At 72.0% G+C, this 57,125-nt stretch carries 51 protein-coding genes and 1 riboswitch (2 of these 52 running past the window's edge); of the genes, 29 read left to right on the top strand and 22 right to left on the bottom strand.

The features are described 5' to 3' along the window. From aceE to ACSP97_RS10845, 6 genes are all read right to left on the bottom strand, one after another. Window positions 1-1,872 carry the 5' portion of a pyruvate dehydrogenase (acetyl-transferring), homodimeric type gene (gene aceE, locus ACSP97_RS10870; RefSeq protein ID WP_355143997.1) on the bottom strand. 831 nt of this gene lie to the left of the window's left edge, so only the first 1,872 of its 2,703 coding nucleotides appear in the window; its start codon is at window positions 1,870-1,872; its stop codon lies beyond the left edge, outside the window. A 303-nt stretch (window positions 1,873-2,175) separates the two neighbouring features. Then, a complete protein-coding gene (locus ACSP97_RS10865; protein ID WP_440557278.1) occupies window positions 2,176-2,799 on the bottom strand; it encodes a GntR family transcriptional regulator in 624 nt (207 codons plus the stop codon). 209 nt (window positions 2,800-3,008) lie between these two features. Then, complete coding sequence (gene sucB, locus ACSP97_RS10860; protein WP_440557276.1) at window positions 3,009-4,844, bottom strand: 2-oxoglutarate dehydrogenase, E2 component, dihydrolipoamide succinyltransferase; 1,836 nt, start codon at window positions 4,842-4,844, stop codon at window positions 3,009-3,011. Window positions 4,845-4,904: 60 nt separating this feature from the next. Then, window positions 4,905-6,293, bottom strand: a complete 1,389-nt coding sequence (gene lpdA, locus ACSP97_RS10855; RefSeq protein WP_440557274.1) for a dihydrolipoyl dehydrogenase — start codon at window positions 6,291-6,293, stop codon at window positions 4,905-4,907. 313 nt (window positions 6,294-6,606) lie between these two features. Continuing rightward, window positions 6,607-8,148 (bottom strand): leucyl aminopeptidase, encoded by a 1,542-nt coding sequence (locus tag ACSP97_RS10850; protein ID WP_391869944.1) that lies wholly within the window; start codon window positions 8,146-8,148, stop codon window positions 6,607-6,609. A gap of 215 nt (window positions 8,149-8,363) precedes the next feature. After that, a complete protein-coding gene (locus ACSP97_RS10845; RefSeq protein WP_440557272.1) occupies window positions 8,364-9,149 on the bottom strand; it encodes an adenosylcobinamide-GDP ribazoletransferase in 786 nt (261 codons plus the stop codon). Between the two features lie 64 nt (window positions 9,150-9,213). On the opposite strand from ACSP97_RS10845, the gene ACSP97_RS10840 reads away from it, so the two are divergent. Beyond that, window positions 9,214-9,981, top strand: a complete 768-nt coding sequence (locus ACSP97_RS10840; protein WP_382013083.1) for a hypothetical protein — start codon at window positions 9,214-9,216, stop codon at window positions 9,979-9,981. Between the two features lie 43 nt (window positions 9,982-10,024). Here ACSP97_RS10840 and ACSP97_RS10835 read toward each other — a convergent pair whose 3' ends face one another. The 3 genes from ACSP97_RS10835 to cobT all read right to left on the bottom strand — a co-directional run bounded on the left by ACSP97_RS10835 (window position 10,025) and on the right by cobT (window position 13,820). Further along, window positions 10,025-10,747, bottom strand: coding sequence for a hypothetical protein (locus ACSP97_RS10835; protein WP_355143983.1), 723 nt, complete (start codon window positions 10,745-10,747; stop codon window positions 10,025-10,027). 24 nt (window positions 10,748-10,771) lie between these two features. Then, the gene (locus ACSP97_RS10830; protein WP_364728340.1) at window positions 10,772-12,568 is read right to left on the bottom strand and encodes a phosphatidylglycerol lysyltransferase domain-containing protein; all 1,797 of its coding nucleotides are present in this window, start codon (window positions 12,566-12,568) and stop codon (window positions 10,772-10,774) included. 91 nt (window positions 12,569-12,659) lie between these two features. Further along, the gene (cobT, locus tag ACSP97_RS10825; RefSeq protein ID WP_440557269.1) at window positions 12,660-13,820 is read right to left on the bottom strand and encodes a nicotinate-nucleotide--dimethylbenzimidazole phosphoribosyltransferase; all 1,161 of its coding nucleotides are present in this window, start codon (window positions 13,818-13,820) and stop codon (window positions 12,660-12,662) included. A 125-nt stretch (window positions 13,821-13,945) separates the two neighbouring features. On the opposite strand from cobT, the gene ACSP97_RS10820 reads away from it, so the two are divergent. Then, window positions 13,946-14,530 carry a class I SAM-dependent methyltransferase gene (locus tag ACSP97_RS10820; protein ID WP_355143977.1) on the top strand — a complete coding sequence of 195 codons (585 nt, stop codon included), beginning with the start codon at window positions 13,946-13,948 and terminating at the stop codon, window positions 14,528-14,530. Here ACSP97_RS10820 and ACSP97_RS10815 read toward each other — a convergent pair. Continuing rightward, window positions 14,431-15,633, bottom strand: a complete 1,203-nt coding sequence (locus ACSP97_RS10815) for a bifunctional adenosylcobinamide kinase/adenosylcobinamide-phosphate guanylyltransferase (protein WP_440557267.1) — start codon at window positions 15,631-15,633, stop codon at window positions 14,431-14,433. The two genes, ACSP97_RS10820 and ACSP97_RS10815, sit on opposite strands and share 100 nt — an antisense overlap. An 80-nt stretch (window positions 15,634-15,713) precedes the next feature. Between ACSP97_RS10815 and ACSP97_RS10810 the strand changes: the two genes are divergently transcribed. Beyond that, the gene (locus ACSP97_RS10810) at window positions 15,714-15,926 is read left to right on the top strand and encodes a hypothetical protein (protein ID WP_355143973.1); all 213 of its coding nucleotides are present in this window, start codon (window positions 15,714-15,716) and stop codon (window positions 15,924-15,926) included. A 55-nt stretch (window positions 15,927-15,981) separates the two neighbouring features. Here the strand turns inward: ACSP97_RS10810 and ACSP97_RS10805 are convergent, their stop codons facing one another. From ACSP97_RS10805 to ACSP97_RS10795, 3 genes are all read right to left on the bottom strand, one after another. Then, complete coding sequence (locus ACSP97_RS10805) at window positions 15,982-17,055, bottom strand: S1C family serine protease (RefSeq protein WP_355143971.1); 1,074 nt, start codon at window positions 17,053-17,055, stop codon at window positions 15,982-15,984. A 56-nt stretch (window positions 17,056-17,111) separates the two neighbouring features. Next, window positions 17,112-17,813, bottom strand: a complete 702-nt coding sequence (locus ACSP97_RS10800; protein ID WP_355145062.1) for a class I SAM-dependent methyltransferase — start codon at window positions 17,811-17,813, stop codon at window positions 17,112-17,114. An 83-nt stretch (window positions 17,814-17,896) separates the two neighbouring features. Then, on the bottom strand, window positions 17,897-18,520 hold the full coding sequence (locus ACSP97_RS10795; RefSeq protein WP_107409111.1) for a DUF3043 domain-containing protein: 624 nt from the start codon (window positions 18,518-18,520) through the stop codon (window positions 17,897-17,899). A gap of 278 nt (window positions 18,521-18,798) precedes the next feature. Between ACSP97_RS10795 and ACSP97_RS10790 the strand changes: the two genes are divergently transcribed. The 5 genes from ACSP97_RS10790 (at window position 18,799) to ACSP97_RS10770 (ending at window position 25,263) form a co-directional block, all read left to right on the top strand. Next, complete coding sequence (locus ACSP97_RS10790; RefSeq protein WP_355143968.1) at window positions 18,799-19,596, top strand: PspA/IM30 family protein; 798 nt, start codon at window positions 18,799-18,801, stop codon at window positions 19,594-19,596. A 50-nt stretch (window positions 19,597-19,646) separates the two neighbouring features. After that, window positions 19,647-19,925 (top strand): PspA-associated protein PspAA, encoded by a 279-nt coding sequence (pspAA, locus tag ACSP97_RS10785; protein ID WP_440557265.1) that lies wholly within the window; start codon window positions 19,647-19,649, stop codon window positions 19,923-19,925. A gap of 118 nt (window positions 19,926-20,043) precedes the next feature. Continuing rightward, window positions 20,044-21,297, top strand: coding sequence for a sensor histidine kinase (locus tag ACSP97_RS10780; RefSeq protein ID WP_440557263.1), 1,254 nt, complete (start codon window positions 20,044-20,046; stop codon window positions 21,295-21,297). Next, window positions 21,294-21,974, top strand: coding sequence for a response regulator transcription factor (locus ACSP97_RS10775; protein WP_355143962.1), 681 nt, complete (start codon window positions 21,294-21,296; stop codon window positions 21,972-21,974). Before ACSP97_RS10780 ends, ACSP97_RS10775 begins: the two co-directional genes overlap by 4 nt. Window positions 21,975-22,161: 187 nt before the next feature. Next, a complete protein-coding gene (locus tag ACSP97_RS10770; RefSeq protein ID WP_440557261.1) occupies window positions 22,162-25,263 on the top strand; it encodes an efflux RND transporter permease subunit in 3,102 nt (1,033 codons plus the stop codon). Between the two features lie 91 nt (window positions 25,264-25,354). Here the strand turns inward: ACSP97_RS10770 and nadA are convergent, their stop codons facing one another. After that, complete coding sequence (gene nadA / locus ACSP97_RS10765; protein WP_355143958.1) at window positions 25,355-26,539, bottom strand: quinolinate synthase NadA; 1,185 nt, start codon at window positions 26,537-26,539, stop codon at window positions 25,355-25,357. Window positions 26,540-26,826: 287 nt separating this feature from the next. Between nadA and ACSP97_RS10760 the strand changes: the two genes are divergently transcribed. Next, window positions 26,827-27,183 carry an iron-sulfur cluster assembly accessory protein gene (locus tag ACSP97_RS10760; protein ID WP_046421274.1) on the top strand — a complete coding sequence of 119 codons (357 nt, stop codon included), beginning with the start codon at window positions 26,827-26,829 and terminating at the stop codon, window positions 27,181-27,183. A gap of 67 nt (window positions 27,184-27,250) precedes the next feature. On the opposite strand, the gene ACSP97_RS10755 is transcribed toward ACSP97_RS10760, so the two are convergent. Both ACSP97_RS10755 and ACSP97_RS10750 read right to left on the bottom strand, forming a co-directional pair. Then, window positions 27,251-28,672: a hypothetical protein gene (locus tag ACSP97_RS10755; protein WP_440557260.1), complete on the bottom strand. Its 1,422-nt coding sequence runs from the start codon at window positions 28,670-28,672 to the stop codon at window positions 27,251-27,253. A gap of 114 nt (window positions 28,673-28,786) precedes the next feature. Then, window positions 28,787-29,008, bottom strand: coding sequence for a hypothetical protein (locus ACSP97_RS10750; protein WP_440557258.1), 222 nt, complete (start codon window positions 29,006-29,008; stop codon window positions 28,787-28,789). A gap of 140 nt (window positions 29,009-29,148) precedes the next feature. Here ACSP97_RS10750 and ACSP97_RS10745 point away from each other — a divergent pair, with 140 nt between their 5' ends. Continuing rightward, entirely contained in the window at window positions 29,149-30,123 is a 975-nt protein-coding gene (locus ACSP97_RS10745; RefSeq protein ID WP_355143952.1) for a carbohydrate kinase family protein, read from the top strand. 54 nt (window positions 30,124-30,177) lie between these two features. On the opposite strand, the gene ACSP97_RS10740 is transcribed toward ACSP97_RS10745, so the two are convergent. Beyond that, on the bottom strand, window positions 30,178-31,554 hold the full coding sequence (locus tag ACSP97_RS10740; protein ID WP_355531653.1) for a cysteine desulfurase/sulfurtransferase TusA family protein: 1,377 nt from the start codon (window positions 31,552-31,554) through the stop codon (window positions 30,178-30,180). A 321-nt stretch (window positions 31,555-31,875) separates the two neighbouring features. Here ACSP97_RS10740 and ctaC point away from each other — a divergent pair, with 321 nt between their 5' ends. The 4 genes from ctaC to ACSP97_RS10720 all read left to right on the top strand — a co-directional run bounded on the left by ctaC (window position 31,876) and on the right by ACSP97_RS10720 (window position 36,412). Continuing rightward, window positions 31,876-32,835, top strand: a complete 960-nt coding sequence (gene ctaC, locus ACSP97_RS10735) for an aa3-type cytochrome oxidase subunit II (RefSeq protein ID WP_070028645.1) — start codon at window positions 31,876-31,878, stop codon at window positions 32,833-32,835. Next, window positions 32,832-34,568, top strand: a complete 1,737-nt coding sequence (gene ctaD, locus ACSP97_RS10730; RefSeq protein WP_355143948.1) for an aa3-type cytochrome oxidase subunit I — start codon at window positions 32,832-32,834, stop codon at window positions 34,566-34,568. Before ctaC ends, ctaD begins: the two co-directional genes overlap by 4 nt. Then, window positions 34,565-34,963, top strand: coding sequence for a cytochrome c oxidase subunit 4 (locus ACSP97_RS10725; RefSeq protein WP_046421283.1), 399 nt, complete (start codon window positions 34,565-34,567; stop codon window positions 34,961-34,963). Before ctaD ends, ACSP97_RS10725 begins: the two co-directional genes overlap by 4 nt. A 189-nt stretch (window positions 34,964-35,152) precedes the next feature. After that, window positions 35,153-36,412, top strand: coding sequence for a L,D-transpeptidase (locus ACSP97_RS10720; RefSeq protein ID WP_355531651.1), 1,260 nt, complete (start codon window positions 35,153-35,155; stop codon window positions 36,410-36,412). 80 nt (window positions 36,413-36,492) lie between these two features. Here ACSP97_RS10720 and ACSP97_RS10715 read toward each other — a convergent pair whose 3' ends face one another. Beyond that, complete coding sequence (locus ACSP97_RS10715) at window positions 36,493-36,894, bottom strand: hypothetical protein (RefSeq protein WP_355143943.1); 402 nt, start codon at window positions 36,892-36,894, stop codon at window positions 36,493-36,495. A 163-nt stretch (window positions 36,895-37,057) separates the two neighbouring features. On the opposite strand from ACSP97_RS10715, the gene ctaE reads away from it, so the two are divergent. From ctaE to ACSP97_RS10685, 6 genes are all read left to right on the top strand, one after another. Then, window positions 37,058-37,678 carry an aa3-type cytochrome oxidase subunit III gene (gene ctaE, locus ACSP97_RS10710; RefSeq protein WP_070028641.1) on the top strand — a complete coding sequence of 207 codons (621 nt, stop codon included), beginning with the start codon at window positions 37,058-37,060 and terminating at the stop codon, window positions 37,676-37,678. A 63-nt stretch (window positions 37,679-37,741) separates the two neighbouring features. Next, window positions 37,742-38,554, top strand: a complete 813-nt coding sequence (gene qcrC / locus ACSP97_RS10705; RefSeq protein ID WP_070028640.1) for a cytochrome bc1 complex diheme cytochrome c subunit — start codon at window positions 37,742-37,744, stop codon at window positions 38,552-38,554. Continuing rightward, window positions 38,551-39,609, top strand: coding sequence for a cytochrome bc1 complex Rieske iron-sulfur subunit (gene qcrA / locus ACSP97_RS10700; protein WP_355143941.1), 1,059 nt, complete (start codon window positions 38,551-38,553; stop codon window positions 39,607-39,609). Before qcrC ends, qcrA begins: the two co-directional genes overlap by 4 nt. Continuing rightward, entirely contained in the window at window positions 39,606-41,243 is a 1,638-nt protein-coding gene (gene qcrB / locus ACSP97_RS10695; RefSeq protein WP_355143939.1) for a cytochrome bc1 complex cytochrome b subunit, read from the top strand. Before qcrA ends, qcrB begins: the two co-directional genes overlap by 4 nt. 117 nt (window positions 41,244-41,360) lie before the next feature. Next, entirely contained in the window at window positions 41,361-42,425 is a 1,065-nt protein-coding gene (gene trpD / locus ACSP97_RS10690) for an anthranilate phosphoribosyltransferase (protein WP_440558397.1), read from the top strand. 72 nt (window positions 42,426-42,497) lie between these two features. Next, window positions 42,498-42,614, top strand: a riboswitch (SAM riboswitch). A gap of 144 nt (window positions 42,615-42,758) precedes the next feature. Then, window positions 42,759-44,120: an aminotransferase class V-fold PLP-dependent enzyme gene (locus ACSP97_RS10685; protein ID WP_440557257.1), complete on the top strand. Its 1,362-nt coding sequence runs from the start codon at window positions 42,759-42,761 to the stop codon at window positions 44,118-44,120. A gap of 38 nt (window positions 44,121-44,158) precedes the next feature. Here ACSP97_RS10685 and ACSP97_RS10680 read toward each other — a convergent pair whose 3' ends face one another. Further along, window positions 44,159-44,440 (bottom strand): Lrp/AsnC family transcriptional regulator, encoded by a 282-nt coding sequence (locus ACSP97_RS10680; protein ID WP_070028636.1) that lies wholly within the window; start codon window positions 44,438-44,440, stop codon window positions 44,159-44,161. Further along, on the bottom strand, window positions 44,437-45,222 hold the full coding sequence (locus ACSP97_RS10675; protein ID WP_358304523.1) for a rhomboid family intramembrane serine protease: 786 nt from the start codon (window positions 45,220-45,222) through the stop codon (window positions 44,437-44,439). The genes ACSP97_RS10680 and ACSP97_RS10675 overlap by 4 nt, the downstream gene beginning before the upstream one ends. A 153-nt stretch (window positions 45,223-45,375) precedes the next feature. On the opposite strand from ACSP97_RS10675, the gene ACSP97_RS10670 reads away from it, so the two are divergent. The 5 genes from ACSP97_RS10670 (at window position 45,376) to ACSP97_RS10650 (ending at window position 50,786) form a co-directional block, all read left to right on the top strand. Then, on the top strand, window positions 45,376-45,615 hold the full coding sequence (locus ACSP97_RS10670) for a hypothetical protein (RefSeq protein WP_070028634.1): 240 nt from the start codon (window positions 45,376-45,378) through the stop codon (window positions 45,613-45,615). Window positions 45,616-45,665: 50 nt separating this feature from the next. Then, the gene (locus ACSP97_RS10665; protein WP_440557256.1) at window positions 45,666-47,009 is read left to right on the top strand and encodes an NYN domain-containing protein; all 1,344 of its coding nucleotides are present in this window, start codon (window positions 45,666-45,668) and stop codon (window positions 47,007-47,009) included. Window positions 47,010-47,222: 213 nt separating this feature from the next. After that, window positions 47,223-48,257 carry a C40 family peptidase gene (locus ACSP97_RS10660; protein ID WP_180331437.1) on the top strand — a complete coding sequence of 345 codons (1,035 nt, stop codon included), beginning with the start codon at window positions 47,223-47,225 and terminating at the stop codon, window positions 48,255-48,257. Window positions 48,258-48,497: 240 nt separating this feature from the next. Continuing rightward, the gene (locus ACSP97_RS10655; protein WP_355323493.1) at window positions 48,498-49,559 is read left to right on the top strand and encodes a C40 family peptidase; all 1,062 of its coding nucleotides are present in this window, start codon (window positions 48,498-48,500) and stop codon (window positions 49,557-49,559) included. A gap of 30 nt (window positions 49,560-49,589) precedes the next feature. Continuing rightward, a complete protein-coding gene (locus ACSP97_RS10650) occupies window positions 49,590-50,786 on the top strand; it encodes a hypothetical protein (RefSeq protein ID WP_440557255.1) in 1,197 nt (398 codons plus the stop codon). Window positions 50,787-50,904: 118 nt separating this feature from the next. Here ACSP97_RS10650 and ACSP97_RS10645 read toward each other — a convergent pair whose 3' ends face one another. After that, complete coding sequence (locus ACSP97_RS10645; RefSeq protein WP_435643778.1) at window positions 50,905-52,131, bottom strand: glycosyltransferase 87 family protein; 1,227 nt, start codon at window positions 52,129-52,131, stop codon at window positions 50,905-50,907. Between the two features lie 131 nt (window positions 52,132-52,262). Here ACSP97_RS10645 and ACSP97_RS10640 point away from each other — a divergent pair, with 131 nt between their 5' ends. Continuing rightward, entirely contained in the window at window positions 52,263-53,405 is a 1,143-nt protein-coding gene (locus ACSP97_RS10640; RefSeq protein ID WP_440557254.1) for a glycosyltransferase family 4 protein, read from the top strand. 49 nt (window positions 53,406-53,454) lie between these two features. Here the strand turns inward: ACSP97_RS10640 and ACSP97_RS10635 are convergent, their stop codons facing one another. Next, window positions 53,455-55,251: an AMP-dependent synthetase/ligase gene (locus ACSP97_RS10635; RefSeq protein ID WP_355143923.1), complete on the bottom strand. Its 1,797-nt coding sequence runs from the start codon at window positions 55,249-55,251 to the stop codon at window positions 53,455-53,457. Window positions 55,252-55,549: 298 nt separating this feature from the next. On the opposite strand from ACSP97_RS10635, the gene ACSP97_RS10630 reads away from it, so the two are divergent. From ACSP97_RS10630 to ACSP97_RS10620, 3 genes are all read left to right on the top strand, one after another. Beyond that, a complete protein-coding gene (locus tag ACSP97_RS10630) occupies window positions 55,550-56,347 on the top strand; it encodes a metallophosphoesterase family protein (protein ID WP_440557253.1) in 798 nt (265 codons plus the stop codon). Window positions 56,348-56,472: 125 nt separating this feature from the next. Beyond that, window positions 56,473-56,910 (top strand): SRPBCC family protein, encoded by a 438-nt coding sequence (locus ACSP97_RS10625; RefSeq protein ID WP_070028626.1) that lies wholly within the window; start codon window positions 56,473-56,475, stop codon window positions 56,908-56,910. Window positions 56,911-57,028: 118 nt separating this feature from the next. Then, window positions 57,029-57,125: the start of an ArsA family ATPase gene (locus tag ACSP97_RS10620; RefSeq protein WP_355531639.1), read on the top strand. It continues 1,076 nt past the right edge of the window; the window shows 97 of its 1,173 coding nt (coding positions 1-97); it begins with the start codon at window positions 57,029-57,031; the stop codon falls past the right edge of the window.

Here is a 57,125-nt window from a genome sequence, read left to right as displayed (position 1 = left end):
CATCTGGTCGGCGGTGCGCTGCCAGCCGAACATCGAGTAGAAGATGTAGAACGGGATCATCGCCTCGCCGTGCGTCGCGTACGCGGTGGACGCGGCGATGAAGTCGGCCATCGACCCGGCCTCGGTGATCCCCTCGTTGAGGATCTGGCCGTTCTTGGCCTCCTTGTAGAACATCAGCTGGTCGCGGTCGACCGGCTCGTACGTCTGGCCCTTGGGGGAGTAGATCCCGAGCGACGGGAAGAGCGACTCCATACCGAAGGTGCGTGCCTCGTCGGGGACGATCGGCACCCAGCGCTTGCCCGTCTCCTTGTCGCGCACCAGGTCCTTGACCAGGCGGACGAAGGCCATGGTGGTGGCCACGTTCTGCGAGCCGGAGCCCTTGTCGAAGGACGCGAACGCCTTCTCGGCGGGGGCCGGCAGCGGGGCCAGCGGGTGCGTGCGACGGGCCGGGGCGGGACCGCCCAGGGCCGCGCGGCGCTCCTGGAGGTAGCGCACCTCGGGGGAGTCGGCGCCCGGGTGACCGTAGGGCACCACGCCGTCGACGAAGTCGCTGTCCTTGATCGGCAGTTCGAGCAGGTCGCGCATCGCCTTGAACTCGTCCACCGACAGCTTCTTCATCTGGTGGTTGGCGTTCTTCGACGCGAAGCCCTCGCCCAGGGTGTGGCCCTTGACCGTCTGGGCGAGGATCACGGTCGGCGCGCCCTTGTGCTCGACGGCCGCCTTGTACGCCGCGTAGACCTTGCGGGCCTCGTGACCGCCGCGCGAGAGGTGGAAGCACTCCAGGATCTTGTCGTCCGAGAGCAGCTTCGCCATCTCGACCAGCGCCGGGTCGGCGCCGAAGAAGTCCTGGCGGATGTAGGCGGCGTCGCGGGTCTGGTACGTCTGCACCTGGGCGTCCGGCACCTGGCGCAGCCGGCGGACCAGCGCGCCCGTGGTGTCCAGGGCGAACAGCTCGTCCCAGGCGGTGCCCCACAGCGTCTTGACGACGTTCCAGCCGGCGCCGCGGAACTGGGCCTCCAGCTCCTGCACGATCTTGAAGTTGGCGCGGACCGGGCCGTCCAGGCGCTGCAGGTTGCAGTTGATGACGAAGGTGAGGTTGTCCAGCTCCTCACGGGCGGCGAGCGCGAGGGCCGCCGTCGACTCCGGCTCGTCCATCTCGCCGTCGCCGAGGAACGCCCATACGTGCGAGGACGAGACGTCCTTGATGCCGCGGTTGGTGAGGTAGCGGTTGAAGCGCGCCTGGTAGATCGCGGACAGCGGGCCGAGACCCATGGAGACCGTGGGGAACTCCCACAGCCAGGGCAGCCGGCGCGGGTGCGGGTAGGACGGCAGGCCGTTGCCGCCGGCCTCCTGGCGGAAGTTGTCCAGCTGCGCCTCGGACAGGCGGCCGTCCAGGAAGGCGCGGGCGTAGATGCCGGGGGAGGCGTGGCCCTGGATGTACAGCTGGTCGCCGGAGCCGTCGCCCTCCTTGCCCTTGAAGAAGTGGTTGAAGCCGGTCTCGTAGAGCCAGGCGGCGGAGGCGAAGGTGGCGATGTGGCCGCCGACGCCGTGCTTGCTGCCCCGGGTCACCATGGCGGCCGCGTTCCAGCGGTTCCAGGCGGTGATGCGGGCCTCCAGCTCCGGGTCACCGGGCACGGCCGGCTCGGCGGAGGTGGGGATGGTGTTGACGTAGTCCGTCTCCAGCAGCTTCGGCAGCGCGATGCCGCCCGCCTCGGCGCGCTCCAGCGTGCGGCGCATCAGGTACGCGGCGCGATGCGGGCCCGCCTCCCTGGCCACGGCGTCCAGGGAGGCCTGCCACTCGGCGGTCTCCTCGGGGTCGCGGTCCGGGAGCTGGTCCAGCTCGCTCGGCTGGATGGCGTTGGGGTCGGTCATGTCGCCGCCTTCCTCAGTCGAAGGGGGTTCCCTCACAGGCAAGGGTTCGGGGGTGCCCTAGGTCTTTGGCAGGACAGGGCAGAGGACTTCGGGTGGAAGTCCGTCCGTGACTGTAACTCCCTGATCGATGATCGATCAAAGGGTGGAGAGGGAAAATCTCTCGATTTCAAGAAAGTCGGCACCCGGTGCCTTGGAAGGGGGCACCCGGTGCCGGGTTTGATCAGGGAATTCGCAGGTGAGCGGGGACGTGCCCAGGTACGCCGGAGTAGCCGTCCCGGCTGCCTCCGGGTGCGCCGGGGAGCCTCAGGCGCGCGGGGCGCAGCCCAGGACGTGCGCCTTCACCAGCTCCGCGATCCGCGCATCCCGGCGCTTGAAGGCCTGCACCAGTTCGTCGTGCTCCTCGGCGTACGACTGCTGCACCGTGCCCAGCCAGCGGATCGACAGCGCCGTGAAGACCTCGATGCCGAGCCCCTCCCAGGTGTGCAGCAGCACCGAGTTGTCGGCGGCGCGGACCAGTTCGCGGTGGAAGGCCACGGTGTGCCGGACCTGGGCGGTGCCGTCGGCCGCGCTGTCGGCCTCGTACAGGGCCAGCACATGGGGCTCCAGGGCCGAGCAGTCCTGGGCGAGACGGTCCGCCGCCAGCTCCGCCGCGATCGCCTCCAGACCGGCCCTGACCGGGTAACTCTCCTCCAGGTCGGCCGCGGTCAGATTGCGCACCCGCACACCCTTGTTGGGCGCGGACTCGATCAGCCGCAGCGACTCCAGCTCGCGCAGCGCCTCCCGCACCGGGGTCTGGCTGACCTCCAGCTCGGTGGCGATGCGCCGTTCCACGATCCGCTCGCCCGGCTGCCAGCGCCCGCTGACGATTCCCTCCACGATGTGCTCGCGGATCTGTTCGCGCAGCGAGTGGACTACGGGCGCGGTCATGAGGGCTCCTCCCGGGGACAGACATTTAGACAATACGGCGGCTTCGCTCCGCGGGTAGGGCGCGTGGGGATGCTTTTGCGCAGGTGAGACAAGGCTTACACGGGGTGCGGGGGCGCAAACGGCGCATACGCTCCCAGCCGTGGAAAACGCCGGTGCCCCCGTCCGGAAGTTCCGGACGGGGGCACCGGCGTGTGCGGGGTGACCGGGGATTACAGGCCGAGCTCGACCTCGAACTCGCCGGCCTCCAGGATCGACTTGACGGCCGTCAGGTAACGGGCCGCGTCGGCGCCGTCGACCAGGCGGTGGTCGTAGGAGAGGGTCAGGTACGTCATGTCGCGGACGCCGATGACCGTGCCCTCCTCGGTCTCGATGACCGCCGGACGCTTGACCGTGGCACCGATGCCGAGGATCGCGACCTGGTTCGGGGGCACGATGATCGTGTCGAACAGCGCGCCGCGCGAACCGGTGTTGGAGATGGTGAAGGTCGCGCCGGACAGCTCGTCCGGGGTGATCTTGTTGGCGCGGACCTTGCCCGCCAGCTCCGCCGTGGCCTTGGCGATGCCCGCGATGTTGAGGTCGCCGGCGTGCTTGATGACCGGGGTCATCAGGCCCTTCTCGGAGTCCACCGCGATACCGACGTTCTCGGTGTCGAAGTAGGTGATCGTGCCCTCGGCCTCGTTGATCCGGGCGTTGATGACCGGGTGGGCCTTCAGCGCCTGGGCGGCGGCCTTCACGAAGAACGGCATCGGGGAGAGCTTGACGCCCTCGCGGGCCGCGAACGAGTCCTTCGCCTGGGCGCGCAGCTTCATCAGACGGGTGACGTCGACCTCGACGACCGACGACAGCTGGGCCTGCTCGTGCAGCGCCTTGACCATGTTGTCGCCGATGACCTTGCGGATGCGGGTCATCTTGACGGTCTGGCCACGCAGCGGGGAGACCTCCAGCGCCGGGGCCTTCTTGGCGGCCGGGGCGGCCGCGGCGGCCGGAGCCGGAGCGGCGGCGGGGGCCTTCGCGGCCTCGGCGGCGGCGATGACGTCCTGCTTGCGGATGCGGCCGCCGACGCCGGTGCCCTTGACGGTGGCCAGGTCGACGCCGTTCTCGGCGGCGAGCTTGCGCACCAGCGGGGTCACGTACGCGCCCTCGTCCGTCGCCTGGGTGGCGGTCGGGGAGGTCGGCGCGGTCGCCGGGGTGACCGGGGCCGGGGCGGGAGCCGGGGCCTGGGCCGGAGCGGCGGGCTGCGCCGGGGCGGCGGGGGCCGGGGCCGGAGCCGCGGGGGCGGCCGGAGCCGGGGCGGGAGCGGCCGGGGCGGGAGCGGCCGGGGCCGCCGGGGCGGCGGGAGCCGGAGCCGGGGCCGGAGCCTCGGCGGCCGGGGCCGGGGCCGGGGCGGCCGGAGCCGGAGCGGCGGCCGGGGCGGCACCCGGGGCGCCGATGACGGCGAGCTTGGCGCCGACCTCGGCGGTCTCGTCCTCGCCGACCACGATCTCCAGCAGCACGCCGGAGGTGGGCGCCGGGATCTCGGTGTCGACCTTGTCCGTGGAGACCTCGAGCAGCGGCTCGTCGGCCTCGACGGAGTCGCCCACCGACTTCAGCCAGCGGGTGACGGTGCCCTCGGTGACGGACTCGCCGAGCGCGGGCAGGACCACGTCCGTGCCCTCGGCGCCACCGGCCGGAGCGGCGGGGGCGGCCGGGGCCTCGGGGGCCGGGGCGGGGGCCGGGGCCTCGGCCACCGGAGCGGCGGCCGGGGCCGGAGCCTCGGCGGCCGGGGCCTCGGCGGCGGCCGGGGCCGGGGCGGCGGCGGGGGCACCGGTGCCGTCGTCGATCACGGCCAGCTCGGCGCCGACCTCGACCGTCTCGTCCTCGGCGACCTTGATGGAGGCCAGCACGCCGGAGGCAGGGGAGGGGATCTCGGTGTCGACCTTGTCGGTCGAGACCTCGAGCAGCGGCTCGTCGGCCTCGACGCGCTCGCCCTCGGCCTTCAGCCAGCGGGTGACAGTGCCCTCGGTGACGCTCTCACCGAGCGCCGGAAGGGTTACGGAAACCGCCATGGTTTCGGTTGCTCCTTACGAATTGCGGAAGTCTGTGTCGTCGCGCCCGTTGACCAAAGGTCAGTCGTGGGAGTGCAGCGGCTTTCCGGCCAGGGCCAGGTGGGCCTCGCCGAGCGCCTCGTTCTGCGTCGGGTGGGCGTGGATGAGCTGGGCGACCTCGGCCGGCAGCGCTTCCCAGTTGTAGATCAGCTGGGCCTCGCCGACCTGCTCGCCCATGCGGTCGCCGACCATGTGGACGCCGACCACGGCACCGTCCTTCACCTGGACGAGCTTGATCTCGCCCGAGGTGTTGAGGATCTTGCTCTTGCCGTTGCCCGCCAGGTTGTACTTCAGAGCGACGACCTTGTCCGCGCCGTAGATCTCCTTGGCCTTGGCCTCGGTGATGCCGACGGAGGCGACCTCCGGGTGGCAGTACGTCACCCGCGGGACACCGTCGTAGTCGATCGGAACGACCTTCAGACCGGCCAGGCGCTCCGCCACCAGGATGCCCTCGGCGAAGCCGACGTGCGCGAGCTGGAGGGTCGGGACGAGGTCACCGACGGCGGAGATGGTCGGGACGTTGGTCCGCATGTACTCGTCGACCAGGACGTAGCCCCGGTCCATGGCGACACCCTGCTCCTCGTAGCCGAGGCCCTGGGAGACCGGGCCGCGGCCGACGGCGACGAGGAGGACCTCGGCCTCGAACTCCTTGCCGTCGGCCAGCGTGACCTTGACGCCGTCCTGCGTGTACTCGGCCTTCTGGAAGAAGGTGCCGAGGTTGAACTTGATGCCGCGCTTGCGGAACGCGCGCTCAAGAAGCTTCGAGCTGTTCTCGTCCTCGACCGGGACGAGGTGCTTCAGGCCCTCGATGACGGTGACGTCGGCACCGAAGGACTTCCACACGGAGGCGAACTCGACGCCGATGACACCGCCGCCCAGGATGATCGCGGACTTCGGCACGCGGTCCAGGACGAGGGCGTGGTCGGAGGAGATGATCCGGTCGCCGTCGATCTCCAGGCCCGGCAGCGACTTCGGCACGGAGCCGGTCGCCAGCAGGACGTGGCGGCCCTGGATGCGCTGGCCGTTCACATCGACGGAGGTCGGGGAGGACAGCCGGCCCTCGCCCTCGACGTACGTCACCTTGCGGGACGCGATCAGACCCTGCAGACCCTTGTAGAGGCCGGCGACCACGCCGTCCTTGTACTTGTGGACGGCCGGGACGTCGATGCCCTCGAGGGTGGCCTTGACGCCGAACTGCTCGCTCTCGCGGGCCTGGTCGGCGATCTCGCCCGCGTGCAGCAGGGCCTTGGTGGGGATGCAACCCCGGTGCAGGCAGGTACCGCCGACCTTGTCCTTCTCGATCAGGGCGACGTCCAGGCCCAGCTGCGCCCCGCGCAGGGCCGCGGCGTAACCACCGCTACCACCGCCGAGGATCACTAGGTCGAAAACGGTGCTGGCGTCGTTCGCCACGTCACGTCCTCCATGCATGTGCGCCTTGCGCCGATCTCCGATGACCGGCGGGCGGCTGGTGTCCGGCCGCTTGATGCTTCGGCCCTTCGGTGGGGGCCCTGTCCTGCCGGGCTCCATCTTTGCACTTGTTGGAGGTGTACGAGTCGCCGGGCCGGTGTGTGAGACGTCCCACGTTCCCGGGAAACGGACGGGAACGCGCGGACGGTACGCGCGCGGGAAGCGGACGGAAAAGGGGCGCGGGCGACCGCGCGAGCGGTCTCCCGCGCCCCCTCGCCGGGGCCGCGCACCGTGCGACCGAGCCGGTGGGCGGGCGTCAGCCCAGGTCACCCTCGGCCGTCAGCTCCGCGAGGCGGACCAGCGTGCGCACCGCCGTGCCCGTGCCGCCCTTCGGCGTGTACCCGAAGGGGCCGCCCTCGTTGAACGCCGGGCCGGCGATGTCGAGATGCGCCCAGGCGATGTCCTCGCCCACGAACTCGCGCAGGAAGAGACCGGCGAGCAGACCGCCGCCCCACCGCTCGCCGACGTTGGTCATGTCGGCGACCTGGGACTCCAGGCCCTTGGCCAGGTGCTCCGGCATCGGCATCGGCCAGGCCGGCTCGCCGACCTCCTCGGCGGCCTCGTACACCGTGGTGCGGAACGCGTCGTCGTTGGCCATGACGCCCAGCGTCCGGGTGCCCAGCGCCACCATCATCGCGCCGGTCAGCGTGGCGACGTCCACGATCGCGTCCGGCTCCTCCAGGGAGGCCGCCCACAGCGCGTCCGCGAGCACCAGCCGGCCCTCGGCGTCGGTGTTGAGCACCTCCACCGTCTTGCCGCTGTACATGCGCAGCACGTCACCGGGGCGCACCGCCGAGCCGGACGGCATGTTCTCGGCCAGCGCCAGCCAGCCGGTGACGTTGGTCTCCAGGCCGAGCCGGGCCGCGGCGACGACGGCGGCGAACACGGCGGCGGCGCCGGCCATGTCGCACTTCATCGTCTCGTTGTGACCGGCCGGCTTCAGGGAGATGCCGCCCGAGTCGTAGGTGATGCCCTTGCCGACGAAGGCGAGGTGCCGCTCCGCGTTCGGATGCGTGTACGCCACCTTGACCAGGCGCGGAGCCGACGCGGAGCCGCCGCCGACGCCGAGGATGCCGCCGTAGCCGCCCTTGGTCAGCGCCTTCTCGTCGAGCACCTGCACCTTCAGGCCGTGCTCCTTGGCCGCGGCCTGCACGATCTGGGCGAAGGCCTGCGGGTTGAGGTCGTTCGGCGGGGTGTTGACCAGGTCGCGGGCGCGGTTCAGCTCCTCGGAGACCGCGACGGCGCGGGCGACGGCACCCTTGTGGGCGGCGTCGCGCGGCTTGCCGCCGAGCAGCGTGGCCTCGGCCAGCGGGGCCTTGCCGTTCCTGGCGCGGGCACTCCTGGCCGCGCCGTTCTCCTTGTACGCGTCGAAGGAGTACGCGCCGAGGAGCACGCCCTCGCCGATCGCCTCGATGGCGCCGGGGCCGTCGACGGGCAGCGCGAACGCGGCCTTCTTGCGGCCGGCGAGCGCGCGGGCGGCCGTACCGGCGGCCTTGCGCAGGGTCTCCGCGGCGAAGCCGGGCTCGTCGTCCTCGGCGTCCGGCTCCGCGCCCAGGCCCACCGCCACCAGGAGCGGGGCCTTGAAGCCCGCGGGGGCGGGCAGCTTCGTCAGCTCGCCCTCGGCACCCGAGGCGCCCAGGGTCTCCAGGACGCCGGCCAGCTTGCCGTCGTAGGCCTGGTCCACGGCTTCGGCGCCCGGCGCGACGACGGGTCCCTTGGCGCCCTTGGCGACACCGATCACGATCGCGTCGGCCCGCAGGCCGGGCGCCGCGGCGGTGCTGAGAGTCAGAGCAGTCACGGTGGTGAGTTCTCGCTTCCGATGTGAAGTTGCTGTGGCCGAAATGGTGTGGGTCGACCGGGCCCGAGAGCCGACCCTAGGTCCAGGCCTGGGGACACATGGCATCCGGGGTCTTCACCCTGTCGGCGAACACCCGGCACGAGGTTACGCGTGTGCGCCCGATTGCTCACGCCTGAGGGTGTTTCGGATGTCCCGCCGATGGCGTCGCCGAGCGGTCAGGGCGCGAGGGCCAGCACCACCAGCGCCGTCGTCGCGGCCGTCTCCGCGAGGGCGCCGAACACGTCGCCGGTGAGCCCGCCGAAGCGGCGGACGCAGCGGCGCAGCAGCAGTTCGGCGGCGGCGAGGGCGAGCAGCACGGCGGCTGCGGCGCGCCATCCGCCGTGCGGGCCGAGGGCGGCGCCCCAGCCGGACGCGGCGGCCGTGCACAGCGCCGTGAGCGCCAGCGCGCCCGGCACCGGCACCACCCCGGCGACCGCCGCGCCGAGTCCCTCCGGCCGGGCGGCCGGCACCCCGGTGCGGGCGGCCAGGGTGAGCGCGAGCCGGGCGGCCACCGCGGAGGTCACCGCGGCCGCCGCGCCCCGCGCCCACGAGTAGCCGAACAGCTGCGCGAGCACGGCGACTTGGGCGAGCAGCACCAGGACCAGGGTGAGCACCCCGAACGGGCCGATGTCCGACTGCTTCATGATGCGCAGCGCGTCCGCGGCGGGCTTGCCGCTGCCCAGCCCGTCGGCGGTGTCGGCGAGCCCGTCCAGGTGCAGTCCCCGGGTCAGCGCGGCGGGGACGGCGACCGAGCCGACGGCGGCGAGCAGCGGGCCCGCGCCGAGGAACAGCAGGACCAGTCCGAGGGCCGCCGCGAGGGCGCCGACGACCAGTCCGACGGCGGCGGCGGCGAGCATGCCCCCGCGGGCCGCCCCGCGGTCCCAGCGGTGCACCCGCACGGGGAGCACGGTGAGGGTGCCGAAGGCGAAACGGAGACCGTCGAACGCGGAGGACGTGCGCATCGGCGCAGGTTACCCGGCCGCCGTGGGCCGCCCGGGGCGAGGGCACCGGGGATAAAGTGCGCACATGGGGCACTGGTGGGTGCGGAACATCATCGAACCGGGCAAGCTTCCGCTGCTGCTCGCCCTCGCCGCCTTCGTCCTGACCTTCGCCGTCACCCGGGTGATCACCCGCCTGATCCGGGCGGGCAGGGGCCCGTTCCGCAACGTCAGCGCGGGCGGCCTGCACATCCACCACGCCGTCCCCGGGGTCGTGCTCGTCATCATCGGCGGCTTCGGCGCGTTCGCCGGCGACCGGCACGGCGTGGGCGAGGCGCTCGCCGCCGTGGTGTTCGGAGTCGGCGCGGGGCTGGTCCTGGACGAGTTCGCGCTGATCCTGCACCTGGACGACGTGTACTGGACCGAGGAGGGCCGCAAGAGCGTGGAGGCGGTGGTGCTCACCGCGGCCCTCGTGGCCCTGCTGCTGGCCGGGTTCGCGCCGTTCGGCGTCAACGACCTCACCGCGCAGGAAGTCGCCGACCGGGGCACCGTCATCGCCAACATCTGCGCCAACTTCGTGCTCGCGCTGGTCGCCCTGAGCAAGGGCAAGGCCCGGCTCGCGGTGTTCGGCGCGATCGTCCCGCTGGTCGCGCTGTTCGGCGCGGTCCGCCTGGCCCGCCCGGGCTCCCCGTGGGCCCGCCGGTTCTACGGCCACCGGCCCCGCGCGCGTGCCCGCGCCATCCTGCGCGCCTACCGCCACGACCGCCGGTGGTCCCGTCCCGGCCGCGCCCTGGAGGACTGGATCGGCGGCCGCCCCGACCCGAAGCCGCCCCGGCTGCCCGAGGGGCGCCGCTGAGGGGCGGTGTCCCTTGGCGGCCCGCCGTCGTGCCCCGCCCCCTTCAGGACCCGACCGGTGGCGGGCCGGCGTGGGCGCGGGGCCGGCCGGGCGGGCGCCGCCGCCGGAGGAGGCCGGGGCGGGCGCGGCGGGCCGCCACCGCCAGGCACAGCGAGCCCACGGCCATCAGGGCGGCCAGGTGCTCCTTGCCGGCCAGGTTCTCCTTCAGCAGCACCTCGGCGACCATCGCCACGGTCACCGCGCCCGCCGTGTGATAGGCGCCGTGCCGCCAGGCCACGAACACCGCGAGGCCCACCACGGCGGCCGACGGGCCGGTGTCCACCACCTGCGCGTCCGTCCACGGCAGCCCGAACGGGGCGTGCGCGCCCAGCGCGATGCCGATGCGCGCGTACAGGGTCCCGGCGAGCGTGGCGAGGTAGGCGATGACCAGCGTCCGCCACCAGCCCAGGCACAGCTCGGCGATCCCGAACACCAGCAGGATCTGCGCCAGCGCGCCCCACACCGGCAGGTCGAGGGCGGGCACGAACAGCGACAGCGGGGTGCGCAGCAGCCCCAGCCACAGCGGGTCCTCGGCCCGCACCGCGCCGAGGTCCTGCACCAGCCGGAACCCCCACGGCCGGTTCTGCACGAACTGCAGCAGCGCCGTCAGCGACACCGCCGCGGCGGTCACCGGCATCGCCCGCGGGCGCGGCCCCGGCAGGGGCCCGCGTACGGTGCCGTACAGCGGTCCCCACTCGGCGCGGGCCCAGCGGGCGAACGATCCCATGCGCTCTTCCCTACCCCGGTACGGTCATCGACGGCCGCCCAGCTGCCTGCGGTGCAGCCACTTGGGCAGCCCCGGCGCCTCCAGGAAACCCTCCGCGCGGGCCGAGGCGAGGCCGATGCGCGGCAGGTCCGCGCTCTTCTCGAAGAGCAGGAACCGCGGCTCCCAGATGGGCCGGTACTTGGCGTTGGCGCGGTACAGCGACTCGATCTGCCACCAGCGGGAGAAGAAGCTGAGCAGCGACCGCCACAGCCTGAGCACCGGTCCGGCGCCCAGCCGTGCCCCCCGTTCGAAGACCGAGCGGAACATCGCGAAGTTCAGCGAGACCTGTGTGACCCCGATCTCCGCGGAGCGCCGCAGCAGTTCGATGACCATGAACTCCACCAGCCCGTTCTCGGCGTCCCGGTCGCGGCGCATCAGGTCCAGCGACAGCCCGCTCGGCCCCCAGGGCACGAACGACAGCAGCGCCCGCGGCCGGCCCCGCGCGTCCGTGCACTCCAGCATCACGCAGCGCCCGTCCTCGGGGTCCCCGAGCCGGCCGAGAGCCATGCTGAACCCGCGCTCGGTCGCGCCGTCCCGCCAGTCGTCCGCGCGCTCGACGAGCAGCGCCATCTCGTGCGCCGGGATGTCCTCGTGGCGCCGGACGCGCACCTCGTACCCCGCGCGCTTCACCCGGTTGTAGGCCTGCCGCACGGTGCGCATCGCCCGCCCCTCCAGGGTGAAGTCGGCGACCTCCACGATCGCCTCGTCCCCGAGCTCCAGCGCGTCCAGGCCGTGCCGGGCGTACACGGTGCCCGCCTCCTCGCTCGCCCCCATCACCGCCGGGATCCAGCCGTGTGCCCGCGCCTTCGCGAGCCACGGCACGATCGCCCCGGGCCAGGCCTCCGGATCGCCCAGCGGGTCCCCGGAGGCGAGGCTCACCCCGCCGACGACCCGGTAGGCGACGGCCGCCTTGCCGGTCGGCGACCACACCACGCTCTTCTCCCGGCGCAGCGCGAAGTAGCCCAGCGAGTCCCGCTCGCCGTGCCGCTCCAGCAGCGCCCGCAGCCGTTTCTCGTCGTCCGCGGTGAGCGGGTCCACGGCCCGCCGGGAGCGGAAGGCGGCGTAGAAGACGGCGAGCACCAGGGCCGTACTGAGCACGTTGATCGCGACATTGGCCCAGTTGGGCGGGGCGATGCCGGGGAAGTGGTGCTCGTCGGCGGAGACCGAGACCAGCCGCAGGGCGCCGAAGTGCCAGCGTTCCGGGAAGGTCGAACGGGCCGCGTCGGGCGCCTCGTTGGTGACCGTCACCAGCAGCCCGGCCAACAGGGAGGCGAGTGCCCCGCCGCAGACGGCGACCGTGGCCGCGAGCCGGGGGTTGGCGCGGTCGCCCTTGGCGTAGAACTCCCGCCGACCCACGAGCAGCGCCCCGACGAACGCGGCCGTCAGCACCAGCGAGACCCAGTTCTGCGCGTACCGGTGGATCTCCGGGAACGCCATGGCGAACGCGAACAGCGCGAGGAAGGCACCGCTGAGCACCAGGTTGAGGATCCACGCGGCGCGCTTGCGGCGCCGCATCGTGATCGCCAGGAACGTGGTGAACACCCCGGAGGCGAAGCCGGCGGTCAGCAGGTACGGCGTGAAGAAGTCGTCCTGGTTGTGCCGGCGCACGTCCTGGTAGAGCGAGACCCACACCGCGGTGAGGAAGTTGACGAAGGCGACGGTGCGCAGGTACCAGACGGCGAAGGCGGCGGCCCGCCGGGACGCCCCGCCGCCCCGCCGCTCCTCCTCGACCGAACCCCCCGCCTCCACACGCTGCGACACGGCAATCCGGGCATCTCCCATGGCAAAGGATCTTATGGGGGCTGCCCCGGCGAACCGGACTTATCCGGTGAACCGCTTGTCAAACCGGCCAGTTGGACGGGGGTGGCGCGCCCTACTCCGCGGACCCCTCCGGCCGCTCGCCGGCGTCCGGCTCCTCCTGGCCGTCGGCGTCCTTCCGGCCGCCGGCTTCCTTCTCGCCGTCGGCCGCCTGCTCGTCCTCCGGCTTCTCCGGCTTCTCCGGCAGCTCCGCGGCCAGCGCCGCCGCGGCCTGGACCAGCGGCAGGGCCAGCAGCGCGCCCAGGCCCTCGCCGGTCTTCACGCCCTGCGTCAGCAGCGGCTCCAGCGCCATCCGGTCCAGGGCCTTGGCCTGGCCCGGCTCCCCGCTGTCGTGCGCGGCCAGCCACCAGTCCGGCGCCCGGAAGGCGACCCGCTGCGCGACCAGCGCACACGCGGTGGTCACCACCCCGTCCAGGATCACCGGCAGCTTCCGCACCGCGCACTGGAGCAGGAACCCCGTCATCGCCGCGAGGTCCGCCCCGCCCACGGTCGCCAGCAGCTGCAACTGGTCCCCGAGCACCGGCCGCGCCCGGCGCAGCGCGTCCCGGATCGCCGCGCACTTGCGCATCCACGTCAGGTCGTCGATCGGCTGCCCGCCCCGCCCGGTCACCACGGACGCGTCGGTCCCGCACAACGCCGCGACCAGCACCGCGGCCGCGGTGGTCCCGCCCACGCTGACATCGCCGAGCACCACCAGGTCGGTGCCGGAGTCCGCCTCCTCGTCGGCCACGGCCATGCCCGCCCGCACCGCCGCCTCCGCCTCGTCCAGGGTGAGCGCGTCCTCGATGTCGATACGGCCGCTGCCGCGCCGCACCCGGTGCCGGGTGACCTCCTCGGGGAAGGCGTCCGGGTCGCAGTCCAGGGCCATGTCCACGACCCGTACCGGCACCTGGAGCCGGCGCGCGAGCACCGCGGCGGGGCTCGCGCCCTCCAGTACGTCCCGCACCAGCCGCTCCGCGTCGCCCGCGGGCCGCGCCGAGACGTCCAGCGCGGCGATGCCGTGGTCACCCGCGAAGAGGACCAACCGCGGCCGCTCGACGGTCCGTACCGGTACGGCGTGCTGCGCGGCGGAGAGCCATTCGCCCAGCTCGTCCAGGCGCCCCAGCGCTCCGGGCGGCACGATCCGGCGCTCCCGCCGGGCCTCGGCGTCGCGGCGCACGCCCGCGTCCGGGCGCTCGATCAGATCGGTGAAGTCGTCCAGATCAATCCTGCTCATTCGCCGAACAGTACCGCCCGGGAGCGAACGTCCCGGCGCCACATCGACGCGATGTCATTGCGTCCTGGATCGCCATCCCATACGTTCCGTTTTGCCGCGAAATGTCGCACAGGGAGCCGCCGTCCATGCCGACCTTCCACGAACGTCGTACGGAACAGCTCCGGCACCGGCTCACCGCCCGCGCCCTGTCCTCGCTGCCGGAGCCGGAGAGCTGGCTGGACGTGGACACCGGGGACGGCCGCTTCCCCGAGGCGGCACGGAAGCACTTCCCCTACACGAGCTTCGACGGGCTGGACCCGACGGACGCCCTTGAGCGGGCCCTGGCGGCGGACCGGATCGAGGAGGCGTACCGCGGCCGGCTCACGACGCCGGGACTGGCGCACCTTCTGCGTTCCCGCTACGACGTCGTCACCATCCTGCGCCCGCCGTCCGAGGCCCCGGACGCCGAACTGCGGGCCGCCCTCGCCGTCCTGCGCCCCGGCGGCCACGTCGTCCTGGACCGCGGCTGGGCCCGGATCGCCGCCGGGACCCCCGCGTGCACGGTCCTGCCCCCCACCTGGCTGCTGCCCTTCCTCGGCCGCCTGAGACCCGCGCCTGCCGGGGCCGTCCCCTACCCCCGCAGCACCATCGCCGCTCCGGCGACCACCAGCAGCACCTGCTCGCACTCCGCGCCGAACGCCGCGTTCAACCGGCCCAGTTCGTCGCGGTAGCGGCGGCCCGACGCCGTCGCCGGCACGATCCCCGAGCCGACCTCGTTCGACACCGCGACCACGGTGCGGCGCGTGCGGCGGACCGCCTCGGTGAGCGAGCGCACCCGCTCCCGCAGCGCCTTCTCGCCCCCGCCCGCCCACTCCGCGTCGTCCCACGCCCCGACCTGGTCCATGACATCGGTCAGCCACAGCGACAGACAGTCGATCAGCACCGGCGGCCCGTCCTCGCCGAGCACCGGCTCCAGGTCCGTCGTCTCCGCCGTGCGCCACGACCCCGGCCGCCGCTCCCGGTGCGCGGCCACCCGCGCCGCCCACTCGGTGTCCCCGCCCCGGGTGCCGCCGGTCGCCACGTACAGCACGCCCGGGAAGGACTCCAGCCGCCGCTCGGCCTCCACCGACTTGCCCGAGCGCGCCCCGCCGAGCACCAGCGTCCGCCTGGGCACGTCCGGCACCTCCTCGTACGCCCCGACCACCAGCGTCGTACCGTCCGGCACGGCGCGCGCCCCCGCCGCCGCCAGCCGCCGCCGCAGCTCCGCCCCGGGCGGCACATCGTGGTCCAGATGGACCGCGACGACGTCCGTGGTCGGCCCCGCGGAGCCCACCGCCCGCAGCCGGGCCAGCGCGTCCGGGCGGCCCACCAGGTCCGCGAGCACCAGGTGGTACGACTCCGCCGTCCCCGTCTCCAGGCCCGCCGGCGCCCCGCCGGGTGGCAGGTACAGCAGCCGCTGCCCGTCCGGACCGGTCACCGCGTACCCGGTGCCGCCCGCGTCCATCGCCACCGCCCGCACCCGGTGCCCCGTCAGCAGCGCCAGCTCCCGCCCGTCCGGCACCCGCCCCGGCTGCGGCAGCCCGGCCGGCACCTCCACCGGGGGCCCGTCGTGCGGATGGGAGAGGAGCACCTGGCGCACCCCGGCCAGCGAGTGCCCGGCCCGGGCCGCCGCGAAGGCCGCGCCCGGCGTCAGGTCGAGCAGCAGCGCGCCGTCCACCAGCAGCGCGGTGGCCGCCCGCGCGTCCGGCCCCAGCGCCGTCGCGCAGGCGGCGCAGGGACAGTCGGGGCGGGGCAGTCCGGCGGGGGCGCCGGTACCGAGCAGAGTCACTTCCACGAAACGATTTTCGCCTGTCCGATCGGGTATTGCGCTTCCGTCTACTCTTCCAGCACGCGTCGGAGCACAAGGAGGCCCACATGACGGCATGGACGTGGCGGTTCGAGAAGGCCGACGGGACGGAGGTCCAGCCCGCGGTCGAGCCCGAGGAGTTCGGCACCCAGGGGGACGCCGAGTCCTGGGTGGGGGAGCACTGGAAGGCGCTGCTGGAGGGCGGCGCGGACCAGGTGCGGCTGTTCGAGGACGACACCGAGATCTACGGGCCGATGAGCCTGCACGCCGACGCCGCCTGACCCCCGGTGAGGAGGGGGCGCGCCCCGGAGCCGTACCCGGACGCCGTACCCCTCCTCACTGCTCGCCCAGCGTCACCTGTGCCGTCCGCCGCGTCCCGTCCCGCAGATAGGTCACCGGCGTGCGCCCGCCCGGCCGGCCCGCCGCCAGGGCCTCCTGGAGGGAGGTGATGGTGGTGACGGCCCGGTCGCCGACCCGGGTGATGATGTCGCCGACCCGCAGCCCGGCCCGGTCCGCAGGGCCGCCGCTCTGCACGGTGACCACGGCCACCCCGGCCGGCTGGAGCCGGTCGTCCACCACGGTCCGCCCGGTGATGCCGAGCGCGGCCCGCCCCGAGTCCACCACCCGGCCCTCGCGCACGATCTGCCCGGCGATGGTGCGCGCCATCGACGCCGGGATGGCGAAACCGATGCCGGCCGCCGCGCTGCCGAGACCGGGGTCGGCCGCGGCGAGCGTCGGGATGCCGATGACCTGCCCGTCCAGATTGACCAGGGCGCCGCCGCTGTTGCCCGGATTGATGGCCGCCGACGTCTGCACCATGTTGGCGATGGTGGCGCCGGTGCCCCCGCCGCTGCCGCCCTCGGTCACGGTCCGCCCGGTCGCCGAGACGATCCCCTGGGTCACGCTGGACGACAGCCCGAGCGGCGATCCCATGGCCAGCACGATCTGGCCGACCTCCACCTTCTCGCTGTCGCCGAACACCGCGGGCCGCAGCCCGTCCGGCACCCGGTCCAGCTTGATCACCGCGAGGTCCTGCTGGGGGTAGGAGTACACGAGGGTCGCCGTCAGCGGCTCCTCGCTGCCCGCCGTCGTCACCCGGAAGGACTTCTCGTCGCCGACCACGTGCGCGTTGGTGACGATGTGCCCGCGGTCGTCGTACACGATCCCGGAGCCGAGGTCCCGGCTCGCCTCGATCTGCACGACCGACGGCAGCGCCTGCCGGATGACCCGCTGGTACGCGCTCTGCAGATCGCCCGCCGCCATCGGCACGGCCGCCGGGCTCGACGTCGCCGCGTCGTGCCGCCGCGCGCCCGGAGCCGCCGGGCCCTCGCAGCCGCCGAGCGCCGTGCAGCACACCAGCAGCAGAACCGCGATCACCCGGCGCAGGACAGGAGTACGGGAAGCGTCCATGCCCCGAGTCTGGCCGCGCGGTGATCAGCGGGCCCGCCGTGTTGCCCCGAACGGGCTCAGCCCCGTACCCCGCACAGATGCAGCAGCGCCGCGACCCCCCGGTAGGGGTCGGTGCGGCCGGCCCGCTCCTCGACCGCGAGCAGCGTCTCCAGATCGGCCGGCCGGGCCGCGTCGTCCGCCGCCAGGTCCGTGAACACCCGGACGCCGTACCAGGCGTGCAGCGGGGCGGCGATGCCCGCGAGGGTGGCGGTCAGCTCGGCCAGCCGGTCCGCCCGCACGTTCAGGCCCAGGCGGTTGGTGTAGGCGGTGGTGTCGAAGGCGGCCAGGGCGCCCGCCCAGTCGCCCGCCAGGCCGGGCCGCATGGCGAGCCCGTCGCCGTTGCGCACCAGCAGGGAGAGCAGCCCGCCGGGCGCCAGCATCCGGGCCAGGCCGGCCACCAGCGGGTCGGGCTCCTCGACGTACATCAGCACGCCGTGACAGAGCACCACGTCGAAGCTGCCCGGCAGGAAGTGCACCCCGGTGTCCCGGCCGTCGCCCTGCACCAGCCGGACCCGTTCCCGTATGCCCTGCGGCTCCCGGTCCAGCGCCTCGCGCACGGCGGCGATCATCACCGGGTCCTGTTCGACGCCGGTCACCTGATGGCCGAGCCGGGCCAGCCGCAGGGCCTGCGTGCCCTGGCCGATCCCCACGTCGAGCACCCGCAGCCGCCGCCCGACCGGGAACCGCCCGGCTATCTGCTCGTCGAGCTGCCGCGCCACCAGTTCCTGGCGCACGACATCACGCAGCCCGCCCACCTTGTCCAGCCAGGAGTGGGCCGCGCCCGAGGTGAAAGCGTCTGCGCTCAGGGCCGCTCTCCGCGCTTGACCTGCGGCTTCGGCAGCCGGAGCCGACGCATCTGGAGGGAGCGCATCAGGGCGTACGCCACCGCGCCGCGGGTGTTGCCGTCCGGGAAGCGTTCCTTGAGCCGCTTCTTCAGCCGGAAGCCGCTGACCGCCGCGTCCAGCACGATCAGGACGATCACCACGGCCCACAGCAGCAGCGCGATGTTCTGCAGCGCGGGCACCCGGACGACGCTGAGCACGAGGATCACGATGGCGAGCGGCAGGAAGAACTCGGCCACGTTGAACCGGGAGTCCACCCAGTCACGGGCGAACCTGCGCACGGGACCCTTGTCCCGGGCCGGCAGATAGCGCTCGTCACCGCTGGCCAGCGCCTGACGCTGCCTTTCCAGCGCCTGCCGGCGCTCCTCGCGCGAACGCTTGGCGGCGTCCTTGCGGTTCGTCGGCGTGTGGGCGACGCTGCGGCGCTGGGACTGGGCCTCACTCCGCTTGGGAGTGGGCCTGCCCTTGGGGGCCTGCGGGTCACGGGGCTGCTTGGAGAAGTTCACCGGCTTGTCGGCCTGGGGCTTCTCATCCTTGGCACGGCTACGGAACACAAAGACCAAGGGTAAGGGCTCCGGCGGCATGGACCGCAGCCCGAACGGGAACGATCCCGCAACACCGAGCGTCTGTACGACGCAGAGGGGACGTTCCCGTGGATGCGAGGTGGAGCCGGACGGAGCCCGGTCCGGGCCCGGCTCGGGGGTCGTCTCCTCCCTGCGCGGGAGCGGCACTCTCCGCAGTCGTCCTTGGGGATGAGCGCATCACGCCCCGGACAGTGCGGTAATGGAGGCAGGGCCCGTACTGTGGGTCTTGTCGCAGGATCGGTGAGCTGGAGTCCGTCAGAAGGGGGCGCGCGAAGCCCATGAGCGGTGTCATGAAGCGTATGGGGATGATCTTCCGCGCGAAGGCGAACAAGGCCCTTGACCGGGCCGAGGACCCGCGCGAAACCCTCGATTACTCGTACCAGAAGCAGCTCGAACTGCTCCAGAAGGTGCGCCGCGGCGTCGCGGACGTGGCGACCAGCCGCAAGCGCCTGGAACTCCAGCTCAACCAGTTGCAGCAGCAGTCCGGCAAGCTGGAGGACCAGGGCCGCAAGGCGCTGGCGCTCGGCCGCGAGGACCTGGCCCGCGAGGCGCTGTCCCGGCGCGCCGCGCTCCAGCAGCAGGTGACCGACCTGGAGACGCAGCACGCCACCCTCCAGGGCGAGGAGGAGAAGCTCACCCTGGCGGCCCAGCGCCTGCAGGCCAAGGTGGACGCCTTCCGCACCAAGAAGGAGACCATCAAGGCCACCTACACCGCCGCCCAGGCCCAGACCCGGATCGGCGAGGCCTTCTCCGGCATCTCCGAGGAGATGGGCGACGTCGGCCTCGCGATCCAGCGCGCCGAGGACAAGACCCAGCAGCTCCAGGCCCGCGCCGGCGCCATCGACGAACTGCTCGCCTCCGGTGCCCTGGACGACCCGACCGGCATGGCCAAGGACGACATCGCCGCCGAGCTGGACCGGCTCTCCGGTGGTAGTGATGTAGAGCTGGAGCTTCAGCGCATGAAGGCCGAGCTGGCCGGAGGCACCCAGCAGCAGGCCATCGAGGGCGGCGCCGGACAGGGGCGGTCCGAGGCCCAGCAGCAGCCGCAGGACACCCCGCGCTTCGACAAGCAGTAGGTCTTCCGACCAGCGGCAGGACGGCGCCGGGACGAGCCGAGGAGGCCGACGTGATCGTACGGATCATGGGGGAGGGCCAGGTCAGGCTGGACGACTCCCACTTCGCCGAGCTGAACGAGCTGGACGACGAACTGTTGGTTGAGATGGAGGGCGGTGACGAGGAGGGCTTCCGCCGCACCCTCGCCACCCTCCTCGATGCCGTACGACGGCTCGGGGCGCCGCTCGGCGCCGACGAGCTGGAGCCCTCCGACCTGATCCTCCCGGCGCCGGACGCGTCGCTGGACGAGGTCCGCACGATGCTCGGCGAGAACGGACTGATCCCGGACTGAGCGTCCGGGACGGGGCCGGGAGCGGGCCCGGCCCGAGCGAGGAACCCGGGCCGGGGACGGCCGGGCGACGGCACCGTACCTCCGCGGCACGGCCCCCGCCCGCCGTACTGTTCCTCACGTGACCCCTCTGGAACGCGCCCGCAGCGAGCTGAAGGCACACCCCCTCGCCCTGGACGCGGGCCTGGCGGCGGGCGTCCTCGTGTGCATGGTCGCCGGTTCCTTCGCCCTGCCGCACGGCACCGACGGCGTCACCTGGGGCATCCGCACCCCCGCCCCGCTCAGCCTCCTGCTGATGCTGCTCGCCGCCGCCGCCCTCGTCCCGCGCCGCCGCGCCCCGCGCACGGTCCTCGCGCTCACCTGCACCCTCTCCGTCGTGGAGTGCGTCACCGGCGACCCCCGAGCCCCCGTCGCGATGTCCGCCGTCATCGCCCTGTACACCGTCGCCTCGACCACCGACCGCACCACCACCTTCCGCGTCGGCCTGCTCACCATGACCGTGCTGACCGCCGCCGCGATGTTCTTCGGCCCGCTGCCCTGGTACGCGCAGGAGAACCTGGGCGTGCTCGCCTGGACCGGCATCGGCGCCACCGCGGGCGACGCGGTGCGCAGCCGCCGCGCGGTCGTGCGGGCCATGCGGGAACGCGCCGAGCGCGCGGAGCGCACCCGCGAGGAGGAGGCCCGCCGCCGCGTCGCCGAGGAGCGGCTGCGCATCGCCCGCGACCTGCACGACGTCGTCGCCCACCACATCGCCCTGGTCAACGTGCAGGCCGGTGTCGCCGCACACGTCATGGACAAGCGTCCCGACCAGGCCAAGGAGGCGCTCGCCCACGTCCGCGAGGCCGGCCGCAGCGCGCTCAGCGAACTGCGGGCGACCGTCGGACTGCTGCGCCAGTCCGGCGACCCGGAGGCCCCCACCGAACCCGCCCCCGGACTGAGCCTGCTGGAGGAACTGGCCGACACCTTCCGCAGCGCCGGGCTCCCGGTGGAGGTGGCCCGCGCCGACCAGGGCACCCGGCTGCCGGCGGCCGTGGACCTCGCCGCCTACCGGATCGTCCAGGAGGCCCTGACCAACGTGCGCAAACACGCGGGCGCCGGTGCCAGGGCCGAGGTGAGCGTCGTCCGCGTCGGACCGCACATCGAGGTCACCGTGGTGGACGACGGCTCCGGCGAGAACGCTCCCGAGAACCCCGCCGCCGAGACCGGCGGCGGCCACGGACTGCTCGGCATGCGCGAACGCGTCGGCGCCCTGGGCGGCACCCTCACCACCGGACCCCGCTACGGCGGCGGTTTCCGCGTCCATGCGATCCTGCCCGTCAGCACCACCGACAACCGCGTCGAAGGCGGTACGACGGCACCGGGGGAGCCCGTATGACGATCCGCGTCCTGCTCGCCGACGACCAGGCACTGCTGCGCAGCGCGTTCCGGGTGCTGGTCGACTCCGAGCCCGACATGGAGGTGGTCGGGGAGGCGTCCGACGGCGCGGAGGCGGTCCGGCTCGCCCGGGAGCGGCGCCCCGACGTCGTCCTCATGGACATCCGGATGCCCGGCACCGACGGTCTCGCCGCCACCCGGCTGATCGGCGAGGACCCCGCGCTCGCCCAGGTCCGGGTGGTCATCCTGACCACCTTCGAGGTGGACGACTACGTGGTCCAGTCGCTGCGCGCGGGCGCCTCCGGCTTCCTCGGCAAGGGCAGCGAGCCGGAGGAACTGCTCAACGCCATCCGGGTCGCCGCGGCCGGCGACGCCCTGCTGTCCCCGTCCGCCACGAAGGGCCTGATCGCCCGCTTCCTCGCCCAGGGCGGCCGGGACGACGGCCACGCCCCGGTCGGCCGCGAGCGGCTGGGCGCGCTCACCGGCCGGGAGCGCGAGGTGCTCGTGCAGGTCGCGGGCGGGCACTCCAACGACGAGATCGCCGAGCGCCTCGCGGTCAGCCCGCTGACCGTGAAGACGCACGTCAACCGGGCCATGGCCAAGCTGGGCGCGCGCGACCGGGCGCAGCTCGTGGTGATCGCCTACGAGTCGGGGCTGGTCCGTCCGCGGATGGAGTGATCTCCACCCGCGTGTACTGCGCGCGGAGTAGGGGCCCACCGGGGAAATGGACCTGGGGCCTACGGTCCGGCCCGCCCGGATGGACCAGGGTGGTGACGTGGACGCTCCTGTACGTCCCGTCGTCGCTTCCTTTGTGTCCTTTGTGAACGGAAGCGCCCTGCCGCTCACAGAAGAGAGACCCCGACCCATGTCCTGGCTGTCCAGATTCAGCCTCGCCCAACGGGCCCTCATCGGGCTCGTGTCGATCGTCGCCCTGGTCTTCGGGCTGATCGCGATACCCCAGATCAAGCAGCAGCTGCTGCCCACCATCGACCTGCCCATGGTCTCGGTGATCGCGCCGTACCAGGGCGCCGCCCCCGACGCGGTCGAGAAGCAGGTGGTCGAGCCGATCGAGAACAGCCTCCAGGGCGTCGACGGCGTCACCTCGGTCACCTCCACCGCGGGCGAGGGCAACGCCGTGATCATGGCGTCCTTCGACTACGGCAACGACACCAAGCAGATCGTCGGCGATGTGCAGCAGGCCGTGAACCGGGCCCGCAACCAGCTGCCGTCCGAGGTCGACCCGCAGGTGATCTCCGGTTCCACGGACGACATGCCGACCGTGGTGCTCGCCGCCACCTCCGACAAGGACCAGCAGGCCCTCGCCGACCAGCTCGACAAGACGGTCGTACCGGCCCTGAAGGACATCGACGGCGTCGGCCGCGTCCAGGTCACCGGCGTCCGCGACCTCCAGGTCACCGTCACCCCCGACGAGGGCGAGCTGGCGAAGAACGGCCTGACCACCGCCGCCCTCGCCCAGGCCCTCCAGGCGGGCGGCGTCGGCGTCCCGGCCGGCTCCTTCGACGAGGACGGCGCCAACCGCAGCGTCCAGGTCGGCGCCGGCTTCACCACGCTGGAACAGATCCGGGACCTCAGCCTCACCGGCGAGGGCGCCCGCAAGCCCGTGCGCCTCGGTGACGTGGCCACCGTCAAGGAGCAGCCGGCCCCGGCCGACTCCCTCACCCGCACCGACGGCCGGCCGAGCCTCGCCGTCAACGTGACCATGGACCACGACGGCAGCGCGGTCACCATCTCCGACGCGGTCAAGGACAAGCTGCCCGACCTGCGCGAACAGCTCGGCTCCGGCGCCCGGCTGACCGTCGTCAGCGATCAGGGCCCGGCCGTCTCCAAGTCCATCAAGGGCCTGACCACCGAGGGCGCGCTCGGCCTGCTCTTCGCGGTGCTGGTCATCCTGCTCTTCCTGGGGTCACTGCGTTCGACGCTGGTCACCGCCGTCTCCATCCCGCTGTCCGTGGTGCTCGCGCTGATCGTGCTGTGGGTCGACGGACTCTCCCTGAACATGCTCACGCTGGGCGCGCTGACCATCGCCATCGGCCGGGTCGTGGACGACTCGATCGTGGTCCTGGAGAACATCAAGCGGCACCTCGGCTACGGCGAGGAGCGCCGGGCGGCGATCGTCGACGCGGTGCGCGAGGTGGCCGGCGCGGTCACCTCCTCCACCCTCACCACGGTCGCGGTGTTCCTGCCGATCGGCCTGGTCGGCGGCATGGTGGGCGCCCTGTTCGGCTCCTTCAGCATCACGGTGACGGCGGCCCTGCTGGCCTCGCTGCTGGTCTCCCTGACGGTGGTGCCCGTCCTGTCGTACTGGTTCCTGCGCGCCCCCAAGGGCACCCCCGAGGACGCGGCGGAGGCCCGCCGCCGGGCCGAGGAGAGGGAGGCGGGCAGCCGCCTCCAGCGCGCCTACGTCCCCGTGCTCCGGTTCGCCACCCGCCGCCGCCTCACCAGCGTGCTGATCGCGCTCGTCGTCCTGGTCGTCACCTTCGGCATGTCCGGCCTGCTCAAGACGAACTTCTTCGACCAGGGCGAGCAGGAGGTCCTCACGATCAAGCAGGAGCTGAAGCCCGGCACCAGCCTGGCGGCGACCGACGTGCAGGCGAAGAAGGTCGAGAAGCTGCTCGCCGCCACCGACGGCGTCAAGGACTACCAGGTCACCGTGGGCTCCTCCGGCTTCATGGCGGCCTTCGGCGGCGGCACCGACACCAACCAGGCGTCCTACCAGGTGATGCTGAAGGACTCGACGTCCTCCGACGCGGTGCAGCGGCACCTGGAGGACGGCCTGAAGAAGCTCAAGGGGATCGGCACCACCCAGGTGTCCGCCGGCGGCGGCTTCGGCAGCCAGAACCTCAGCGTCGTGGTGAAGGCCGCCGACCCGGTGGCGCTGCGCACCGCCGCCGAGCAGGTCCGCTCCGCCGTGGCCGGCCTGGACGGCGTCACCGACGTCACCAGCGACCTCGCCACCAGCGTGCCCCGGATCTCGGTGACCGCAGGCGCCAAGGCGGCGGCGGCCGGTTTCGACAACCAGAAGCTGGGCGCCGCGGTGGCGCAGGCGGTGCGCGGTACGACGGCGGCGAAGGCGACGCTGGACGACACCGAGCGCGACGTCGTCATCAGGTCCGCCGAGCCCGCCACCACCCTGGCCCAGCTGCGGAACCTGCGCCTCGGCCCGGTGAAGCTCGGCGACGTCGCCACGGTGAAGCTGGTGGACGGCCCGGTCTCGCTGACCCGCATCGACGGTCAGCGCGCCGCCACGATCACCGCCAAGCCGACCGGTGACAACACGGGCGCGGTCAGCACCAAGCTCCAGTCGAAGATCAAGGCCCTGAAGCTCCCCGCGGGCGCCACGGCCCGGATCGGCGGTGTCACCTCCGACCAGAACGACGCGTTCAAGAACCTCGGCCTGGCCATGCTGGCGGCCATCGCGATCGTCTTCATGCTGCTGGTCGCGACCTTCCGCTCGCTGGCCCAGCCGCTGATCCTGCTGGTCTCCGTCCCGTTCGCGGCCACCGGCGCCATCGGTCTGCTGATCCTCACCGGCACCCCGATGGGCGTCCCCGCGATGATCGGCATGCTGATGCTGATCGGCATCGTGGTCACCAACGCGATCGTCCTGATCGACCTGATCAACCAGTACCGGTCCCAGGGGTACGGCGTCGTCGAAGCCGTGGTCGAGGGCGGCCGGCACCGGCTCCGGCCCATCCTGATGACCGCCCTGGCGACGATCTTCGCCCTGCTGCCGATGGCCCTGGGCGTCACCGGCGAGGGCGGCTTCATCGCCCAGCCGCTGGCGGTCGTGGTGATCGGCGGTCTGATCACGTCCACCCTGCTGACCCTCCTGCTGGTCCCGACGCTCTACGCCATGCTGGAACTCCGCAAGGAGCGCCGGGCCGGGAAGAAGGCGGCCAAGCGGCAGCGGACGGCCGCGCCCGAGCCGGACCCGGCCCAGGTCTGAGCACGGTCCGGCACGGACCCGCGACAGCGCGAACGCCCCGCACCCGGTGAGGAACCGGGTGCGGGGCGTCGTCGTACGGGGAGGCCGGTGGCTACGGAAGCGCCAGCATCCGCTCCAGCGCCAGCTTGGCGAACGCCTCGGTCTCCTTGTCGACCTGGATGTGGTTGACCAGGTTGCCCTCCGCGAGGGACTCCAGGGTCCACACCAGGTGGGGGAGGTCGATGCGGTTCATGGTGGAGCAGAAGCAGACCGTGCGGTCGAGGAAGACGATCTCCTTGCCCTCGGGAGCGAAACGGTTCGCCAGGCGGCGGACCAGGTTCAGCTCCGTGCCGATGGCCCACTTGGAACCGGCCGGGGCGGCCTCCAGGGCCTTGATGATGTACTCCGTCGAGCCGACGTGGTCCGCCGCGGCGACGACCTCGTGCTTGCACTCCGGGTGGACCAGCACGTTCACGCCGGGGATGCGGGCGCGCACGTCGTTGACCGAGTCGAGGCTGAAGCGGCCGTGCACCGAGCAGTGGCCGCGCCACAGGATCATCTTCGCGGCGCGCAGCTCGTCCGCGGTCAGACCGCCGTTCGGCTTGTGCGGGTTGTAGACCACGCAGTCGTCCAGGGACATCCCCATGTCACGGACGGCGGTGTTGCGGCCGAGGTGCTGGTCCGGCAGGAAGAGCACCTTCTCGCCCTGCTCGAACGCCCAGTCCAGCGCGCGCTTGGCGTTGGACGAGGTGCAGATCGTGCCGCCGTGCCTGCCGGTGAAGGCCTTGATGTCGGCGGAGGAGTTCATGTACGAGACGGGGACCACCTGCTCGGCCACCCCGGCCTCGGTCAGCACGTCCCAGCACTCCGCCACCTGCTCCGCCGTCGCCATGTCGGCCATGGAGCAGCCGGCCGCGAGGTCCGGCAGGACGACCTTCTGGGCGTCGGAGGTGAGGATGTCCGCCGACTCGGCCATGAAGTGCACACCGCAGAAGACGATGTACTCGGCCTCCGGGCGCGCGGCCGCGTCCCGGGCGAGCTTGAAGGAGTCGCCCGTGACGTCGGCGAACTGGATCACCTCGTCGCGCTGGTAGTGGTGACCGAGCACGAACACCTTGTCGCCGAGCTTCTCCTTGGCGGCACGGGCGCGCTCCACCAGGGCGGGGTCGGACGGCGAGGGCAGATCGCCGGGACACTCGACACCCCGCTCGCTCTTCGGGTCGGCCTCACGGCCGAGCAGCAGCAGGGCGAGCGGAGTCGGCTGCACGTCGAGCTCCGGGGTCTGGGCGGTGGTCACGGCACGCACCCTTTCTACTTTTCGTCTATCTGACGTTATCTATCATAACCGCTTCACGTCAGTTTGACGATGGCCATCGCGTCCATGTGACGTGAATCCCGGAGGGGGCGCCCCTGAGGTGTCCCGGATCCCTCGCCGGGCCGCTGTCCGCGCGGGCGGGCATGTGCGAGCATGAAGAGTCAGAAGGCAAAATCGCGACCACGTGACGCCCGGCCCGGAATGAATCCTCGGAAGCGCCGGTTGCACTCGTCGGCAAGCAGTCTCCGTACAACCCGGGAGAGATGTAGATGTCCGTATCGGACGAGACCACAACCGTCAGCGACGGCATCATCCTGACCGACGCCGCCGCGGCCAAGGTCAAGGCCCTGCTCGACCAGGAAGGCCGCGACGACCTCGCGCTGCGTGTCGCCGTCCAGCCCGGCGGCTGCTCCGGTCTGCGGTACCAGCTGTTCTTCGACGAGCGCTCGCTCGACGGCGACGTGGAGAAGGACTTCGGCGGGGTCAAGGTCGTCACCGACCGGATGAGCGCCCCGTACCTGGGCGGCGCCACCGTCGACTTCGTGGACACGATCGAGAAGCAGGGCTTCACGATCGACAACCCGAACGCGACCGGCTCCTGCGCCTGCGGCGACTCCTTCAGCTGAGCCGGCCCGACGGCCTGATGCACAAGGCGGCGGTCCCCATGCCGGGGGCCGCCGCCTTCGTCGTCGGCTAGCGCGTCTGTGTCTGCGTCTGTGTCTGCGGCTGCGGCCGCAGCGCGCCCGGCTTCGCGCGGGGGATCGGCCGCCCGTCCGCACCGACCACCGTCCGGCCGTCCAGCGGCGCCTTCAGCCGCACGGTGCGCACCAGCTCCTTGGCGATCATCGGGCACACCTTGCCCTCCTGCCGGTGCTCGGTGACCGTGACCCACACCCGGTCACCACTCTCCCGGGCCGCCGCCGTGTAGTCGGCGCACACTCCGCCGTAGAAGCCGACGGTGAGGGTCCGGCCGTCGGCGGTGTAGCCGTTCACCTTCACCGAGCCGGTGGGCGAGGACGCCAGGTGGCGCGGGTCCACCGCCGGGTACGGCACCGTCCCCGACCCGCGGGTCTCGAACAGCCAGGACGGCACGAGCGTCCGGCGCCCGCCGACCGGGTACGCGGCCAGGCCGAACACCGCCTTCTCCACCGTGACCGCCCCGGCCGTCCCCGCATCCGCGCCGCACGGCTGCTCCAGCCGCGTCGCGAACCGCCCCGGGCTCGCACAGCCGCCGGGGCCCATCCGGTGGTCGCCCTTCGGCGCCGCGTTCATCCGGGCGAGGGTCTTCTCCGCGCTGAGCACGGGGTACGTCGCCCCCTTCACCGGTGTCGCCAGCAGGCCGTGCCCGCCGACCACGTCGCCCTGCCGGTCGATCGTCAGCCCGGTGGTCCAGCCGGTGGTGGGCAGCCCGCCCACCACCGGATCGGCGTTCACCACCCGCTGGAGCCCCATGACCTGGCTCGCGTCGGTCCGCGCGCCGTCCAGGCCGGCCGCCCGCAGCACCGGCGCCGCCGCCTTCTCGGCCACCGCCGCGCCCACCGGCGCCCCCGTGGGCCCCACCGGGCCGGGGTTGCACCGCGGGCCCTTGCGGCAGTCGTCGGTGCCGGGCGCGTACCGGCTGAAGGTCCAGTCGCCCGGCGCGTCCCGGTTCACCCGGAGCGTCGGCCCCGAGCCGTCCTTGCCGCCGACCCGCCAGGACCGCCCCTCGGCCACGGGCGCCCCGGTCACCCCGAGCGCCTTCGCCAGCCGGACCACCCGGTCCTCGCCGACCTGGGCCCCCGGGCCGTACACCGGGGCCGTGGCGGGGCCGTCCGGCAGCCCGCCGCGCGCCACGTAGTGGGCGCCGTAGGGGTCCGGCTGCTCGTCCAGGGCGAGCGGCGGGGGAGGGGTGGCGTCCCGCCCGGACGCCGCCGGGGCGCCGCGGTGGTCCGGGCCGTCGCTCGCCGCCACGTACGCGCCACCGCCGCCGGCCAGCAGCACCGCGGCCGCCACGGACAGGACGACGGCGCGCGAGCCGCGCCGCCCGGTCCGTCCCGCCTCGTCCCGCGCCGCCTGCTCGTGCGCCGCCTCGGGGACCTCCCCGTCCCCGCGGTTCCCGGGCCGCTCCGTGTTCACCGCATCGCTCCTCGCCGTGTCCTGTCCCGCGTCCCCCCGCCGGGGGCACGGCCATGGGACGAAGCGGGGGAGCGCCGGGTTCCCGGACTGGGCCGTACGGGTGAGCGGAACCGGTCAGTCGCCGTAGTCGGACATGCCGTCCAGCAGCCGCGCGGACCGCTCGGGTACCGCGACCCGGTGGATGCGGGACGGGGACACCGGCCGGGCCTCGGCGTGCTCGGGGGCGGGCCAGCGCCGGGCCATCCGGGCGCAGTCGCCGCGCAGCGAGTCGAGGCCGCCCTCCAGGTCGCCGGGGGCGGGCGGTTCGGTGGCGGAAGGGCCCTTGGGGTTCGTCATGACGAAACCGTAGGCATGCCGGTGCCTGCGAAGAAAGATCTACTATCGGGTAGTTTCGCCAGCTTCAGTGGGAGCTCCCGACCGGGTAGCGTGAACTGTCAACCTGCCCTCCCGTCTCAGTCCGCAGGAGATTCCCCGTCGTGCGCATCGCAGTCACCGGCTCCATCGCCACCGACCACCTCATGACCTTCCCGGGTCGGTTCGCCGACCAGCTCGTCGCGGACCAGCTGCACACGGTTTCGCTCTCCTTCCTCGTCGACAACCTCGACGTGCGCCGCGGCGGCGTCGCCGCGAACATCGCCTTCGGCATGGGCCAGCTCGGCACCCGGCCGATCCTGGCCGGCGCGGCCGGCTTCGACTTCGACGAGTACCGGGCCTGGCTCGACCGGCACGGCGTCGACACCGAGTCCGTCCGGATCTCCGACACCCTGCACACCGCCCGCTTCGTGTGCACCACCGACGCCGACCACAACCAGATCGGCTCCTTCTACACCGGCGCCATGAGCGAGGCCCGGCTGATCGAGCTGAAGACGGTCGCCGACCGGGTGGGCGGCCTGGACCTGGTGCTGATCGGCGCGGACGACCCGGAGGCGATGCTGCGCCACACGGAGGAGTGCCGCTCCCGCTCGATCCCGTTCGCGGCCGACTTCTCCCAGCAGATCGCCCGCATGGAGGGCGAGGAGATCCGGATACTGCTGGACGGCGCGACGTACCTGTTCTCCAACGAGTACGAGAAGGGCCTCATCCAGACCAAGACCGGCCTCACCGACGAGGAGATCCTCGCCAGGGTCGGCCACCGCATCACCACGCTCGGCTCGCGGGGCGTGCGCATCGAGCGGGCCGGCGAGGACCCGATCGAGGTCGGCTGCCCGGAGGAGGAGCGCAAGGCCGACCCCACCGGTGTCGGCGACGCCTTCCGCGCGGGCTTCCTGTCGGGCCTGGCCTGGGGCGTCTCGCTGGAGCGTGCCGCGCAGGTGGGCTGCATGCTGGCGACCCTGGTCATCGAGACCGTGGGCACCCAGGAGTACCAGCTGCGGCGCGCGCACTTCATGGAGCGGTTCACCAAGGCGTACGGCGACGAGGCGGCCGAGGAGGTCCGGGCCCACCTGGGCTGACGGCCCCGCCGGCCGAGGCGGCCCGGACCCGGCCGCGCCGGCGCCCCGGGCGCCTCAGCCGAGCCGGCGGACCAGGTACGCCGTACCGCCGTCCGCCGGTTCCTCGCCCAGGTACTCCTGGCCCCGCATCTCGCACCACGCCGGAATGTCCAGGCGGGCCGCCTCGTCGTCCGACAGGACGCGGACGGTGCCGCCCACCGGCACCCCGGGGAACGCCTTGGCCAGTTCGATGACCGGGATGGGACAACGCCTGCCGAGGGCGTCCACGACCGTGACGTCCTCCTCGGCGACCGCCGCGGACGCGGGCGCCCCCAGCTTCTCCCGCACCCCCGCCACCACGCCCGGCAGCACGTCCAGGAACCGCTCCACGTCCTCCCCGGCCGTGCCCGGCGGCAGCGACACGCGCACATTGCCCTCGCTGAGCACCCCCATCGCCTTCAGCACATGGCTGGGCGTCAGCGTGCTGCTGGTGCACGAGGAGCCGGAGGACACCGCGAAGCCCTCCCGGTCCAGCTCGTGCAGCAGGGTCTCCCCGTCGACATAGAGACACGAGAAGGTGACGATGCCCGGCAGCCGCCGCCGCGGATCGCCCACCACCTCCACGTCCGGCACCAGCCGCGGCACCCGGGTCCGGATCCGCTCCGTCAGCTCCCGCAGCCGCAGCGCCTCCTGGGCCGCCTCGGCCCGCACCGCGCGCAGGGACGCCACGGCCGCCACGACGGCCGGGATGTTCTCGAAGCCCGGTGCCCGCCCCGACTCCCTCTCGTCCGCCGGGCCTTGGGGCGCGAACCGGACGCCCTTGCGCACCACGAGCAGCCCGACCCCCGAGGGCCCGCCCCACTTGTGCGCGCTGGCGGCGAGCAGCGACCAGTCGCCCTCGACCGGCCCCCAGCCCAGCGACTGCGCCGCGTCCACCAGCAGCGGCACCCCGGCCGCCCGGCACACCTGCGCCACCTCGGCCACCGGCTGCACGGTGCCGACCTCGTGGTTGGCCGACTGGAGCACGGCCAGCGCGGTGTCCGCGCGCAGCGCGCCTTCGTAACCCGAGGGGGCCACGGCGCCCGTGCGGTCCACCGGCACCTGTGTCACCTCGCCGCCCGCGGCCTCGAACACCTCCGCCGAATGGAGGACGGAGGAGTGTTCGACCGCTGACACGATCAGGTGGCGTCCGACCCGGCGCCGTCCGGCCAACGCCCCCGCGACGCCCGTATGTACGGCACGGGTCCCCGACGGCGTGAACACCAGCTCGTCCGCCCGGCACCCGACCGCCTCGGCCGCCGCCTCCCGCGCCGCGTCCAGCAGCATCCGCGCCTTCCGCCCCTCCCGGTAAAGCCGCGCGGGATCGGCCCACCCGTCGTCCAGGGAGGCCAACAGGGCCTGGCGGGCCACGGGATGGAGGGGTGCGGCCGATGCGGCGTCGAAGTAGGACACAGGTCAACGGTAGAACCCCCGGCGGCGCGGGACACGGGGGGCGGGGCCGTACCGTCCGCGGCCGCCCAGGGCGGCCGCGACCAGGGAAGAGTCACCCCTGATTGCCCCCCAAAACGCCACAACCCGAGCTAATAGGCGCCCGTTCCCACCCCAACCGAGTGACAGGCAACGCGTATGCCCCCCTCCCCGCGAACCCCCGGAGGGCGTCGGCTAGGGTTTGGTCCGCATAAACATCCAAACCCCTGCCCGACGCAGGGCGGCGACCGACCAGCGAGAAGGCCGCAGCCGACCGCGCGGGCGAGACTCTCGGGAAGGCGCTACGTGAGTCCCAACGGCTCCGACCGCTCGCCGCGGCGCCCGATGCGGCGGAAGCTGCTGCAGGCACTGACCGCGGGCCTGGTCCTGGCGACCGCAACCGGTTGCACATACAAGGACTTCCCCCGCCTTGGCATGCCCACCCCGACCACGGAAGAGGCTCCGCGGATCCTCTCCCTGTGGCAGGGCTCCTGGGCTGCCGCGCTCGCCGTCGGCGTGCTGGTGTGGGGCCTGATCCTGTGGAGCGCCATGTTCCACCGGCGCAGCCGCACCAAGGTCGAGGTACCTCCGCAGACCCGGTACAACATGCCGATCGAGGCCCTGTACACGGTGGTCCCGATCATCATCATCTCGGTGCTGTTCTACTTCACGGCCCGGGACGAGACGAAGCTCATGAGCCTCGACAAGAAGCCGGACGTCACGGTCAACGTGGTCGGCTTCCAGTGGAGCTGGGGCTTCAACTACATCGAGAACGTCCCCGGAGTCTCCGGCGACGCCAAGACGGACACCAACCTGTCCGCGATCCCGGACCGGTTCAAGGCCGCCTTCCCGGCGAACGCCGGCGGCGTCTACGACGTCGGCACCCCGGGTACGCGCAACCCGCAGACCGGTAACCCTGGTCCGACGCTCTGGCTCCCCAAGGGCAAGACGGTCCGCTTCGTTCTGACCTCGCGTGACGTCATCCACTCCTTCTGGGTGGTGCCGTTCCTGATGAAGCAGGACGTTATCCCGGGCCACACCAACGCCTTCCAGGTGACCCCCAACAAGGAGGGCACCTTCCTCGGCAAGTGCGCCGAGCTCTGCGGCGTCGACCACTCGCGGATGCTGTTCAACGTGAAGGTCGTCTCCCCGGCGGCGTACGAGCAGCACCTCAAGGACCTCGCCAAGAAGGGGCAGACCGGTTACATTCCCGCCGGCATCGCGCAGACGAGCCACGAGAAGAACCGGGAGACGAACAACCTGTGAGCATCCTCAACGAACCCCAGGGTGCCGCGGCCGCTGAAGGCTCGCACGTGGACGAGCTGCCGGTTCGGCGTAAGCAGCCCGGCAATGCCGTGGTGAAGTGGCTGACGACCACCGACCACAAGACGATCGGGACGATGTACCTCGTCACGTCGTTCGCGTTCTTCCTGATCGGCGGCGTGATGGCGCTGCTCATGCGCGCCGAGCTGGCCCGTCCGGGCCTGCAGATCATGTCGAACGAGCAGTTCAACCAGGCGTTCACGATGCACGGCACGATCATGCTGCTGATGTTCGCGACGCCGCTGTTCGCGGGCTTCGCGAACTGGATCATGCCGCTGCAGATCGGTGCGCCGGACGTCGCGTTCCCGCGGCTGAACATGTTCGCCTACTGGCTGTACCTGTTCGGCTCGCTCATCGCGGTGGGTGGCTTCCTCACCCCCGAGGGCGCGGCCGACTTCGGCTGGTTCGCCTACTCCCCGCTGTCGGACGCGGTCCGCTCGCCGGGCGCCGGCGCCGACATGTGGATCATGGGTCTGGCCATGTCCGGCTTCGGCACCATCCTCGGCTCGGTCAACTTCATCACCACGATCATCTGCATGCGCGCCCCCGGCATGACGATGTTCCGCATGCCGATCTTCGTGTGGAACGTGCTGCTGACCGGTGTGCTCGTGCTGCTGGCCTTCCCGGTGCTGGCCGCCGCGCTGTTCGCCCTGGAGGCGGACCGCAAATTCGGTGCGCATGTGTTCGACGCGGCCAATGGCGGCGCATTGCTGTGGCAGCACCTCTTCTGGTTCTTCGGCCACCCAGAGGTGTACATCATCGCCCTGCCGTTCTTCGGCATCATCTCGGAGATCATTCCGGTCTTCTCCCGTAAGCCGATGTTCGGCTACATGGGCCTGATCGCCGCGACCATCGCGATCGCCGGTCTGTCCGTGACGGTGTGGGCGCACCACATGTACGTCACCGGTGGTGTGCTGCTGCCGTTCTTCTCCTTCATGACCTTCCTGATCGCGGTACCGACCGGTGTGAAGTTCTTCAACTGGATCGGCACCATGTGGAAGGGCTCGCTCTCCTTCGAGACGCCGATGCTCTGGGCGACCGGCTTCCTGATCACCTTCACGTTCGGTGGTCTGACCGGTGTCATCCTGGCCTCGCCGCCCATGGACTTCCACATCTCCGACTCGTACTTCGTGGTGGCCCACTTCCACTACGTGGTCTTCGGTACGGTCGTGTTCGCCATGTTCGCCGGCTTCCACTTCTGGTGGCCGAAGTTCACCGGCAAGATGCTGGACGAGCGCCTCGGCAAGATCACCTTCTGGACGCTGTTCATCGGCTTCCACACCACCTTCCTGGTGCAGCACTGGCTGGGCGCCGAGGGCATGCCGCGTCGTTACGCCGACTACCTGGCGGCCGACGGCTTCACCGCCCTGAACACCGTGTCCACCATCGGCTCGTTCGTCCTCGGCCTCTCCTTCCTGCCGTTCCTTTACAACGTCTGGAAGACCGCCAAGTACGGCAAGAAGATCGAGGTGGACGACCCGTGGGGCTACGGCCGCTCCCTGGAGTGGGCGACCTCCTGCCCGCCGCCGCGGCACAACTTCACCACCCTGCCGCGGATCCGCAGCGAATCCCCGGCGTTCGACCTGCACCACCCCGAGATCGCCGCGCTCGAGCAGCTTGAGCACGCCGGTCACGCGACCGCCGTCGCGGGCAGCAGCAAGGAGGCCGGCAAGTGAAGATCCAGGGCCGGATGTTCATCTGGCTGAGCTTCTTCATCCTGATCATGGCCGTCGTGTACGGCGTGTGGTCGAAGGAGCCGGCCGGTACCACGGCGCTCTTCCTGGCCTTCGGCCTGTCGATCATGATCGGCTTCTACCTGGGCTTCACCGCCCGCCGGGTGGACGCCGGTGCGCAGGACGACAAGGAGGCGGACGTCGCGGACGACGCGGGCGAGCTGGGCTTCTTCAGCCCGCACAGCTGGCAGCCGCTCATGCTGGGCTTCGGCGGTGCGATCGCCTTCCTCAGCATCGCGGTCGGCTGGTGGCTGATCTACTTCTCCGCGCCGTTCATCGTGATCGGTCTGTTCGGCTGGGTGTTCGAGTACTACCACGGTGAGAACCGCACCCAGTAGGCGGCACGAGAAGCACCACCGGGAGCCCGGACCCTCCGTCAGGAGGGTCCGGGCTCCCGGCTTTCCGCGCTCCGGCGCTCCCGGGGTGTTTTCGTGATCCGCACGGCGAGACGGTCGTCTGCCGGTGTGTCGTCCCTCGTATGGGTTACGTGCCGCGCCAGTAATGGGTTCATCTCATAGCGTGATCGTATGAATTACTCTCCGCGGACCCGTACCGTCGTCAGCTGCGCTGTGCTGGTGACCGCCCTGGGCGCGGGCACCAGCGCCTGCGGTTCGGACGGCGACCCCCTGTCGGCCAAGCCGTATGACGCGGCGGGCCTGATCTCCTTCAACGCCCCCACCGACGTGGGCAAGAGGGCCGACCCCGACAAGCCCTTGGAGGTCACCGTCAAGGACGAGGGGCGCATCACCGACGTCACCGCCCAGGACTCCACAGGCCGCTACGTGGCGGGCGAACTCACCGCCGACGGCAGCCGCTGGCACAGCATCTCCCCGCTGGCCGCGAGCGCCCACTACACGGTCACCGTGAGCACCGAGGACGACGACGGGGCACCCGGCCGCAAGGTCCTCGCCTTCGACACCACCAAGCCCGCCGACCAGAAGCGGCTGGGCGTCACCTTCGGGCCCGACGCGGGCGAGTACGGCGTCGGACAGATCATCACCGCCCAACTCAGCCAGGCGGTCGACGACAAGGCCCAGCGGGCCGTCGTGGAGCGCGGCCTGCGGGTGGACTCCGTACCCGCCGTGCCCGGCTCCTGGTACTGGGTGAGCGGCAAGGAACTCCACTACCGCCCCAAGGAGTACTGGCCGGCCCACACGACGATCCAGGTGCACAGCAACCTGGACGGCGTCAAGATCAGCGACCGGCTGCGGGGCGACAAGTCGAAGGCGCTCAAGCTCACCACGGGCGACCGCGTCGAGGCCGTCACGGACGCCGCGGCGCACGAGATGACGGTGTACAAGGACGGCGCCGTGATCAACACCATTCCGGTCACCACCGGCAAGCCGGGCTTCGAGACCCGCAACGGCGTCAAGGTGGTCCTGGAGAAGCAGTACTTCGTACGCATGCGCGGGATCACCGTCGGCATCGCCGAGGGCAGCCGGGACTCGTACGACCTGCCGGTCTACTACGCCACCCGGGTGACCTGGTCCGGCGAGTACGTGCACGCGGCGCCCTGGTCGGTGGGCTCGCAGGGCTACGCCAACGTCAGCCACGGCTGCACCGGCATGAGCACGGCCAACGCCCGCTGGTTCTTCGAGACCGTCCACGAGGGCGACGTGGTGAAGGTCGTCAACTCCAACGGCCAGTCGATGGAACCCTTCGGCAACGGGTTCGGCGACTGGAACGTCGACTGGAAGAAGTGGCGTACGGGCTCCGCCCTCAACGGCCTGCCCAACGGCGGCCAGACCTCGCCGGACACGGTCCGCCTCCAGCCGGCAGCCGTGTGAGCAGCGCCCCCGAGGGGCGCGGGGAACCCTGCGACGGACCGCCTGCCGGCCGCCGCGGGCGGACCCCGCGCCCCGCGCCGCTAGGCGCCCACCAGGCTCCTGCGGCGCAGCAGGGCGGCCAGCGAGGAGGCGAACTCCACCGGGTCCACCGGCAGCGTCACCGCGGCGTCGGCCCGGCTCCACGTGGCCAGCCAGGCGTCCTGGGGGCGGCCGATGAGCAGCAGCACGGGCGGGCAGCGGAACACCTCGTCCTTGATCTGCCGGCACATCCCCATGCCCCCCATGGGCACGGCCTCGCCGTCGAGCACGCACACGTCGATGCCCCCACGGTCCAGCTCCCGCAGCACCGCCGCGGGTGTCGCGCATTCCACGAACTCCACCTGGGGCACGTCCGGGGCGGGCCGGCGCCCTGCGGCCAGCCGTACCTGCTCACGGGTGTTGGAGTCGTCGCTGTAGACCAGCACGGTGGCGGTCGGCTGCATTGTTCCTCCGGGTCGTCGGCGTCGTACAGACTGGACGGACAGGACGGACGGGACCGTTTGGGCGGATGTTACTCCCATGAACACCACGTCAACACCGGTTCGGAGGGCTGCAACACTCCGAACGGCACCCCCCGGAGTGAGGGCGAGATAAGCGACCGACATAATGTCGGTCGTGGCGACAGCAACGACAGTAGAAACCGGGCACGCGCACCCGTCGGTCAACCGGCCGAACCTCACCAGCGTCGGAACCATCATCTGGCTGAGTTCCGAGCTGATGTTCTTCGCGGCCCTCTTCGCGATGTACTTCACCCTCCGGTCGGTGACCGGACCGGCTCACTGGAAGCACATGGCCTCAGCGCTCAATGTGCCTTTCTCCGCGACGAACACCACGATCCTGGTGCTCTCGTCCCTCACCTGCCAGCTCGGCGTCTTCGCTGCCGAGCGCGGCGACGTGAAGAAGCTCCGTGGCTGGTTCATCCTCACCTTCATCATGGGTGCGATCTTCATCGGCGGTCAGATCTACGAGTACACGAGCCTGGTGAAGGAAGAGGGCCTCTCGCTCTCCTCCGACCCGTACGGCTCGGTGTTCTACCTGACCACCGGCTTCCACGGCCTGCACGTGACGGGCGGTCTCATCGCCTTCCTGCTGGTCCTCGGCCGCACCTACATGGCCAAGAGGTTCACCCACGAGCAGGCGACCGCCGCCATCGTCGTGTCCTACTACTGGCACTTCGTCGATGTCGTCTGGATCGGCCTCTTCGCCACGATCTATTTGATCAAGTAGCCGGGACCGCTCCCGCTAAGTCCAGAAGCACCGACGCAGAAGATCCTGACACCGGGGTAATCCGTGAAAAAGCTCTCCGCACGACGACGCCATCCGCTGGCGGCGGTCGTCGTCCTACTCCTCGCGCTGGCGGCCACTGGGGGGCTGTACGCCGCGTTCGCGCCCGCGGGCAAGGCGCAGGCCGATGAAACCTCCCAGTCCCTGACCATCAAGGAGGGTAGGAAGCTCTACGAGGTCGGCTGCGCCAGCTGCCACGGCACCGGTGGGCAGGGCTCCTCCGACGGGCCGAGCCTGGTCGGCGTGGGCTCCGCGGCCGTCGACTTCCAGGTCGGCACCGGCCGTATGCCGGCCGCGACCTCGCAGGGCGCCCAGGTCCCGCGCAAGAAGCCTGTGTACACGCAGACTCAGATCGACCAGCTCGCCGCGTACATCGCGTCGCTGGGTGCCGGTCCGGTCGTGCCGACCAAGCAGCAGTACGGTCCGGCCGGCGCGGACATCGCCAAGGGTGGCGAGCTGTTCCGCACCAACTGCGCGCAGTGCCACAACTTCACCGGCAAGGGCGGTGCCCTGACCAAGGGCAAGTTCGCGCCCACGCTGGAGGGCGTCGACCCGAAGCACATCTACGAGGCCATGCAGACGGGCCCGCAAAACATGCCGTCCTTCCCGGACACGACGCTGTCCTCCAAGAACAAGAAGGACATCATCGCGTACCTGCACGCGGTCGACAGCAGCGAGACGACGAACCCGGGCGGTCTGGAGCTGGGCGGCCTCGGGCCGGTCAGTGAGGGCCTGTTCGCCTGGATCTTCGGTCTCGGCGCGCTGATCGCCGTCGCCGTCTGGGTCGCCGCTCGGACCGCAAAGGCCAAGAAGTCATGAGTAGCCAAGACATTCCCGAAGAGAACCTGCCCGCAGAGCAGGACCACGCGCACGGCGCGGTAGGGGTCGCGGACGAGGAGAACCCGTTCGCCGACCCGGGGCTGCCGCCCCACGAGCACCGGATCCAGGACATCGACGAGCGGGCCGCCAAGCGGTCCGAGCGTGTCGTCGCCCTGCTGTTCACGGTGTCGATGCTGGCCACCGTCGGCTTCATCGTCTCGTACGTGACCATCCCGCACGACAAGAACATCTTCGTCTTCCCGATCGGGCACGTCAGCGCGCTGAACTTCGCGCTGGGCCTGACCCTGGGCGTGGCGCTGTTCTGCATCGGCGCGGGCGCGGTCCACTGGGCCCGCACCCTGATGTCCGACGTCGAGGTCGCCGACGAGCGCCACCCGATCGAGGCCGCTCCCGAGGTCCGGGCCAAGGTGCACGCGGACTTCCGCCAGGGCGCCAAGGAGTCGGCGCTCGGCCGCCGCAAGCTGATCCGCAACACGATGTTCGGCGCGCTGGCCCTGGTGCCGCTCTCCGGTGTCATGCTGCTGCGCGACCTCGGTCCGCTGCCCGGTACGTCCCTGCGCCACACCCTGTGGGCCAAGGGCAAGCGTCTGGTCAACATGAACACCAACCAGCCGCTGCGTCCCGAGGACGTCGCCGTCGGCTCCCTGACCTTCGCCAAGCCGGACGGCCTGGAGGAGACGGACGAGGAGTTCCAGACGGAGCTCGCCAAGTCGGCCCTGATGATCGTCCGGCTCCAGCCGGACAACATCAAGGACAAGCGCGAGCTGAACTGGTCGCACGACGGCATCGTCGCGTTCTCCAAGATCTGCACCCACGTCGGCTGCCCGATCTCGCTGTACGAGCAGCAGACGCACCACGTGCTGTGCCCGTGCCACCAGTCCACCTTCGACCTCTCCGACGGTGCCCGAGTGATCTTCGGCCCCGCCGGCCACGCCCTGCCGCAGCTGCGCATCGGCGTGGACAGTGAGGGTTACCTCCAGGCGCTCGGCGACTTCGAGGAGCCCGTCGGTCCTGCATTCTGGGAGCGCGGATGAGTACTGCATCGAACGACGCACCCCGCTCTCGCGGGACGGCTCCGGCCGGCGAGCGGATCGCCGACTGGGCCGACGGCCGGCTCGGGATCTACTCCCTGGCCAAGGCCAACATGCGCAAGATCTTCCCCGACCACTGGTCGTTCATGTTGGGCGAAGTGTGCATGTACAGCTTCATCATCATCATCCTGACGGGTGTCTATCTGACGCTGTTCTTCCACCCGTCGATGAACGAGGTCGTCTACCACGGCAGCTATGTCCCGCTCCAGGGGCAGATGATGTCGGAGGCCTTCAACTCGACCCTGCACATCTCCTTCGACGTGCGCGGTGGTCTGCTCGTCCGGCAGATCCACCACTGGGCCGCGCTGATCTTCCTCGCCGGCATGTTCGTGCACATGATGCGCGTGTTCTTCACCGGCGCGTTCCGCAAGCCGCGTGAGATCAACTGGCTGTTCGGCTTCCTGCTGTTCGTCCTCGGCATGTTCACCGGCTTCACCGGTTACTCGCTCCCGGACGACCTGCTCTCCGGCACCGGTGTCCGCTTCATGGAGGGCGCGATCCTGTCCGTGCCGATCGTCGGCACGTACATGTCGTACTTCCTCTTCGGCGGGCAGTTCCCCGGCCACGACTTCGTCGCCCGGTTCTACTCGATCCACATCCTGCTGCTGCCGGGCATCATGCTCGGCCTGATGGTGGCGCACCTGATCCTGGTCTTCTACCACAAGCACACGCAGTTCGCGGGTCCGGGCAAGTCGAACAACAACGTGGTCGGCATGCCGCTGCTGCCGGTCTACATGGCCAAGGCCGGAGGCTTCTTCTTCCTGGTCTTCGGTGTCATCGCGGCCATCGCCGCGGTCGCGCAGATCAACCCGATCTGGGCCATGGGCCCCTACCGTCCGGACCAGGTCTCCACCGGCGCCCAGCCCGACTGGTACATGGGCTTCGCCGAGGGTCTGATCCGCTTCATGCCGGGCTGGGAGATCAACTTCTGGGGTCACACGCTCGTCCTGGGCGTGTTCATCCCGCTGGTGCTCTTCCCGCTGGTCCTGGCGGGCATCGCGGTCTACCCGTTCATCGAGTCCTGGGTCACCGGCGACAAGCGCGAGCACCACATCCTGGACCGCCCGCGCAACGCCCCGACCCGTACCGCGTTCGGTGTCGCCTGGGTGACGATCTACATGGTCACCCTGGTCGGCGGTGGCAACGACCTGTGGGCCACCCACTTCCACCTGTCGATCAACGCCGTGACCTGGTTCGTCCGGATCTTCTTCTTCGTCGGCCCGGTCATCGCGTTCCTGGTCACCAAGCGGATCTGCCTCGGTCTCCAGCGCCGCGACCGCGACAAGGTGCTGCACGGTCGCGAGACCGGCATCATCAAGCGGCTGCCGCACGGTGAGTTCATCGAGGTGCACGAGCCGCTCAGCCAGGAGCAGCTGCACACGCTCACCGCGCACGACCAGTACCAGCCGGCCGAGATCGGCCCGACGGTCGACGAGAACGGTGTCGAGCGCAAGGTGAAGGCCTCGGAGCGACTCCGGGTCAAGCTGTCCAACGCCTACTACGGCGAGGACAACCAGATCCCGAAGCCGTCCGTCGAGGAGTACAGGGAGATCACGAGCGGCCACGGCCACCACTGATCCCGCGTCGCCACGCCACCGAAGGGCCCCGTCCGCACCGCGGACGGGGCCCTTCCCCGTGTCCCGGCTCGATAGGGTGGGGTACGAATGACCACCACTGTGCACGAGGAGCGGCTGATGATCGCTGTGACCCCCGCTGGAGGCGACACCGCGGCGGGCCGCTCCTGGCCCGTCCTGCTGAACGGCCTGCTGACCGGCCAGGACCTGTCCGCCGACGACACGGCCTGGGCGATGGACCTGATCATGCGCGGCGAGGCGACCGACGCGCAGATCGCCGGGTTCATGGTCGCGCTGCGCGCCAAGGGCGAGACGGTGGAGGAGATCTCCGGCCTGGTGCGCACCATGTACGAGCACGCCAACGTGATCGAGGTGCCGGGGCCCGCCGTCGACATCGTCGGCACCGGCGGCGACGGCGCCAAGACCGTCAACATCTCCACGATGTCCTCGATCGTGGTCGCGGGCACCGGCGCCAAGGTCGTCAAGCACGGCAACCGCGCCGCCTCCTCCGCCTCCGGCTCCTCCGACGTGCTGGAGAAGCTGGGCGTCAACCTCCAGCTGACCCCGAAGCGGGTGGCCGAGGTCGCCGAGGAGGCCGGTATCACCATCTGCTTCGCGGTGAAGTTCCACCCCTCGCTGCGTCATGTCGCCGCCGCGCGCGGGCAGTTGGGGATCCGCACCACCTTCAATGTGCTCGGCCCGCTGACCAACCCGGCCAAGGTGCGCGCGCAGGCGGTGGGCGTCGCCGATCCGCGCATGGCGCCCGTGGTGGCCGGCGTCTTCGCCGAGCGGGGCAACTCCGCGCTGGTCTTCCGGGGCGACGACGGCCTGGACGAGCTGACGGTCACCGACACCTCCCGGGTGTGGGTGGTGCGGGACGGCAAGGTCACCGAGGAGGTCTTCGACCCCCGGGACGTCGGCATCGACATCGTCCCCGTGGACGCCCTGCGCGGCGCGGACGCCTCCTACAACGCGGAGGTCGCCCGCCGGGTGCTCGACGGCGAGCGGGGCGCGGTGCGCGACGCGGTGCTGCTGAACTCGGCGGCGGCCCTGGTGGCCCTGGAGCCGTCCGACGCCCCGCTCACCGAGCAGCTGCGCGCACAGATGGCCCGGGCGGCCGAGTCCATCGACTCGGGCGCGGCCAAGCGGACGCTGGAGCGCTGGGTGGCGGCCAGCAACGCCTGAGACGCGGTTGATCGTCCCGCGATCCGGACACGGGTTGCGGGGCGATCATCCCTTCGCGTAATTTCCCTACCAGGTCATGAGTGACAGTCATGAGGCCCCGGCCGACTGTCCGGCAACCCTCCGTCCGTGGCGGGGTGCCCCGGGTGAGGACCAGGTCGTAGGCAGCGAGGTCTACGGCAAGCGCGGACCCCTCGAACCCAGGGGTCCTGGTCGTACGAGGGAGCCTTCCGTGAGCAAGCGAATGCGCTAGGGCCGCAGAGCCCCGCCTCCGCGTACCCCTTTCACCTTCTTCCCGTACGTCCCTGCGGCGTACGTCCTCACGGGAGTCACCCCATGTCTCACTCCAGCGCTGTCGCCGACCCGTCGATTTGCTCCCCGCTGCCCGTTCTGGGGCGGGATGTCACCGTTCCGCTCGTCACGGGCGGCGAAGTCACTTACGCGGCCCTCGACTACGCGGCCAGCGCCCCCGCCCTCCAGCGCGTCTGGGACGACGTCGCCGCCTACGCGCCCTACTACGGCAGTGTCCACCGGGGCGCCGGCTACCTCTCCCAGCTCTCCACCGACCTGTTCGAGAACGCCCGCCGCACGGTCGCCGGCTTCCTCGGCTGCCGGGCCGACGACCAGGTGGTCTTCACCCGCTCCACCACGGACTCGCTGAACCTGCTGGCCCGGGCGCTCCCGGCCGACTGCCGCGTCTTCGTCTTCGAGACCGAGCACCATGCCTCCCTGCTGCCCTGGCCGGACTCCCGGGTCACCTACCTCGACGCCCCGCGCACCCCGCAGCAGGCGGTGCGGACGCTGGAGCGGGCCCTGGCCGACCGGGACCCGTACGGCCCGGCCCTGGTCTGCGTCACCGGTGCCTCCAACGTCACCGGCGAGCTGTGGCCGGTGCGCGAGCTGGCCGCCGCCGCGCACGCGCACGGCGCCCGGATCGTCCTGGACGCCGCCCAGCTGGCCCCGCACCACCCCGTGGACATCGCCGACCTGGACGTCGACTGGGTCGCCTTCTCCGGGCACAAGCTGTACGCCCCCTTCGGCGCGGGCGTGCTGGCCGGCCGCGCCGACTGGCTGCGGGCCGCCGAGCCGTACCTCGCGGGCGGCGGCGCCAGCCGCAGGGTCACCCGGCGCACCGACGGGGGAGTGGACGTGGAGTGGCACGAGAGTGCCGCCCGGCACGAGGCGGGCTCCCCGAACGTCATCGGCGCCTACGCCGTCGCCTCGGCCTGCAAGGCGCTCACCGAGGCCGGCTGGACGGACCTGGTCGCGCGCGAGCAACGGCTGATCGAGCGGGTCCGCACGGGCCTCGCCGGGATTCCGCAGGTCAGGGTGTTGTCCCTGTTCGGGGACGACGCTCCGCGGGTCGGCGTGATCTCCTTCGTGGTGGAGGGCTGGAACAGCTCCCACTTCGCGGCCGTCCTGTCCGCCGAGTACGGCATCGGCGTCCGCGACGGCCTGTTCTGCGCCCACCCGCTGGTGCGCACCCTGCTCGGCACCGACCCCCAGACCCAGGGCGAGTGCGGTGCCCCCGAGGCCGCCCCCGGCGAGAAGTCCCTCAACGCCATCCGTGTGAGCTTCGGCGCGGGCACCCCCGACGAGCACGTCGAGCGCTTCCTCACGGCGGTGCGGGAGCTGGTGACCGAGGGTGCCAAGTGGACGTACCGCACGGAGGACGGCCGCTGCGTCCCGGCGGTGTGAGGGGTCCGGCGGGACCTGGTGGGGCGGCTTTCAGACGGTCAGGAGTCCAGCCCGATCGCGAAGGCCGCCTCCAGGTCGTGCTGGGAGTACGTACGGAACGCCACATGCGTGTCGGTCCCCTCGACCCCGGGGATCTTGCTGATCCGGCCCGGGATCACCTCGGCCAGGTCGTCGTGCCGCCGCACCCGCACCATGGCGATCAGGTCGTAGGTGCCGGTCACGGAGAACACCTCGCTCACCGACTCCAGCGCGGCGATCTGCTCGGCGATCTCGGGGATCCGGTCCACGCTGGTCTTGATGAGGACGATCGCGGTGATCACGGCTGGTTCTCTCCCTCGGGTGCCGGAGCGGGTGCGGTTTTCACTCTAGCCCGCCCGTCTCCCGCCACCGCCCTCCCGAGGCCGCCCTCGCGACCCCGCCGTCCCCCGTACCGCACCCACGCGTAGCCGAATCCCACGCCGAACCCCACCAGGTGCGCCAGATACGCCACCCCCGGCCCCTGCACCGACCGTCCCGCCGCCACCCACTGCAATGCCACCCAGAACGGCAGTACGACCCACGCCGGGAACCGCAGCGGCAGGAAGAAGAGGAACGGCAGGAGACTGGTGACACGGGCGCGCGGGAACAGGAAGAGAAACGCACCGAGCACCGCCGAGATCGCCCCCGACGCGCCCACCAGCGACTGCTCGGAGGTGGCGTTGGCCGCCGCGTACCCCAGCAGCGCCAGGTAGCCGCAGCCGACGTAGAAGAGGGTGAACTCCACGCGGCCCATCCGCTCCTCGGTCAGCACGCCGAAGACGAGGAGGAAGAGCATGTTGCCCAGCAGATGCACCCAGTTGCCGTGCAGGAACAGGGCGGTGACCGGGGAGAGCGCGTGTGCCGCGGGGGCGGCGAACAGCTCCGCCGGGACCACGCCCCAGTGGCGGAAGTACACCCGCTGCGTGTCGAGCAGCGCATACCCGGTGCCGTATCCGGGGACGATCCCGGACGCCGGGCTCAGTACGAAGATCAGACAGCACAGGGCGATGAGGCCGTACGTCGTCGGCGCGGCCCTGAGCGCCCTGAAGGTCCTGCCGGCCGCCGTGCTCCACTCGCTGATCATGAATACAGAGCATGACGTAACCGGACGCAAGCTGACATACCGCCTCGCCGCCGTGAACGGACGGGCGGCGAGCACCCGCCAGGCCGTAGGGTTACGAGCCACACGCGTCGGCCGCCGGCGCGGTCCGACCCGAGAAGGAAGCGAACAGGCACGATGACGGTTCCCCTGCCGACCGCCACGACGCGATGGCGCTGCACCCTCTGCGGAAACCTCACCCGCTTCGACGTCACCCGCTCGTCCAAGGTCGTGGAGTACGTCCACCTCGACCTGGCCGGCGAGCCGACGGTGGAGGAGCGCCAGGTGGTCAGTGAGACCATCGAGTCGGTGCGCTGCCGCTGGTGCAACGCGGTGGACCAGGTGGAACTCGTGGACAGGCCGGGCACCGGCTCCTGACGGAGCGGGCCCGCCAGGGGACGTCGGCAATCGGTAGTGGGGTGTGACGGATGGTGGAGAGCGCAGGCGGGGGGCCGGGCGACGGCACCGCTGAGGTGCTTGACCGTCCGCTGCCCGACGGGGTGCGCCGTAGGGTCGTGGGGATCGTCTCGGACGGCTTCGGTCAGCTGACGGTGACGGAACTCCCCGCCCAGCTGCGGCAGTACGCCCGGTTCGCCCCGAACCGCCGGGTGAAGTTCGCCGGGAACGCGATGGCGGCGGCGCTGGAGACCGACACGCTGTTCAGACAGCGGATCGGCGAGAAGTTCCGCGAGGCCCAGCCGGAGCTGGCCGGCGCCCTCGACTCGGGCGCGGCGCCACCGGCCGCCGACCCGCTGGACGTGGCGGCCGCCGCCTATGTGCTGCGCCCGGCGGGCTGGGTGAAGCTGGTCACCGCGGCCGGCGAGGAGGCCCAGCGCGCCGACGCCGAGCGGGCCGACGAGGAGAGCCGGGCCGAACTGGAGCGGCTGCGCGTCGAACTGGACCACGCCCGCGAGCACACCCGGTTTGAGACCGAACGGCTGCGCGCGGAGCTGGAGTCGGTGAAGCGGGAGGCGGAGTCGCTGCACCGCAAGCTGCGCTCCGCGCTGAGCGACGTGCGCCGCGGCGAGGCCGCGCTGCGCAAGGCGCAGGCCGAGACGGACATCGTACGCGCCGAGGCGCAGCTCCAGGTGTCGGCCGCGGAGAGCGAGTCCCGGCGGCTCAAGGCGCGCCTCGGCGAGGCGGAGGCGGCCCTGGAGGCCACCCGCAAGGCCGCCCGCGAGGGCCGCAGCGTGGAGGACATGCGGGTCCGGCTGCTCCTGGACACCCTGCTGGACGCCACCCAGGGCCTGCGGCGGGAGCTGGCGCTGCCGCCGGTGTCCGTGCGTCCGGCCGAGACGGTCGACGCGGTGGAGCCGGGCCGGATGACCCCCAAGGACATCGCGGCGCGCGCCCTGTCCGAGCACGACCCCGCGATCCTCGACCAGTTGCTCGCGCTGCCGCAGGCGCATCTGGTGGTCGACGGCTACAACGTCACCAAGACCGGCTATCCGCAGATGCCGCTGGAGAAGCAGCGGCTGCGGCTGCTCGGGCAGTTGTCCGCGCTGGCCGCGCAGACCGGCGCCGAGGTGACGTGCGTCTTCGACGGCGCGGAACTGGCCGCGCCGGTGCTGCTCGCGCCGCCGCGCGGCGTGCGGGTGCTGTTCTCCAAGCCGGGCGTCACCGCGGACGAGCTGATCCGCCAGCTGGTGCGCGCGGAACCGCCGGGCCGTCCGGTCATCGTGGCCTCCACCGACCGCGAGGTGGCCGACGGGGTGGCGCGGGCGGGTGCCCGGCCGGTGGCGTCTGCGGTGCTTCTGAAGCGACTGTCCTGAAAGGCCCGACGGGCGTACGCAATGCCCGGATTGGGGCGCACCGTCACGCGACGTAGGGTCAATCGCGCATCACTGCTTGTGTGTTGTGTGCAAAAAAAACATTGCGTCACGGCATTTTTTGCCGTGAGGATTTGAATGATCACAACTGTGTCACTAGGGTCTGGGCTCGAACCTCCGAACGGGTGAACACTCACAAGAAGGAGTTCGTCCTCCGTGGCGTCCCACCGTCGACCCAAACAGCAGAGCCGCGCACGCGTGACCGTGCTGACCACCGCAGCCGCCGCTGCCGTCGTGCTCAGCGCCAACGCCGCGAACGCCGCACCGAGTCCGAAGCTCAGCAAGGACCAGGTCAAGTCCAAGGTCGACAAGCTGTACGAGGAGGCCGAGCAGGCCACCGAGAAGTACAACGGCGCCAAGGAGAAGCAGCAGAAGCTCCAGAAGGAGATATCCACGATCCAGGACAACGTCGCGCGGGGTCAGGAAGACCTCAACAAGCTGCGCGACGGCCTGGGTTCGCTGGCGACCGCCCAGTACCGCGACGGCGGCATCGACCCCTCGGTCCAGCTCTTCCTCTCCTCCAACCCGGACGACTACCTCGACAAGGCGTCCACTCTCGACCAGCTGAGCGGCCAGCAGGTCGACGCGCTGCGCAAGATCCAGGACAAGCAGCGCGAACTCGCCCAGGAGCGCTCCGAGGCCACCGAGAAGCTCAAGGACCTCTCGGCCACCCGCACCGAACTGGGCAACAAGAAGAAGGAAGTCCAGGCCAAGCTGGCCGAGGCCCAGAAGATCCTCAACAGCCTCACCGCCAAGGAGAAGGCGGACCTGGCCGCGCAGCAGCAGCGCGCCGACCGCTCCTCCAGCCAGCGCGTGAACCTCGGCGACGCCCCGCCCGCCTCCGGCCGGGCCGCGGCCGCCTTCGCCGCCGCCCAGGCCCAGATCGGCAAGCCGTACGTCTACGGCGCCACCGGCCCCTCCTCCTTCGACTGCTCGGGTCTGACCTCCTACGCCTACGCGCAGGCCGGCGTCTCCATCCCGCGCACCTCCGAGGAGCAGGCCACCATCGGCACCCGGATCTACAACCAGAGCGACCTCAAGGTCGGCGACCTGGTGTTCTTCTACGGCGACATCCACCACGTCGGCCTGTACGCGGGCAACGGCCAGGTGCTGCACGCCCCGCACACCGGTGCCGTGGTGCGCTACGAGGCGATGTCCGACATGCCGTTCCAGTTCGGCGTGCGGGTCTGAGACCCGCCGCAAACCTCACGAGGGCGCCCGAACGGGCGAACCCGTGGGACGAGGGTTGACTCCACGCCCCGCCGGTGACCTGCGTCAGCGGCGGGGCGTCACTCTTTGTCGCCGTCGAGGTCTTTGGCCGCGGCCCTTCCGCACGGCTACTGTCTGCCGCGTTTCCCCGGCGCCCGGGCCTCCCCGTCCCTGGCGCCGGGGGACGTCCCTCGTCAGCCAGTGGAAGGGGTTCGGCAACCCGTGGGGTCCCATCGCCGCCTTGCACCGTCCGGCCGCGACCGTGCACCGTCCGGTCACCGCCGGGCACCGTCCGGACTCGCCCTGGGCGCCGCCGCCCTGTGCGCGCTGTCGGCCGCCGCCGCGCTCGGCGCCGTACCCGCGCACGCCGCGCCGCACGCCGACGCCCGCGCCGAGGTGGACCGGCTCTACACGGAGGCCGAGCAGGCGACCCAGGCCTACGACAAGGCCGAGGAGCGCGCGGACGGCCTGCGCCGCGAGGTCCGGTACGCCCAGGACCGGATCGCCCGCCGCCAGCAGGAGGTCAACACCCTGCGGGAGCAACTGGGTTCGCTGGCCGGGGCGCAGTACCGCACGGGCGGCCTCGACCCGGCCGTCGCCCTGCTGTTCTCCGCCGACCCCGACGACTACCTCGACAAGGCCGCCACCCTCGACCGCATCGGCGCCGAGCAGTCCGGCAGGCTGCGGGAGCTGCGCTCCGCGCTGCGCCGACTCGACCAGGAGCACGCCGAGGCGGCCGGGAAACTCGCCGAACTCGATCGCAGCCGCCGGGCGGTGGCCGCGCACAAGCGGACGGTGGAGGCCAAGCTCGCCCGGGCCCGGCAACTGCTGGACTCCCTGTCCGCGGCCGACCGCGCCGCCTACGAACGCTCCTCCCGCTCGGCCGGACCCGACCGCCTCGGGCTGCCGGACCCGACCGGTGCCGCGACCGCCCCCGACGGGCGGGCCGCCGCCGCCCTGGCCGCCGCCCGCTCCGCCCTCGGCCGCCCCTATGTGTGGGGCGCCAACGGGCCCGCCGGCTTCGACTGTTCGGGCCTGATGCAGTGGTCGTACGCGCACGCCGGCATCCATCTGCCCCGCACCTCCCAGGAGCAGCGCTACGCCGGCCGGCGGGTCCCGCTCTCCCAGGCCCGCCCCGGTGACCTCATCGTCTACCGCTCCGACGCCAGCCATGTGGCGATGTACGTCGGCGGCGGCCGGGTCATCCACGCGCCCCACCCGGGGGCGGCGGTGCGCTACGACCCGGTCGGGATGATGCCCATCTCCTCGGTCACCCGGCCCTGACGCCCGCGTGATGCGCCGTACGATCGTCGGATGGCCGGTGACGGGAGGGTGAGAAGGGTCGGGGCGGCGGCCCTGTGCCTGGTGCTGCCGCTGGTCGGCTGTGCAGGGCGGACGGCGGCCGACTCCGCCCGGAGCGAGGTGCAGCGACTGCTGGACATGCGCTCGGCGGCGCTGCTGCGGCACGACGAGGGGGCGTACGACGCGACCGGCGCCCGCGCCGAGTACACCCGGCTGCGCGCCCTGCCGCTGGCCTCCTGGGCGTACCGGGTCACCGGGCTGCGCCGCACCGCCGCGGGCGCCACCGCCGACACCGAGCTGACGTACCGGGTCGCAGGCTACGACCGGGCCCCCGTCGACACCCGGCGCACCGTCACCCTGTCCCGGACGGCCCAGGGCACCTGGTACGTCACCGCCGACCGGCCCGCCGGGGGCGTCGGGCAGCAGCTGTGGGACCAGGGCACGGTGACCGCCGTGCCGGGCGCGCACAGCCTGGTCCTGGGCGCCGGGCAGTCCCCGGCCGACCTGGGGGCCTACGTCCGGATGGCCGACCGGGCGGTCCCGGCGGTCTCGAACGAGTGGGGCACGGACTGGACCCGCAAGGTGGTGGTCGTGGTGCCGAAGTCCCTGGACGGCATGGCGGGCCTGCTCGGCTCACCGGCCGCCGACTACCGGGGCATCGCCGCCGTCACCACCGGCGAGGCGGGCGGCGCGGGCCGCACCCCGGCCGACCGGGTGGTGATCAACCCCGACGCCTACGCCGCCCTGGGCACCCTGGGCAGACAGGTCGTCCTCACCCACGAGACGACCCATGTGGCCACCCGCACCCGCACCACCTCCGCCACCCCCCTGTGGCTCTCCGAGGGGTACGCCGACTGGATCGGCTACCTGGACACCGACCGCACCCCCACCGAGGCCGCCCCGGAACTGGCCCGCGCCGTCCGCGACGGCCGAGTCCCCGCCGCGCTGCCCACCGACAAGGACTTCGGCTTCACCAGCGACCCCACCGAGCTGGCCCAGGCCTACGAGGGCGGCTGGCTGGCCTGCCGCATGATCGCCGACCGCTGGGGCCCCGCCCGCCTCACCGCCTTCTACCGCGCGCTCGGCACCCACTCCACCCACTCCACCCGCACCGCCGCCCTCACCGACGCCCTGCGCACCGTCCTCGGCACCACCCCGCGGGCCTTCACCGCCGCGTGGCGGCAGTACCTGGGCGACCAGCTGCGCTGAGCGACCCGACGGCCTGCCTCGACCATCCGCGCCGAGCACCCCGACGGCCTGCCTCGACCACTCCCGCTCGGCAGCGCTCGTGGCCCGTGCGTCCGTGGCCGAGGTCGGATGAGTCCGGTCAGGGGGACACCGAGGTTCTGGTCGGGTGCAGGGAGTGGAGGGGGGTGGGGGCCGGAGCGGTGGTGGTCCGCCACAGGCGGTGGGCGCAGAGGAGGGCGGCCGTGGCCAGGAGGGCGTTGCGGAGCAGGAGGAGGGCGGTGCCGTACCAGTCGCTCGCCACCACGTGGACGAAGCCGACGGGGAACTCCAGGACGGTGAGGAGGGAGGCCGCGAGGACGAGCAGGGCCGGGGGCGTCATCCGGGAGGCGCGGTGGGTCAGGCAGACGGCGGCCGTGCCGATCAGCCAGACCAGGTACTGGGGGCTGATCACCCGGCTGGTGACGGTGAACAGGAGGACCGCGGTGAACGCCGCGTCCGCCAGGGTGCGCGGGGTGAAGCGGCGGGCCCGCAGGCGCCACAGGAGGAGCCAGCCGAACGCGGCCGCGGACAGGGCCAGCGCCGCCGCGCTCACCTCGGGCACGTACGGGCCGAGGAACTCGATCGAGCCGTAGTTCAGCAGCACCTCGCCCCGCCAGCCGAAGTGCCGGGCCACATGGAAGACCAGGCCGCCCAGCGACTCCACCTCCGTGCCCCGCTCCCGCTGGAAGGTCAGGAACGCGAACGCGCCCGGCATCGCCACCGCGAACACCGCCGCGAGCCCCGCGCCCGTCACCGCCGCCGACACCCACGCCCGCCGCCGCACCGCCCCGGCGAGCAGCAGCACCGGCCACACCTTCAGCAGCGCCCCGAACGCCGCCAGCGCGCCCATCAGCCGCGGGTGCCGCGACCCCGCCACCAGCGCCGCCACCGCCACCGCGGTCACCATCACGTCGTAGCGGGCGTACACCGTGGGGCCGAGCAGCGGGACGCCCGCCACCCACACCCACGCCCCGCGCCGCGACCCGCCCGGCCGCCCCGAGTGCCACAGCAGCAACGCCAGCACCACCAGGTCCGCGAGGAAGGCGAGGACGAAGAAGGCGTGCGCGTACGACAGGAAGGGCAGCAGGGCCGGGGAGAGGATCGCCAGCGCGGCGGCCGGCGGGTACTGCCAGGTGACGTCGTCCATCGGGAACGTCCCGCCGCGCAGCACCTCGTACCAGCCCCGGTAGATCACCGACACGTCCGAGGTGACGTCCGGGCCCGGGAAGACGTACACCCCGAAGACGAAGAGCAGCAGCACCGCACGGGTGACGCCCCAGGTCGCGAGCAGGTACGCCGGCGAGGGCCGGGCGTCCTTGGTCTCCACGTGATCCCCTGCCGTTCGATTCCGTATCGAGTCCCGCCGTCGCGGCACCATGATGTCCCGACCGCCCGCGGCCGTGCCAACGCAGCCGCCCGGATCCGGGCCGTACGGCCGATTCGGTAGGGTCGGCCACGATGCACAAGACCCTGATCGTCACCAACGACTTCCCGCCCCGGCCGGGCGGCATCCAGGCCTTCCTGCACAACATGGCCCTCCGGCTGGACCCCGGGCAGCTGGTCGTCTACGCCTCCACCTGGAAGCGGAGCCGGGAGGGCGCCCTGGCCACCGCCGCGTTCGACGCCGAGCAGCCCTTCACCGTCGTCCGCGACCGCACGACGATGCTGCTGCCCACCCCCGGGGTGACCGGGCGGGCGACCGCGCTGCTGCGCGAGCACGGCTGCACCTCGGTGTGGTTCGGGGCCGCGGCACCGCTCGGGCTGATGGCGCCCGCGCTGCGCCGCGCCGGGGCCGAGCGGCTGGTGGCCACCACGCACGGGCACGAGGCCGGCTGGGCCCAGCTGCCCGCGGCCCGGCAGCTGCTGCGCCGGATCGGGGACGCCACGGACACGATCACCTATCTGGGCGAGTACACCCGCTCCCGCATCGCCACCGCGCTCACCCCCGAGGCGGCCGGCCGGATGGTGCGACTGCCGCCCGGCGTCGACGAGAAGACCTTCCACCCGGACTCCGGCGGGGACGAGGTCCGCGCCCGCCTCGGCCTCACCGACCGCCCGGTCGTCGTCTGCGTCTCCCGGCTGGTGCCGCGCAAGGGCCAGGACACACTGATCAGGGCCCTGCCCCGGATCCTCGCCGCCGAGCCGGACACCGTGCTGCTGATCGTCGGCGGCGGCCCCTACGAGCAGGACCTGCGCCGGCTCGCCCGGGAGACCGGCGTCGCCGCCTCGGTCCGCTTCACCGGTGCCGTCCCCTGGTCCGAGCTGCCCGCCCACTACGGCGCCGGCGACGTCTTCGCCATGCCCTGCCGCACCCGGCGCGGCGGCCTCGACGTCGAGGGCCTCGGCATCGTCTACCTGGAGGCCTCCGCGACCGGCCTGCCGGTCGTCGCCGGCGACTCCGGCGGCGCACCCGACGCCGTGCTCGACGGCGAGACGGGCTGGGTGGTCCGGGGCGGCGCCCCGCAGGAGGCCGCCGACCGCATCACCGCGCTGCTCCAGGACGCCGGGCTGCGGCGGCGGATGGGGGAGCGGGGCCGCCGGTGGGTGGAGGAGAAGTGGCGGTGGGACCTGCTGGCGGAGCGCCTGCGGACCCTGCTCTGACGCGTGTGCCGCGCCTTCCGCGGGTTCCCCGAGTGCCCCGCCGGACGGGTCACTTGGCGTAGATCGCCTCGATGTCGTCCGCGAAGTCCTTCGCGACCACGTTCCGCTTCAGCTTCAGCGACGGCGTCAGATGACCGGAGTCCTCCGTGAACTGCCCCGGCAGGACACGGAACTTGCGCACCGACTCCGCCTTGGACACCGCCGCGTTGCCGTCGTCCACGGCCTCCTGGATCGCGGCGTTCAGCTCGGGGTCGTCCCGCAGCGAGGCCACCGTGGAGCCCGCCGGCTTGCCGTGCTCCGCGGCCCAGCGCCCCAGGAACTCCTCGTCCAGGGTGATGAGGGCGCCCACGAACGGCCGCCCGTCGCCGACCACCATGCACTCCGCGACCAGCGCGTGAGCCCGGATGCGGTCCTCGATCACGGCCGGCGCCACGTTCTTGCCGCCCGCGGTGACGATGATCTCCTTCTTGCGGCCGGTGATCCTGAGGTACCCGTCCTCGTCCAGGGTGCCGATGTCCCCGGTGTGGAACCAGCCGTCGGCCAGCGCCTCGGCCGTCGCGGCCGGGTTGTTCCAGTACTCCTTGAACAGGTGCTCGCCGTGCAGCAGCACCTCGCCGTCGTCCGCTATCCGGACCACCGAGCCCGGCAGCGGCTGCCCCACCGTGCCGATCTTCTGCCGGTCCCACGGGTTGAACGCGGTCGCCGCGCAGGACTCGGTCAGGCCGTAGCCCTCCAGCACCGAGAAGCCGATGCCGCGGAAGAAGTGGCCGAGCCGCTCGCCCAGCGGGGCGCCGCCGGAGATGGCGTACTCGCCCCGGCCGCCGAGGACCGCGCGCAGCTTGGCGTAGACCAGCTTGTCGAAGACCTTGTGCTTGAGCTTCAGCCCGAACGACGGCCCGGACGGCGAGTCCTGGGCCTTGCTGTAGGCGATCGCGGTGGCCGCCGCCTTGTCGAAGACGGCACCCTTGCCGTCCGCCTGCGCCTTGGCGCGCGCCGCGTTGTAGACCTTCTCGAAGACGCGCGGCACACCGAGGATCAACGTCGGCCGGAACGCGGCGAGTTCGTCGGTCAGGTGCTTGATGTCCGGGACGCAGCCCAGCTTGATGGGCGCCATCATCGGCGCGATCTGCACCAGGCGCCCGAAGACGTGCGCCAGCGGCAGGAAGAGCAGCACCGAGCACTCGCCGGTGCGGAACAGCGGGCGCAGCCGCTCGACGATGTTGCCGCACTCGGCGAAGAAGCTGCGGTGGGTGAGGACACAGCCCTTGGGGCGGCCCGTGGTGCCGCTGGTGTAGACGATGGTCGCGGGGTCGTCGGCGCGGGCGAGCGAGGAGCGCTCCTCCACCGTCGCGTCCGACACGTCCTGCCCCAGCCGGCCCAGCTCCTCGACGGCGCCGGCCTCGATCTGCCAGACGTTCTTCAGGGCGGGCAGCGTGTCGCGCACCGTCTCCACGGCCGCCGCGTGCGCGTCCAGCTCCACCACGCACGCCGTCGCGCCCGAGTCGGACAGGATCCACTGCACCTGCTCAGGGGAGCTGGTCTCGTACACCGGCACGGTGACCGCGCCCGCGCTCCAGATCGCGAAGTCGAGGAGCGTCCACTCGTAGCGCGTCCGGGACATCAGGCCCACGCGGTCGCCCGGCTGCACCCCGGCGGCGATGAGACCCTTGGCGGCCGCGTGCACCTCGGCGAGGAACTCCCGGGCCGTCACGTCCCGCCACACCCCGCCGACCTTGCGGGCGATGACGGCGACGTCGGGATGCTGCGCGGCGTTTCTGCGGACGATGTCGGTCAGATTTCCGTCCGCAGGGACCTCGTACAAAGCCGGAAGGCTGAACTCGCGCAAGACTGCTGCTCCTCATAGGGCGCCGGCGCCACGACGTTGTGTGATGCGACGGTGCGGTCCAAGGCTCGGGCTGGTGCTCCGGGTTCGCGGTGGCCGAAACCCTGAGCACGACTGGACTGCCCGGACGTTACCCGTCGGTATGGCGTTCCCGACAGGGGGTTCCGGGGAGATGTTCCTTGTGTCACACAGGTGGGCGTTCCTTCGCGCACAGTAGTCCACGGCCGCTCCGACCGGCGAGTAACCGCAGGCCAAGACCTGCACTGTTCACGTGCACCGCACACGCCTACGCTTGATCGTCATGGCATCCACACCACCTCGAAGCACCCGGACCCGCGTCCACGTGGTCAGTGATGTGCACGGCAACGCCCGGGACCTGGCGCGGGCCGGCGAGGGTGCCGATGCCCTGATCTGCCTCGGTGACCTCGTGCTGTTCCTCGACTACGCCGATCACTCGCGCGGCATCTTCCCCGACCTGTTCGGCGAGGAGAACGCGGACCGCATCGTGGAACTGCGCACCGCCCGGCGCTTCGAGGAGGCCCGCGCGTTCGGGGCCCGGCTGTGGGCCGGCATCGACGGGGACCGGTACGCGGCCATCGAGAAGGCGGTGCGCAAGCAGTACGCCGAACTGTTCGCCGCCTTCCCCACACCGACGTACGCCACCTACGGCAATGTCGACATGCCGCCACTGTGGCGGGAGTACGCCCGGGTCGGCACCACCGTGCTGGACGGGGAGCGGGTGGAGATCGGCGGCCGGACCTTCGGCTTCGTCGGCGGGGGACTGCGCACCCCGATGCGGACGCCGTACGAGATCGACGACGAGGAGTACGCCGCGAAGATCGAGGCGGTCGGGGAGGTCGACGTGCTGTGCACGCACATCCCCCCGGAAGTGCCGGAACTGGTCTACGACACGGTCGCGCGCCGCTTCGAACGGGGGAGCCGGGCGCTGCTGGACGCCATTCGCCGCACCCGGCCCCGCTACGCGCTTTTCGGCCATGTTCACCAGCCGCTGGCACGGCGGATGCGGGTCGGCTCCACCGAGTGCGTGAACGTGGGCCACTTCGCGGCGACGGGCAGGCCCTGGGTTCTGGAGTGGTGACGGGCGGCGACCGGAGACGGGGTGAAGGGGGCAGGTCGGACGCACGGTAGCCTTCACGCTGCACACACGTGCGCAGCGAGCGCACGCAAGAGTCTCTTCGGTCCGCATCTGGAGGAGCCACGGCGATGGCGGAACACACCAGTTCGAGCATCACGATCGAGGCGGCTCCGGCCGACGTCATGGCGGTGATCGCCGACTTCGCGCGCTACCCGGACTGGACCGGCGAGGTCAAGGAGGCGGAGGTCCTCAAGACCGACGAGCGCGGGCGCGCCGAGCAGGTGCGGCTCGTCATGGACGCGGGCGCGATCAAGGACGACCAGACGCTGGCGTACACCTGGAGCGGGGAGAACGAGGTCTCCTGGACGCTGGTGAAGTCCCAGATGCTGCGCTCGCTCGACGGGTCCTACCTGCTGAAGCCGGCGGGCGCGGGCGCCACGGAGGTCACCTACCGGCTCACCGTGGACGTCAAGATCCCGATGCTCGGCATGATCAAGCGCAAGGCCGAGAAGGTCGTCATCGACCGCGCCCTGGCGGGCCTGAAGAAGCGCGTCGAGTCGGCCTGACCTTTCCCGGGGCCGCGCCCGGGACGCGCGCGGCCGCGGAGCGCCCCCGCGCTCCCGGGCCGCCGTACCGAGCCGTCCCCGGCTGCCCCGCGGGGGCTTTCCGTTACGGTTCAGCCTCATGCGTACCATCCTGATCACCGGGCCGGGCGGCAGCGGCCGTACGACCGTCGCCGCCGGGACCGCGCTGCGGGCCGCCCGGGAGGGCAGCCGGACGT

Origin of the sequence: Streptomyces sp. SCPE 10 (assembly GCF_051980735.1) — a bacterium.
GTDB classification, from domain to species: Bacteria; Actinomycetota; Actinomycetes; order Streptomycetales; family Streptomycetaceae; genus Streptomyces; species Streptomyces misionensis.
This window is presented reverse-complemented; position numbering and strand designations above follow the sequence as displayed.

Coding starts and splice junctions, on each gene's coding strand:
- ACSP97_RS10630 (WP_440557253.1), top strand. CDS start 55,550: ATGGCATCCACACCACCTCGAAGCACCCGGACCCGCGTCCACGTGGTC.
- ACSP97_RS10820 (WP_355143977.1), top strand. CDS start 13,946: ATGCCGACCTTCCACGAACGTCGTACGGAACAGCTCCGGCACCGGCTC.
- cobT (WP_440557269.1), bottom strand. CDS start 13,820: ATGAGCAGGATTGATCTGGACGACTTCACCGATCTGATCGAGCGCCCG.
- ACSP97_RS10830 (WP_364728340.1), bottom strand. CDS start 12,568: ATGGGAGATGCCCGGATTGCCGTGTCGCAGCGTGTGGAGGCGGGGGGT.
- trpD (WP_440558397.1), top strand. CDS start 41,361: ATGATCGCTGTGACCCCCGCTGGAGGCGACACCGCGGCGGGCCGCTCC.
- ACSP97_RS10675 (WP_358304523.1), bottom strand. CDS start 45,222: ATGATCAGCGAGTGGAGCACGGCGGCCGGCAGGACCTTCAGGGCGCTC.
- qcrA (WP_355143941.1), top strand. CDS start 38,551: ATGAGTAGCCAAGACATTCCCGAAGAGAACCTGCCCGCAGAGCAGGAC.
- ACSP97_RS10640 (WP_440557254.1), top strand. CDS start 52,263: ATGCACAAGACCCTGATCGTCACCAACGACTTCCCGCCCCGGCCGGGC.
- ACSP97_RS10665 (WP_440557256.1), top strand. CDS start 45,666: ATGGTGGAGAGCGCAGGCGGGGGGCCGGGCGACGGCACCGCTGAGGTG.
- ACSP97_RS10795 (WP_107409111.1), bottom strand. CDS start 18,520: ATGCCGCCGGAGCCCTTACCCTTGGTCTTTGTGTTCCGTAGCCGTGCC.
- ctaE (WP_070028641.1), top strand. CDS start 37,058: ATGTCGGTCGTGGCGACAGCAACGACAGTAGAAACCGGGCACGCGCAC.
- ACSP97_RS10805 (WP_355143971.1), bottom strand. CDS start 17,055: ATGGACGCTTCCCGTACTCCTGTCCTGCGCCGGGTGATCGCGGTTCTG.
- ACSP97_RS10840 (WP_382013083.1), top strand. CDS start 9,214: ATGGGGCACTGGTGGGTGCGGAACATCATCGAACCGGGCAAGCTTCCG.
- ACSP97_RS10670 (WP_070028634.1), top strand. CDS start 45,376: ATGACGGTTCCCCTGCCGACCGCCACGACGCGATGGCGCTGCACCCTC.
- ACSP97_RS10760 (WP_046421274.1), top strand. CDS start 26,827: ATGTCCGTATCGGACGAGACCACAACCGTCAGCGACGGCATCATCCTG.
- ACSP97_RS10715 (WP_355143943.1), bottom strand. CDS start 36,894: ATGCAGCCGACCGCCACCGTGCTGGTCTACAGCGACGACTCCAACACC.
- ACSP97_RS10650 (WP_440557255.1), top strand. CDS start 49,590: ATGGCCGGTGACGGGAGGGTGAGAAGGGTCGGGGCGGCGGCCCTGTGC.
- ACSP97_RS10790 (WP_355143968.1), top strand. CDS start 18,799: ATGAGCGGTGTCATGAAGCGTATGGGGATGATCTTCCGCGCGAAGGCG.
- ACSP97_RS10775 (WP_355143962.1), top strand. CDS start 21,294: ATGACGATCCGCGTCCTGCTCGCCGACGACCAGGCACTGCTGCGCAGC.
- qcrB (WP_355143939.1), top strand. CDS start 39,606: ATGAGTACTGCATCGAACGACGCACCCCGCTCTCGCGGGACGGCTCCG.
- ACSP97_RS10845 (WP_440557272.1), bottom strand. CDS start 9,149: ATGCGCACGTCCTCCGCGTTCGACGGTCTCCGTTTCGCCTTCGGCACC.
- ACSP97_RS10770 (WP_440557261.1), top strand. CDS start 22,162: ATGTCCTGGCTGTCCAGATTCAGCCTCGCCCAACGGGCCCTCATCGGG.
- sucB (WP_440557276.1), bottom strand. CDS start 4,844: ATGGCGGTTTCCGTAACCCTTCCGGCGCTCGGTGAGAGCGTCACCGAG.
- ACSP97_RS10810 (WP_355143973.1), top strand. CDS start 15,714: ATGACGGCATGGACGTGGCGGTTCGAGAAGGCCGACGGGACGGAGGTC.
- ACSP97_RS10750 (WP_440557258.1), bottom strand. CDS start 29,008: ATGACGAACCCCAAGGGCCCTTCCGCCACCGAACCGCCCGCCCCCGGC.
- ACSP97_RS10835 (WP_355143983.1), bottom strand. CDS start 10,747: ATGGGATCGTTCGCCCGCTGGGCCCGCGCCGAGTGGGGACCGCTGTAC.
- ACSP97_RS10685 (WP_440557257.1), top strand. CDS start 42,759: ATGTCTCACTCCAGCGCTGTCGCCGACCCGTCGATTTGCTCCCCGCTG.
- ACSP97_RS10720 (WP_355531651.1), top strand. CDS start 35,153: ATGAATTACTCTCCGCGGACCCGTACCGTCGTCAGCTGCGCTGTGCTG.
- ACSP97_RS10625 (WP_070028626.1), top strand. CDS start 56,473: ATGGCGGAACACACCAGTTCGAGCATCACGATCGAGGCGGCTCCGGCC.
- ACSP97_RS10865 (WP_440557278.1), bottom strand. CDS start 2,799: ATGACCGCGCCCGTAGTCCACTCGCTGCGCGAACAGATCCGCGAGCAC.